We start from the raw sequence: 56,471 nt of genomic DNA, 5'->3' as shown, positions 1-56,471 counted from the left end.
CGGCGTGGACACCGGGAACACCGGCATTGCGTTCATGCCGGTGCGCCATTGCTCGCCGTCCGGCAGGTTGAAGCGCAGCGCCATGCTGCGGATCGGCACGCTGCCGTCGGGCGCGTATGGGTTCCCGCCGGGAATGGCGAAGCGGCCGACCACCGGCGTGCGGCCGCGCGCGAACACCGCCGCGGTCGAATACGCGCTCGCCGCGCCGTTGCCCTCGAACCATCCGGCCACGCACACGCCCTTGGCGTGGTTGCGGCGGTAGCCCGGGTGCAGGCCGGCGTTGTCCTGCAGGGTATCGACCAGGCGCTGCGGGGTGAGCCGGTGCGGTGCCAGCCAGCCGCCGACGTAACCGAACGCGGCCACGGTGACGGCCGCCAAGCCGCCCATCAGCGCCCAAGGCGCGGCCTGTCTGAAACGGATTTTCATGGAGGATGCTCCCGGCCCTCGGCCGTGTGGTGATGGCACGCCGGACGCACGGGCGGGCGATTTATTCCCACGCGGTGGAATAATCCACGCGCCACCGCGTCTATCGGCCAAGCCCTCACGCCGGAGTCCGGCCATGCCCGTCCACCCGCTCGACGATGCCCTGCGCGAACTGCTGCCGCGGTTGCGGCGCTTCGCGCTGTGGCTGACGCGTGACCTGTCCAGCGCCGACGACCTGGTCCAGGCCACGCTCGAGCGCGCGCTCTCGCGCTGGTCCAGCCGGCGCGAGGACGCCTCGCTGCGCAGCTGGCTGTTCGCGATCCTGTACCGGCAGTTCCTCGACGGCCGCCGTCGCGCGCAGCGCCACGCCTGGCTGCTCGGCCGCCTGCGCGCGGAGGAGGAGCCGCAGGCGCCCTCGGCCGAGCGCGAGGCCATCGCGCAATCGATGCTCGAAGCGTTTGGACGGCTGAACCCGGAACAGCGCAGCCTGCTGCTGTGGGTCACCGTGGAGGGCCTGAGCTATCAGGAAGTCGCGCAGATCCTCGACCTACCCATCGGCACCGTGATGTCGCGCCTGTCGCGCGCGCGTGCGGCGTTGCGCCGTCTCGGCGAAGGCGAATCCACCACTCCCTCCCTGCGGGTGCTCAAATGAACGAACCCAGCGAACACGACATCCACGCGTACGTCGATGGCCGCCTCGAGGGCGAGCGCCGCGCCGCCGTGGAGCTTTACCTCGCCCGGCATCCGGAGCGCTCCGCGCAAGTGCAGGCGTGGCAGCACGACGCCCAGCAACTGCGCGCCGCGCTTGCCGGGATCGGGTCGCTGCCGGCCAACCCGGCACTGGACCCGGCCGCGATCCGCGCGCGCCGGCAGCGCCGCCGCGTGTCGCGGCTCGCGCGGGCCGCCTCGTTGCTGCTGTGCGTCGGCATCGGTGGCCTGGGCGGTTGGCAGGTGCGCGGCTGGCAGGTCGCGCGCGCGATGCCGCCGATGGGCGACGCGCTTGCGGCCTATCGCATGCTCGCGCTCGAACCCGGCGCCAGGCCGGACCTGGTGCCGCGACACCCGGGCGATCTGCAGGCCTGGCTGGACCGGCATTTCGAACGCGGCGTGCCGCTGCCGGACCTGCGCGCGGCCGGCTTCCGGCCGGTCGGCGGCCGCCTGTTCGCCACCGAACAGGGAACGGCCGCGATGGTGCTCTACCAGGACGCGGCCGGCCACGCGATCAGCTTCTACGTGCGCCCGCCCGGTCCGCGCCGCTACCTGCTTCCGCGCGGCGAGCGCGTCGACGATGGCCTGCTCGCCCAGTACGGCTCGGGCAATGGCTACAACTACGCGATGGTCAGCCGCGCCGCGGGCAGCGACGCCCGGATCGCCGCCCGCGCCTTGAAGCCACTTATCTGACGCCAGTCGTGAACGGGCGCTGGCAACCGCGCCCCATCGTCGGCCGAAGCGCACGCGTCGCGCTGGTCAGGGACGACGCAAACAGCCCCGGGGCTGGCTTCCGCCCGCCCCCGGGCCGCCACAAAACCCGGCGATAATGCGCCCGCACCTCAAGGAAAGGGGATCGTCATGTGGCAAGTGTCGGTGGCGCGCAGGTCGCGCCAGGTCGGGTTGTGTCTGGGTTTGCTGGCGCTGGCGTTGCTGGGCGGTTGCAACCGCTCCTCGCAGGACAGGCCGGCGCTGCAGGGCGCGCCCGCCGGTAGCGCCAGCGCGCATGCGCCGGCCGGCAAGGCGGCATTCGCGCTGGCCTCGGCCGGCGCCGACCTGCGCGATACGCGCACCGCGCTGGTGCTGCGCTTCAACGCCCCGCTGGCGGCGGCGCAGCCGTTCGACCGCGAGCTGGCGGTCACCGGCGGCAACGGCGAGCCGATCAGTGGCAGCTGGAGCCTGGACGACGACGGCAAGACACTGCGCTTCCCCTTCGTCCAGCCCAACACCCACTACGCCGTGCTGCTGCACGCCGGCCTGCTCGCCGCCGACGGCCGCACGCTCGGGCGCGAGCTCAAGCGCGACATCTACTCCGGCAGCGTGCCGCCCGCGGTCGGCTTCGCCTCGCATGGCAGCGTGCTGCCCGCCCGCGGCAGCCGCGGCCTGCCGCTGGTCTCGGTCAACGTGCACGACGCCGACGTGGAGTTCTTCCGCGTGCATGACGACGCGTTGTCAGACCTCTACTGCGCCTACCCGGCGAACAAGCACCGCGACAGCTACGAACTCGACCACGAGATCAACAGCTGGGACATCTGCGAGCACGGCGACCGTGTCAAGCGGCCGATCACCGACATGGCCGACTCGGTCTACGCCAACCACTACACGCTGGGTGGCGACGAGAACGAACGCACCGTCACTTACCTGCCCGTGCAACGCGTGCGCGAACTGCAGCGGCCCGGCGTGTACATGGCGGTGGTCAAGCAGGGCGGCACCTTCAAGGGCAACTACGACAGCGCGATCTTCTTCGTCAGCGACCTCGGGCTGCACCTTCGCATGTACCGCGACAACGCGCTGCTCCACGTGGCCTCGCTGCGCGACGGTTCGCCGGTGGAGGGCGTGGCCATCGAGATCGACGGACCGGACGGGCAGGCGCGGCTCAAGGCGACCACCGACGGCGACGGCAACGCGCTGATCGCCTACAAGCTCGATCCATCCGACGTATTGATCGCGCGCCACGGCGACGACGTTTCGGTACTGCCGTTCAACCGCCCCGCGCTGGACATTTCCAACTTCGACGTGACCGGCCGCAGGCAGGCGCCGTTCGAGGTCTACGCCTGGTCCGGCCGCGACCTCTACCGGCCGGGCGAGACGCTGCGCGTATCGGCGCTGCTGCGCGACTTCGACGGCAAGCCGATGAAGGCGCAGTCGCTGTTCGTGCGCCTGAAGCAACCCGATGGCCGCACGCTCGCCGACCAGCAACTGACGCCTTCGAACCTCAACTACTACGCGCTTTCCGAGGCGATCCCGGCCGATGCGCCGACCGGTTTGTGGCAACTGGAATTCCGCCTGGACCCGGCGGCGAAGGACGCGGTCGAGGCCTTCCCGTTCCACGTCGAGGAGTTCCTGCCCGAGCGCCTGAAGCTCAGCCTGGACAGCCCGCAGACGCGGCTGGTGCCGGACGAGCCGCTCAAGCTCGAGGTCGCTTCCAGTTACCTCTATGGGGCGCCTGCCGACGGCAACCGCGTGACCGCCAAGTTGCTGGTGGCGCCGGAAGTGCATCCGCTGGACAACCTCAAGGACACCTTCTTCGGCGACCCCACGCTGGACCTGCCTCGAAGCGCCGACGACGTGCTCGACGCCAAGCTCGACGCGCAGGGCAAGCTCGCCCAGCCGATCGCGCTGCCGGCTGACGTCAAGCCGGTCGCGCCGCTCGCCGTCACGCTCTCGGGCAGCGTCTACGAGACCGGCGGCCGGGCCGTCACCCGCCTGCTCAAGCGCGTGTACTGGCCGGCGCCGCAACTGGTCGGCGTGCGCCCGCTGTTCGATCCCAAACAAGGCGCCGAGAGCGAAGGCCAGGCGGGTTTCGAGATCCTGCGCGCCGACGTCGACGGCAAGCTGGTCGCCGGCCATCACCTGAAGGTGCGGCTGCAGCGCGAGCTGCGCGACTTCTACTGGCTGTACGAGCACGGCGACGGCTGGAAATCCGACGCGCACCAGCAGCTGCAGCTGATCGAGGAGAAGGACGTCGACCTGGCCCCGGGCCAGCGCGTGCACGTCGACTTCCCGGTCGAGTGGGGCGGCTACCGGCTGGAGGTCTACGATCCGGAAACGAAGCTCACCACGGTATTCCCGTTCTTCGCCGGCTGGAGCTGGGAGGACGAGAACCTCGGCAAGGAGGCGCGCCCGGACAAGGTCAAGCTGCAGCTCGACAAGGCGCGCTACCGCGCCGGCGACACCATGAAAGTGACGGTGACGCCGCCGCATGACGGCCCGGGCCTGCTGCTGGTCGAATCCGACCACCTGCTCTACGTGCGCGACATCGATGCCAGGGCCGGCAGCACCTTCGAGATCCCGGTCACCAAGGATTGGGAGCGCCATGACGTGTACGTCTCCGCACTGGTGTTCCGCGGCGGCGAGGCGCAGGAGCACACCACGCCGGCCCGCGCGCTCGGCGTCGAGCATGTCGCGATGGAGCGCAACGACCGGCGCATCCCGCTCACGCTGAGCGCACCGGCGCTGATGCGCCCGGGTAACCCGCTCGAGGTGACCGTGCAGGCGAAGGGTCTGGCCAACACGCGCGCCTACGTCACCCTGGCGGCGGTCGACCAGGGCGTGATCAACATCACCAACTATCCGGTGCCCGACGCCTGGGCCTGGATGTTCGCCAAGCGCGCCCTGAGCGTGGATGCCTACGACCTCTACAGCCGCATCATCGAGGCGATGGACGGCGCCGAGGCGACGCTGCGCTACGGCGGCGACATGAGCGGGCCGGCGCTGCCGCATGCCGCACGCCTCAACCCCAAGGTGCAGATCGTCGACCTGTTCGCCGCACCGGTCGCCTTCGATGCCCAGGGCAAGGCGACGCTGCGCGTGCAGGTGCCCGACTTCAACGGCAGCCTGCGCCTGGCCGCCCTGGCCTGGAGCGCCGACCGCTTCGGCAACGCCGAGGGCGCGGTCACCGTGCGTGCGCCGCTGGTGGTCGAGCCGAGCACGCCGCGGGTGATGGCCGCCGGCGACAAGGCGCGCATCAGCCTGGATCTGAAGAACCTCTCCGGGCATGACGGCACGGCGAAGGTGGTGGTCAAGGGTACCGGCCCGATCACCATCGCCAACGCCAGCCGCGAGGTGGCCCTCAAGGACGGTGCTGGCACCACGCTCACCATGCCGGTGACGGCGAGCGCGGGCGCGGCCGTGGCCAAGCTCGACATCCACGCCACGCTCGGCGACTTCACGGTCGACCGCCACTTCGAGTTCGCCGTGCGTCCGGCCTGGCCCGAACAACAGACGACCGTGCCGCTGGCGATCGAGGCGGGCAAGCCCGCGCACCTGGATGCCGGCGCCGCCGCCGGGTTGCTCGCGCCGACCGTGCGCGCGCAACTCACCCTGAGCACGCTGCCGCCGCTGCCTTATGGCTCCGCGTTGCGCGACCTGTTGCGTTATCCCTACGGCTGCATCGAACAGACCACCAGCAAGGGCTACGCCGCGCTGGTACTCGACCCGGCGACCGCCACGGCACTGGGGCTGTCCACCAGCGAGGCGACCCGCCGCTCCGCCGTCGACAGCGCCCTGGCGCGCATCGCCTCGTTCCAGGCGAGCAACGGCCACTTCAGCTTCTGGGGTGGTACCAGCCCGATCGAAACCTTCATGACGCCGTACGTGGTCGACTTCATGCTCGACGCGCGCGAGGAAGGCTTCGCCGTGCCGCAGGAGGTGCTGCAGAAATCCCTGCAGCGCCTGAGCGACGACCTGCTCGCCGGTGGCCACCCGTACTACAGCTACGAGCACCACGACCACCTGCGCATTGCGGATGAGGCCTACTCCGGCTTCGTACTGGCCCGCGTCAATCGTGCGCCGCTGGGTACGCTGCGCGCGATCTTCGACCACGATCGCGACAAGCTGGTCGGCCCGCTGCCGCTGGTGCACTTAGGGTTAGCGCTCAAACTGATGGGTGACAACGAGCGCGCGCAGAAGGCCATCGACGAAGCCTTCGCCTGGGACAAGGAGCGCCCCTGGTACGTTGGCGACTACGGCTCGGACCTGCGTGACCTGGCTTTGATGGTCGCGCTCACCCACCGCTACGGCCTGGCCAAGCCCGCCTACGACGCCAAGCTGATCGACTGGGCCCGCAACGCCACCGCGCGCGACCACGCCAACAAGCAAGAGGTGCCGTACTACCACTGGTCGTGGTCCTACCTCTCCACGCAGGAGCAGGTGGCGATCGCCCGCGTGGCGCGCGCCTTCGACGCGGGCACCGGCGCGCCGCTGGCGGTCACCCTCGCCATGGGCGGCAAGAGCGAGGCCGCACCCGCCGACAAGCGCCTATGGACGCGCGAACTCACGCTGGCCGAACTGAAAGGCGGCGTCAGCGTGCAGCCAGCCGGCACGGGCACCGTGTTCGGCACGCTGGACGTCGCCGGCATCCCGCAGCAACCGCCCGCCGCCGACGACCGCCAGGTCGACGTGCGCCGCAGCTACTTCACCACTGACGGCCAGCCGTGGGCCGGCGACATGCTGAAGGAGGGCGACACCCTGATCGCCGAGCTCACGCTGGAGGCGCGTACCGACATGCCCGACGCGCTGGTCACCGACCTGCTGCCCGGCGGCCTGGAAGTGGAGAACCTCAACCTTGGCGGCGCGCAGCAGTGGGAAGGCGTCGTCATCGGCGGCATCGACATGCAGCAGCACACCGGCGCTGCCGACCTGGTGCACGAGGAGTACCGCGACGACCGTTACGCCGCCGCCCTCCACCTGCGCCGCGGCGACGCCGCCCACGTGTTCTACCTGGTCCGCGCGGTCACGCCCGGCACGTACACGGTCCCGCCGCCCCTGGCCGAGGACATGTATCGCCCGGCCCTGCGCGGCGTCGGCAAGGCGGTGCCGGCGAAGATCACGGTGATCGAGCCCTAGCCGCCAACGCACGATGCATGCATCGCAACGGCTGTGCTCCCTCTCTCCCGGTCCACCGGGGGAGAGGAGTGGGGAGAGGGCGAGGCCTTTCGGCTTTCGTGTCCTCCCGCAGACACCCGGCATGGCTTCACCATCCCCGCTACCACGCGCAAGGCCGATGGCCTTCCGGATCCGACAAAGAACCCTTGGCCCTGAGCGTAGGCCGCAGACCGACGTCGAAGGGCAGCCCCCATGACCGACCCAGCACCGAAGCCCCGCCGATCCCGACTCAAACGCTGGCTGCGCGCCACAGCGATCATCCTGGTCGCGCTCCCGCTCGTGGCCGTCATCCTCGACCGCCTGTTCCCGCTCCCCTTGCCGGCTCCCGACGCCGGCAGCACCGTGGTGCTCGCCCGCGACGGCACGCCGCTACGCGCCTTTGCCGACCGCGACGGCGTGTGGCGCTATCCGACCACCACGGCCAGGGTTTCGCCGCTCTATCGCCAGGCGCTGCTCGCCTACGAGGACCGCTGGTTCTATCGCCACCCCGGCGTGAACCCGTATGCCTTGCTGCGCGGCGCGGTGCAGGGTGCGCTGCACGGCCACGTCGTCTCCGGCGGCTCCACGCTGACCATGCAGGTGGCGCGCATCATCGAGCCGATCCCGCACAGCTTCGGCGGCAAGCTCAGGCAGATCTTCCGCGCACTGCAGCTCGAAGCGCACCTGGACAAGACGCAGATCCTCGACCTCTACCTCAACCACGCGCCCTTCGGCGGCACCATCGAAGGCGTCGAAGCCGCCTCGTGGGCGTATCTCGGCAAGAGCGCGAGCCGCCTGTCGCGCGCCGAGGCGGCGCTGCTGGCGGTACTGCCGCAGGCGCCCAGCCGGCTGCGACCCGACCGCCATCCGGAGGCGGCCCGCGCCGCGCGCGACAAGGTGTTTCGCCGGTTGCGCGACGAGGGCGTCTGGACGTCCGGACAGGTAAGCGACGCGGCCATCGAACCGGTGGTCGCACGCTCGTTGCGTGCACCGCTCGCGGCCGCGCTGCTCGCCGAACGCCTGCATCGGCAGCGGCCACGCGCGCGCCGCATCGTCACCACCATCGACGCCAACCTGCAGCGCGCCGCAGAGGACCACGTCGCCGGCTACCTCGCCCGGCTGCCCCCGCGCAGCTCGGTCGCGGTGCTCGCGGTGGACAACACCACGCTCGAATCGCGCATCTACATTGGCACCGGCGAGTTCGCCGATCCGGAACGCGCCGGCCATGTCGACATGATGCGGGCGCCACGATCGCCCGGGTCCACGCTCAAGCCCTTCCTCTACGGCCTGGCGCTGGACGACGGGCTGGTCACCTCCGAAAGCCTGCTGGTGGACGCGCCGCAGGACTTCGGCGGCTACCACCCAGGCAACTTCGACGAAGCCTTCAGCGGCCCGGTCAGCGTGAGCGAGGCGCTGCAGCGCTCGCTCAACGTGCCGGCGGTCGACATGCTCGACCGCGTCGGTCCCAACCGCTTCGTCGCACGCCTGGCCAGCGGCGGCGTCGAACTGCAGCTGCCCGACGGCGCGCGGCCCAACCTGCCGATCATCCTCGGCGGCACCGCGACCCGACTGGAAGACCTCGTCGGCGGCTACAGCGCGTTCGCCAACGGCGGCATCGCCGGCGCCCCGCGCTACACGCCGGACCAACCTGCCCGCCCGCGCCGCCTGCTCTCGCCCGGCGCCGCCTGGATAATCCGCGACATCCTCGCCAGCAATTCCGCCGACGTCGAAGGCGCCCCGCTGGAAGGGACCATCGACCGCCACGCCACGGTTGCCTGGAAAACCGGCACCAGCTACGGCTACCGCGACGCCTGGGCGATTGGCGTGACCGACGGCTGGACCGTCGGCGTCTGGATCGGTCGTCCGGACGGCACGCCCTCGCCCGGCCAGTACGGCGCCGTCACCGCGCTGCCGCTGCTGTTCCAGCTCACCGACATGCTGCCCACCCGCGGCGGCGTGCATGCGCCGCGTCCGGCCAGCGTGCGCGCGGTCGAGATCTGCTGGCCGCTGGGCGAACCCGCCGAGCGCACTGGCTCCCCGCTGTGCCGCCAGCGGCGTTCCGCCTGGACCCTCGATGGCGCCCAGCCCCCGACCTTTGCCGAACGCGACCCCGGCGCCTGGATGAGCGGTCGCCTCGACCTGCGCCTCGACGCCAAGGGCCGACGCCTCAGCGCGGGTTGCCATGCCCCGCACGAGCAACGGGTGACCCTCGCCCGCTGGCCCGCCCTTGCCACCCCGTGGCTTGCCGTCGCCGACCGCGAGGCCTCCACGCTGCCGCCGCTCGCCCCCGGCTGCGCCGCCGATTCGCTCGCGGTCGCCACTCCCATCCGCATCACCGGCTTGCGCGATGGCGCCACCCTGCGCCAGGCCCCCAACGGCAGCGGCCCGCTGCGCCTCGCCGTCCGCGCGCTGGGCGGCCCAGGCCACGTGCAGTGGCTCCTCGACGGGCGCCTGCAGGGCAGCACCCAGGGTGACGCATCGATCACCCTCAGCCTGGGCGAACCGGGCCGGCACGCACTTACCGCGTTGGCGGGGGACGGTGCGTGGGACAGCGTGAGGTTCACCGTGCTGGGTTCGCCGGAGCGTGGACCAGAGACCCGGGATCTGCGCCTTCGGGCAGGCCGCTAGCCTGCCGCGCAACGACGGCGACGGGCGCCCTTCACGCGGCACCGGCACGCGGGCCGGAACCCAGCTGGCTGACGCGTTTTCCTGATCAATCCTCCATCGGGCGCTTCGTCAGGCACTGACGTCGCTGGACGACCCGCGCCTGCGCACGTTGCGCATCGGCGTGCAGCTGGTCGGCGACGACGGCGCCAATCCACCGCCGGCGATGTCGCTCGCGCATCGGGGCATCACTGCCCACGTGCGCGGCTACACGGTCTACGGCAATTACGCGGACAAGGCGCCGCAAGCCGCGGTCATCCAGGCCGTGGCGCGTGGCGATGTCGACGTCGCGGTGGTCTGGGGTCCCACCGCCGGCTATTTCGCCGCGCGATCGGGCGTGCCGATGGTGCTGACGCCCGTCACGCCATGGCTCGATGGCCCGCAGTCGCCGATGGTGTTCGACATCTCGATGGGTCTGCGCCGCGACGATCGCGCGCTGCGCCGCGAGCTCGACCGTGCCCTGACGCGCAACCGCGACGCCATCGACCGCATCCTCGATGCGTACCACGTGCCGCGTGTCAGCGACCCGTCGTTGCCGGCGACGCACCGAGCAGTGCCGGGGAGATGATCGCCGACCATCACGCATGCCCGGAACATGTGTTCGTTAAACCAATTATCGGCCGGGGAGATGAAGCATAAAGTGGCCACGACCGAATTCTAACGTGGGAGTAAACTGGAAGCTTGGAGCTAGAGCTCCGCGAAAGGCGTTCCTTGAACGATTTCTCAATGAGCAAACCAAAGGTCACCGACGAAACCAAGCGCCAACTGGACGAGATGTTCCTCCCGGAACTGCACCAGGCTTGGTGGGCAGAGCACCTCGCGCAACTGCAGGACCAACAGGACGTATGCATCGATCCGTCCCGAGTACGAGCCCTCGAAAGGCGGATCCGAGAGCACTATGAGACGCAGCATGACATCGCCCTGACAAGAACAAGATTGGGCCTCGATCACACGCCCGGCAGCAGCGCGTGATTCGGTGAGCTTGCTGCGTGATCACGGATCTCGGCATGAGCAAAAAAACCGTCTCCGAGGAAACCAAGCGGAAGCTATCTGAAATGTTTCTAGCGGAGCTGCATCAGGCTTGGTGGGCAGAGCGCCTTGCTCAACTGCGGTGCGAACGAAACGAAGCGAGCGATCCCAATGAAGTCCGAATGCTCGAGGCGCGGATCCAAGAGCACTACAAATTCCGGCACAACGTTGGGTCCTCAAGACAGAGATTGGGCCTGATCCCCCCGCCGCCAGCGCGCTGAGTCAGGGCGGTTAACTGCGAGATCTATTGCTGTCAGGCTATGGCGCTAGCCGAACTGCTGCCCGCACGACAAGCAGTGGCTGTGGCTGACGCCCCGACGCGGGCTTACCCGGTCTTTCCATCAAGCGCGTTCGCATCCCGCGGGCCATTGATCAGGCGGTTTTCGTATCGTGTGCTCTATACGACAAAAACGCCTTATAAAACAGTATCTTAGCTTGACAAGACTGGCCGATCGGCGCAGTCTCTGGCGCGTCATCCTCGGGGCCCCACCCTTCGTCCCCGTACATGCCCACCCTGGTTGTTCCGGACTGGGCCGGACCGGAGAGCGAGCCGTGCCAAAAGACCTTGCGCCCGGGCTGAACCTTGATCTCTACCTGCCGAGGACACCTGTCCTCACCGGTGCGGAGACCGCCCGGGTCATGGGTTATCCAACCACCGACGCGCTATACAAGGCCCGGCAGGCGGGGCGCTTGCCTATAGAGATGTTCAGATTACCGGGTAGGCGCGGCTGGTTCGCCGCCACGCCATCGGTAAAGGCATGGCTTGAGGCTTCCTTCGCCCCTTCGGCGCACCGCACCAGCAAGGAGAAGTAGCCCATGACTTGATAGCACCTTGGGCTCTCTGAAAAAGAAAACCCCGCGCTGGCACGCAGGGTTTCTTGGTTGTGCGCGGTTTGTCTCTTCCGCAGCACCAGCATGTGAGCCCTCAGACCGTTTGTCAAGCGGCTGCGCCTCGCGGAGCCGTCGTCGTGCGCCCCTTTCGGCGTCATTGCTAACGAGCTTCTGGAGGTCACCGCATGCTTACAGCGTCAGAACTATCCGATCTGCTCATCGCCTATAACCTGCCCGCTGCAGGCCAAGCCTACGTACGCCGGGTACGTGCCAGCGAACCGTCGAGAGCGGTAGCGTCACGTGCGGTGCGTAATACGCCATGGCGTTACGCGAGCCACAAGATGGCTTGCACTATCCAGGGGGAAAGCACGCTAGAGCGCGACTTTCTTCTCATGTGTGAGTACAGCCCGGCTGTGCTCGAGATGTGGGATCAACCCGAAAGCGTGAGCGTCACTTTTGTGGCGGCGAACGGAAGAGTCCACCGAACAAATTACACCGCCGATTTCTTAGTGCTCCGCCAAGATGAGCTCGTTGCGTTCCAGGTTAAGCCTCAGCACGAGTGCGACAGGCTAACAAAGCAAAGACCGGGGCGGTGGCAGAGGAGTGAAGCGGGCTTCGAAGATTTCGCCGCCGCCGAGGCGTTCAAAGCGCTTGGCATTGCTCATAAGGTCGTCACTGAAGACGCTATCAACCCAATCGCGTGTGAAAACTTCGCGCTTCTTTTGCAGGCCCGTAGGTGTCCAGTCGAACCAGAGCCCTCAATCGCCGCCGCTGCCCTGCACATACTGGCTGCGGAGAAGGTGCTCACCCTTGGCGAGCTGCTCCGCAAGACGGCCTTAGCTGACGCAACCCCAATCTTGCGCCTCATAGATCAGCAACGGATCGCAGCTTTGCTCGACCGGCAACGTCTCGCGGAGCCAGATGACGCTCTTGTGGGCATGCGCCTATCTACGCTCAAGGAGGTTGCAGATCTAAGGTGGGGAGCGCTCCTGCGTGTCTCGCATGAGGGCGTGAGGCACGAAGACGCTCCGACCGTGCGTCAGCTCGCGGCGGTCATCGAGCGCCGGAACTTGATGGCCGGCATAGCATCGCACGTTTCCGATCGAACACTACGACGATGGCGGCAGCGCTTGAGCGAGGTGGGAGGCTGCTTGCTGGCGCTCGTCCCTCAAACCCACAAACGCGGAAACAGAGAACGGCGGGTGTCGGAGTTAGATCTCACGCTGATGCGCGAGGCAATCAGAACGGTCCTCCTCGTGCCGAATCCGCCCAAAGCGATCCACGGCTACTACGCCTACGTGCGACTGTCCGCGGAGAGCGCTGCCACTGGTCCCGGCGGCCACCAGCCGGGACCAAAGCCGGTATCGCTCAACACCTTCATGAAGGAGTTCTCTCGGATTCCTGCCGAGGAGCGAGCCTTGGCCCAGGGCGGGCACAGGAGCGCTACGGCCATGGCTGCGCCTGTCGCCCCGCGGGATCGCTCGCTAACGCCCCTGCGTGCTTGGGAGCGCGCTCACATCGATCACTACCTCATTGATCAACACGTCCTCGTTGGCATCTTCGCAAACAAGCGGAAATCCAAGCGTGCGTGGCTCACGGTGATGGTCGATCAAACCACCCAGGTCGTGTTGGCCATATCGGTCTCATTTAGGGATCCAAGCCGGAGAGCGTGTGCCACGGTGATGCGGGATTGCGTGATCCGACATGGCCGCCTTCCGGAAACAGTGGTTGTAGACAACGGATCTGACTTCCAGTCTGTGTACTTCGAAGTTCTCTTAGCGAGGTACGGCGTCTCTAAACAAGACCGGCCACCGGGTGCACCGAGGTTCGGTGGACAAATTGAAGCAGTCTTCCATGGGATCAAAGAGGAGTTGGTTCTTTCGCTCCGAGGCAGTACGGCCAACGACCAACGAGGACGCGCTGTCTCCCGAACCCACCGCGGCGAGCAGCACGCATGTTGGAGCCTTCGGGCGATCTACGATGCCTATCAGCGCTACTTTCTTAAGCATTACAACCTCAAGGTGCGGCCTGGAACCTACGTCTCGGCCGACCAGAAGTTCAGCGGGCTCGAGGGGACATTCGGCTGCTCCGGAATCCCCGTTCCGCCCGATCAGACCTTCCTCATCGCTACAGCCATTCCACTGGATAGGCCCCTTCGCATTGACGCGTGTCGAGGGGTACGGCACTTAGATCGCTGGTACTTCCATCCCGCGCTGCTGACGCCAGGCCTCGAAAGGGTCGATGCCCTTGAGGAGCCATGGAACGACAGGTGCATCTATGTGTCGGTAAACGGTCGGTGGGTACCTTGCTTCTCGGGGCCAGATCATGTGGCGGCCGGTTTGTCCGAAGCTCGAATGCTTGAGTCAATCGTTTTTCTGGAAAACCGGAGCCTAACTGGGGAGATCAAGCGCGAGCAGTACATGGCGCTAGAGCAACAGGCGGCCGAAAACCGCATTATCGAAGGAATGGCTGAAAGCGAAGTAAGAAGAAAACTACGAAACCAAAATAAAGCCCCACCTAGCCGGCCGACGCTCAAAAGTCCTCATCGCGGTGCGACTGAGGCACCTAAGCCATTTGATACAGCGGAGGGTGGCTGGGATGGATATTGAAAAGATCACTAAGCGCCTCCGCCAAACTATTGTATCGCATCCTTATTACAACCTGACATTTCGCCGGCTGTTCAACCACTGCGCACTAGCACAACCCGGCACCGTGATCACCTTGGTTGGCCCGACCCGAGTAGGCAAGACCATGTTGTCGCACAAGCTGGCCAAGGCCCTGGTTGGGGAGAATCACCATCCAGAGCAGCGACCGCTCATTCGGGTCGAAGCTGCCGCAACTGACGGCGGCTTCATCTCGAGCCGCTACATGACGCTTCAATTGTTATCTGCCGTTGGCCACCCCTTCCACGAGGTGGGGTCGTACGAAATTCGCTCCAAAGACCCAGAGAGCCTTATCCGACGGCAGCTAGTCTCCGGGCTTGAGTACAGGGGTACAAAGTTCATCGTGATCGATGAAGCGCACCACTTATTGAGGACTAAGAGCAACCGCAAAGCAGAAGGCATTCTCGACTCAATGAAGTGTCTGGGCAATGAAACCAAGTCCATCGTGGTCTTTATTAGCGGCTACGAGATACTCCGTCACCAGTACCGATCCGCGCACCTTAATGGGCGCCTCCATACCCTGGAATTTTCAAACTACGGGGAAGACGAGGAAGGGCACGAGCTCTTCTCGCGGCTTCTTGCGACGGTAGACGCCATGCTCCCATGGGCGCGTGGGCAAACATTGCTCGCTCACCGAGAGCTGATCTACCGCGGAACTTCTGGCTGTTACGGACAACTGGTGCACTGGACATTGGGTGCCCTTGCAGAGATGGCCGCCAGAGGTGAGTCCGCTTTACGTAAGATCCACTTCTTGGAGACCCGGAAAGAAGTCCAGATTGATGTGATCAGGCAAGACATTGAGGAGGGAAAAAGGATGTTGGCTGGGTTGCCACCCTCCCCGCGAGTGTCGGACGAAGCGCGACCAACAGAAAAATCCACCCGTCGTCCCTTCCAGCGGCGGCCTAAAAGGGACCCGGTAGGGGGCGGTTCGGACTAGTGAGCTTCTACTTCCAAGTTCAGCCGCAGGGCATGGGGACCGCAGAGGTCGAGTGTCTCAGCTCTTATTTGCATCGCCTTGCGCACGCGCACGGCGCTTCCTACCACCAGTTCATGGAACACCTAAGGCACTGGCGGCTATCCACGCTAGGGCAACCTTTGTCTCGACATGACAGCATCCGATACAACGGTTACAGCCGCGAGGTCCCTCCTCTACTCGAGACTCTCCAGGCGGGGACTGGCTTGGCAAATCTTGCAGGTTGCACCCTAATCGCACTTAGGGATGTCTGTGCGGGTAATGCAGTTGGGGCCCTCAAGGGAACTCGAGCATGGTGCGCGGCGTGCTACCGCCAAGCCGAACGCAATTCGGATGTTGTCTATGACCGGCTATATTGGCAGATTCAGGGAATAAGCCGGTGCTCCATCCACTCTTTGGAGCTATCTCAGAGATGTGGTGGGTGCGAGGCGGTGCAAAGAAACAACTCGGGGAAAACGGCGCTATCTCTCTGTGAGCGGTGTGGCGAGAGCCTGGCGGTTGACTCTGACCGTCTCGCGCCGGCCATCAAACAGGATGCCGTGGCCTCCCAGGCGGAAGCTCTCCTTGCCTATACGTCTTCCTCTCCAAGTTCTAGATTCAGGCTGGCGCAGCTTGGCGAGTTTACGAGCACGCTTCTGACGCTATACCCCCGGCGAGTACTCATTGAACATTTCGGTGAGCTCTTCCATAAGCGGTACTATACGTTACGACTCCAGTTGGGAACCCTCCTTGACTTGGCGGCAAAGTTGAATATATCGATAGTCGATATATTGACGGATGGTAGTCGTGCAGCAAGCCAGATGGCGATCCCGTTTGATCTACCTGCGCGTAGAGAGTCTATTTTGCGGCCTCGTTCAGAAAAGGAAAGGCGAGAGCGAGCGTTGGAGTTGTTAGAAGAAGCAACGAAAAAAGGTCCGCCGTATCCTACGCTGGCGTCAATTATTGCTATGGCGGATATTCCCCCAGGGTCAGTGTTTTATCACCGTAAAGATGCTTTTGCCGCCTATGGCGCACTGCGCCGCAAACATGCAGCGAGCGTCCGTAAAGTGCTAGCGCAGAGAATCATCCGCTTAGCAAAGACCTCCTCGGCTGTGCGAACGCTTCCTACGGTGAAAGCAAGGCATAAGTGGCTGGCGGAGAAGACGGGTGCGTCCATTTCTGCGGTGAGGAAAATCCTGGATGCAGAACGCCACAGAAAGCTGCAAGCCATTGATGCGACCAAGACATAAGCACGTCAACTTGCAAAGGCGGCATCTGACGGTAAGGGTGGGGCATGGCCTGGCGTTGGAATTCGTTGTTTAATTGGGTCGACCCAACACGAGGACGACCATGGCTATCAATCTCGATTCACTTTCCCCAGCGGAACTTCAGGCTCTCATCAAGAGCGCGGAAGCGCAGATGCAATCCGCTCGAAAGAGTCATGTCCAGGAAGTCCGTACCAAAATTGAGGCTCTTCTCAAGAGCGCGGGCCTGACCATCGACGAGGTCTACCCCCGGCGCGGGGGGCAAAGGAGCAAGGGTCCGAAGGCTGCGGTGGCGCCGAAGTACCGCAACCCGGAGAACCCTGCCCAAACGTGGTCTGGACGGGGGAAGCGTCCTCTGTGGTTCTCGGAGGCCCTGAAGAAGAGGGGGGTAACGGTCGACAGCATGCTCATTGGCGGCTCTTTGAAGACGTCCGCGCCTGCCAAAAAGGTTCTTCCGAAGACGGCCAAGAAGGCCCCGGCGAAGAAGTAGCCCGAACGCTTCACCGCAAGACTCGACAGGCCCTGTCGTTCTTTTTGTAACCGCGTTTTGCCTGGCAGCGGACGCGTTGCCTCTGCTCGCTACGAACTCAACGTTGAGCTCCGCTTGCGCTCATAGCGTCTCGCTCGAGGATGTACTTGAGCGCGGCGCGGCTGAGGGGGAAAAGCACGTTGTAAAGTAGATCCTTGTTGATGCTAGACCCCTTGTGAGCGACCTTGTTGCGCTGCTCGATCAAGGCGGCGCAGCGCGCCTGGTCTACGACGATAGGCCCCCCCAAGCCGTTAATGCGGGAGCTGCCCACCTCATCGATGATGCGGGCAAGCTTCGCCGCTCGGCCCTCAAGCGTCGCCGTGGGATTGTTCAACAACCCATTGAGGCGTTGCAACGCAGCGCTATTGGGGGACAGGACCTGTTGAAGCTCTGATTTCTGTTCAGGTGAAAAGAGCGGGGTGAACAAGGAAAGAAACTCCTCGCGTTTTTCAAGCTCTTCCAGAATGACGAACCAGAATAGGAACTTCGACTTCGGTTGGGACGCCTTCATACCTTCCACGAAGACATCGGTCAGTGGCGACCAACGCAATGCAGCCAGGCTCTCGGGCTCGACGGCGACGCCTTCGGTCGAAGTCATCTGCATCGACGCCCATATCCCGCCACCCTGCGCGGTGAGCGCTTTCACCTGTGACCATCGGATGTCCAAATAGAGGTTGCCGTACCAGGGATTGCGCTGAACGTCGGCCAGCGTGGCCGACCACGCATCAGCGAGCTGCTGGAGGAAGCCGAACGCATCGGCTTTGGTCATCGCGCGGTCAAAGGCGATCTTCAGAAGCCCCGTATCGCCGTTCGAGCGCTCCATGGCGAACTTCGACAGGGGCACCCCTAGGATGGAGATGTCTCGAAAAGCAATCTCCGCAGAGCGATTCTCCGCCGGCTCGCCTAGGCGAACGAACTCACCCCTGAGCGCCGACTGAAACCCGGGATAGGCGATCTCATGCGAAGCGACCAGCTTGAGCGGCGCTTCAAGTGCGTAGACGGTTCTATCGTCGGAACTCATGTGTCGGTCCATTGTTCTCGAGGGTATTGTCCCAAGCAGAGCTTCACGCGCTGACCCGCCTGAAGCTGATGGGGTGCTCGGGCCTAAGAACGGTGTCGGATAAGTGATTTGCGATCCGTCGCGGCAAAAGCATCGACGGGTTGGCCAACAACTTACACAGAAAATTCCACCCCTAGCAGATCGGATAGCTGGCTCAGTTCGGCTCGGCCTTTCTCGCCTTTGGGCTCGCCATCCGCGTCGAACAGATCAGGGTAAAGACTCGGTGCGCTGACGGACATGGCAATTTGCTGCTCCGTTCCGTCCGGGACATCAGTTGTGCTCACCGACTGCACGGTGAAGTAGCGCAACATGTTATGGAGTGGAGAATCTGCGGTCACGAATTTGCCGTTCTTGAATGGTCCACCCCTCGCGCCGTCGCGTTGGATCAAGCTGGCCATTGTTCCGGCGATGCGCGAGATAGCTTGGACGTCACCAAGGGCGTTCCCGGGGTTGAACTTCTCTGGGTTCCCAGCGAACTTCATCACTCGTTGGGCGTCTTCGCACCCATACACGCATGCGATCGTGACCAACACCACCGGGTGGCTCGTGATGATTCCAAGCTCCTGTGCTTTGGCGCACAGCACCCTAGCTATATTGAGGCGCTTTCCATCGGCAGCCCTGTTATGAAGCCTTTGGTCGTTCGCGTACTGAAGAAACGCCAGATACGCTGAGGCTGACTCCTCCGGATGGGCCCCGAACAAGTCAGTGGCATAGGCCTCGACGAAATCCCAAGGCTCGATCACGGGCGCACTCTGGAAGAACGCGGCCATAGCAACCCAGTCACGCCGCGCCTCTGCGATGAACTCCTGCACAGAAAACTTGCTCCGCTGGTCGCTCGCCTTCTCCATCAGCGCAGGAAGGTAGGACACGCCGTTGTGTGGAAGATCGAGCTCCTGGAGTGCTTGGATCGACTCCTTGTGGCGCTCGTCCTTCAAGGTCTGTGTCGGGAGATAGTCCTTGATGTGGCTGATCGCACAAATGTCCAGGAAGTAGACGGTGGGCACCCTCAGCATCCATTGCCGCATGGCGGAGCCGAACGCCTCAGCCTGGTCTGGAGGAACACTCAGGCGCATAGTGATCTGCCTGACCTCAGGCTCGTTCGAATCCATTGAATCTTCTCCTGCCAATTGTGCGCTCCCAGCAGACAAGCACGCCTATTCTAGGCGGATGCGAAGGTCAGTTCCCTCGACAGGAACAGCGTGGTGGCTAGGAGCCACAACAATGCTGGTCGTTCATTGCCCGCAATTTGCGACAAGTCACCGTCTGGATGGGCTCGTACGCAGCAGCCAAGCCACGGGCAACCGTAGAGATCACTATTAATCTGGTCTCGGCAGCAGCGCCATGTCGAAAGGCGCGCCTGGAAGAGGAGCCTCGCACTGCGCCCAACCAATTACCTTCATTCAACAATCAATCACTTGGTCCTTGCCGCTCCAATGCACCGATGACTGCGACAATAACGGCGGCAGCTTCGGGCTTCCGTTCCAACAAAAGAAGGAGGCGCTTAGTCAGACTTTCGGCTTCGTGACCAAGATTGCCATCACACGTAATGTTGAGCGCTGTGCAAATTTTCCGCACAGACGTGCTCAAAGTGGCGAATCTTCCGTGCTCGGCACGAACAACCGTTGAGTGATGAACGTTTGCGCGAAGTGCTAGCTCTGGCGTCGTAAGCCCCACAGAGAGCCGCCTAGCACGGATACTGGCTCCCAGTGCCGTCGCGTCGGAAATGTTGTTGAAGCGTTGTGCCATATGTGCGAGAATACTGCACAGACGAACCGGGATCCAGCTAGTGGCCGTATATGTCGATTCCGAATACATCGTGTGGCGCGGTAAGACATGGTGCCATTTAGTCGCTGACTCGACCGATGAGCTGCATGCGTTCGCAAGACGACTCGGTCTCCGCGCAAGCTGGTTCCAATCAAAAAATCGTTACCCACATTACGACGTAACTCAATTTCTGCAGCAGCGTGCACTGGCCATGGGCGCTATCCTTGCCGATCGGCGCACGATCGTAGAGTGCGGCAGAAAAATGCGGGCCGAGATGGCCGAACAGTGCGAGAGGGAGCATCCTGCCCTCGTACTCTTTTCGTCCTAAGGTCACACTCCCATGCTCACTGCCCAGCCGCTCCCCACTCCGCTTTCCATTCCCCAATACGCGCTACAGGCTGGTGAGACCAATCGTTTCAGTAGCCAGCAGCAGGAGCTCGAATTCCTAAGGCTTGGCTACTTCGGCGAGATCGGCGGATTGTTGGCGGTCGTGAAAAAAACCGTCCGTGACCAATTGAGTGAAACACAACATGAACTGGCGGCAGAAGAGCTGGGCGACGCGCTCTGGTACCTCGTAGCTGCTGCCGGTCGCCTTGGAATCTCGCCCGACGATCTGGGTGCCCACGCGCTAGCTACCCTGCGGAAGAATTTCAAGGAGAGCGAACTTCCCCCTCCGCAGCCAGTGACTTTCCGACACTTGGATGGCTTGGTCCAGTCGCATCGCGACTACTTGGTAAGCGATCGATCGGAATGGCTCGGTAGGATTGCGCAATCTGCAGGAGTGATCGCGCAGACGACGGACGAGCAATTTAGAGGGATGGCTCGTCCTGCGGTTGCGCAGCACTTTGGGCTGGCATTAGCCATTTGGGCGCAGGTGTGCGGCAGCTTTGATTTGCGCTCGGAAGACGTTGCGCGAGAAAACCTGCAGAAGATCCGAAGTCGCTGGCCTGGTGACAATCCTGTCTATCCAGACTTTTTCGATCCCGAGTCGAAGTACGAAGCTCACGAGCGCTTCCCCCGAGTTCTACCAATCCGGTTCGTAGAGCGGGGCAATCAAAGGGACGGACACGTCGTTCAAATGATCGGCGACGTCTTCGTTGGTGATCGTCTGACCGATAACAGCAACGAACCCGACGACTACCGGTTCCATGACGTTTTTCACCTTGCCTATATCGCGCATCTCGGCTGGTCGCCGGTCATGCGAGGTCTGCTAAAGCGTAAGCGCAAGTCCGAGCCAAAGATTGATGAAAACGAGGACGGCGCCCGAGCGATGATTATCGAAGAAGGCATTGCGACGTGGATCTTCAATCATGCTAAGCGTCGAGGACTCTATCGAGACGTGAGGCCAGGTGGTTTGGATTACAGTTTGCTGAAGCAGATTCACAGCATGGTGCAGGGTTACGAGGTCTATCGGTGCGAACTCTGGCAGTGGGAGCGCGCCATCCTTGACGGGTTCGCAATTTTCCGGGAGCTCCAGCAGCACCGAGGCGGTACGGTTGAGGTCGACATGCTCAATCACAAGCTAAACTTCTTGGCGCCGCCGTAGGTCAACTCATGACGCCAACCGAATTTGTTCGCGCCCTCTCGCAGCTCAGCCTTGAGAACGTCTTCAATCCGTATCGCGACAGGTGCGCATCCTGCGATCAAGGTAACGCACCGGCAGTACGTCGAAAGAATTTGCGCACGTACTTGGCCGCAGTCGAAAGTCTTGGGATAGACACAATTTGGATGGGCCGCGATCTTGGTTACCGCGGAGGCCGTCGGACTGGCCTTGCTCTCACCGACGAAGCCCATCTGTCTGCAGCCGCTCAATTTTACCCCGGCTCGGTGCTATCGAGAGGTACCGTTGGGCCGGCGGTTGCGGAGCGTACGGCGGCAGAGATTTGGGGCGTGCTCCAGCGCCTGAAACAGATGCCGCTATTATGGAACGTCTTCCCGCTGCACCCTCACCAGCCAGGCGCACCGTTTTCTAACCGCCGTTTTACTGCTCGCGAGCTGACAGAAGTAGAAGGTTTGAATGCAGAACTGCTGAGCTGGTTGAAAATCAAGCACATCGTGGCGATTGGTCAAGACGCAGGTCAATATGCTGGCCGCCTCGGCGTCCGAGTGACTGTCATTCGCCATCCAAGTTACGGCGGAGTGCGGGAATTTCGCGAAGGAATGCAGTCCCTCTACCCCCAACCCCGCCACCTCGCAGCCCGTCAAGCGGCATTGTTTTAAGCGGACTGGGCCTGTATCACACGGCAAACGTCGGAACGGGAGCCTAAGCCTCCGTCGAGCTCGGCATGAGTTGAAAGGCACGTTAGGCTGCCAATCTGCATGCCCGATTCTTTGGCCACGAACCCAAGGAGCTGCGCTAGTCCGACGAGATTGCCCAACGCTCGATGGGCGTAATAGTGGTGTCGGTACATAGCCGTAAGGTCGAGTCGTTCGCGGTCGGTAATTTTGAAGGACAGATGGCTAAGGCACTGCATATTTCGCAACTTCCTCCGGTCCACATGCGGATCGTACAGCGGAAGCTCTGAGCCGCCTTCCGGAAACTCGATTGCATCGTGGAGACCGACTTCCAGCACGCTCTGCCACATTCTTCCACGACGCTTCATCTCCGTGATCTTCTTGATCGCGTCTTCCAACGGGTTGAAGGTCCCCTTGCGGCCTGTCCGTGACATGAGGCGAAGCGCGTACGTACCCCACGCTCCTGGCGATTGACCCCGACGAATCTGTTCGATCGCAGGCCGATAGAAGCCAGGGCGCCCAAGGCGGCGATATAGGCCGTTCGGGAAGATTGTTGAAGCAACTGTTTCAACCGTGAAGCCGTTCGAATGGCGCCGGAGCGCTTCGTCGACATTGCGAAGAATGGTTCTGTCGTCAGCCGTGACCTCGTAAGGTTTAGCTACTTCGATGACGACATTGCGGAGTCCTGCGGATGGAGCGCTGAGCAAGCGCCCGACGGCATCGCGCCAGGCCGGAACTACACGCTCGTTCTCGATCAAGGTTGCCATGCGCTAGCGCCAAAAATGCAAAAGGTGTGGTCGGTGACGTAGTTTTTCGGAAGCCATGCGTGTCCGTTGTCTCCCCAATCAAGGCCCCAACTGTTGCGGATTCGAACATAGTGCGTACCGGCTCTCTCGCCAAGGCCAACTGCGATGACCGCATGACCAGAATAGGGCAATGTCTCGGCTTCGTAGGCTATGACGTCGTCCTGAGGCGTGTAAAACGAGCGAGTGAGCCTGAGCCCAAGACCGACAGGCTGGCGAGCGTGGAGCGCGGTTACGAGTGTGGTGAAATCGAGCGGCCACGGCGATAGCGCGCTTCGATAGAGGATCGTCCCTGGCAAGAGTGTGGGGAGCGCAATCGGCGAGGTTGGTTCATTTGTCTGATAAGGAGCGTAGCTCTCTTCAGGCTGCCCGGAAGCAGCCGAACACAGTCCTGACTCAAGCGAGAGGCCTTGCCCGCCATACCGATTACCATCGAGCAATGCGGCTCGATAGAGATACTCAGGGCTAAGAAAGCCAGGTGCCGGTGCATAGTGTCGATTGATATCGGAAACCGCAAAAGCCAAGCACGTCGGTCGGTCACCTTGATCACGGGCTCTGCCGAAGTACTGCTCTACCGTAGAAACAATCCCGATCGTCACGTCAGCCTGATCTCATCCAGCAAGGAGGCTCGCGATGCGGGCGTTAAGCCGGGGGCCAGCGGCTCTGGCGCATACCCGAGTTCAAGCTGAGCGCGAGGATCCAAAGGTCGCCACGGTCTGCGCTCGGTAAGAACAAGTGGCCGCCACTGGATCTGTCCTCGCGGCGACAGCGTGTCGAGGATCCGGTAGCCGCCAAGACTGGCGTCGCCAAGCAACTGGCACTCATCCCCTCCGCTTGACGGTACGGTCAACGACTCAACCCTGAACCCTTCGGCACGCGCCTGGTCGACATCCCACAGGTATCCGCTCGTTGCGTGGTTCGGCAACTTGGCCAAGAGGACGTCGTTGACCCGTGGTTCTAGCAAGGTGTTACGGTCAAACTCGTCTATGAGCCAGACATCTCGCTTGATGTCCCCGTCATAGGCTACGCCCTGCAGAATCTGCCGCTTGATCGCGGCAGGCTCGACCTTGAGTAGCCTGTTGCGGATAGGCGCATCAATCAGCCTCTGCCGCGAGAGCGACCACACCATTGCCGTGAAGCTCACTCCAAGCCGCAGCGACAATTGGTAGACGACATTAGGCTCGCTAAGAACGCTCAAGCCCCAGCACTTGGCCTTCATAACTCGTGCGATCAGGCGGCGCGGGGTAAGCAGCTGGTACGCGAACCAGTCGGCTTCGCGCTCATGCTCCGATGCGCTGTCCCCATATTCAACCTTATCGTCGACAGCATCCTCGTGGCCCATGAAGTAGTGGCCAAGCTCATGCGCGCAGGTCATGTGGATCTGTCCCGCGGGACGTTCGACGTTCAACAAGATTCCTGGGCCTGCTTCGCGGAGGAACGCGCCAAGCAGCTTGTCCATTGGCCGCAGGAGCACCGAGATCCCGGCCTGAGCCGCAATATAAAACGGATCAACGCGGGTATAGCCCTCTCGCATGGCGCGGGCGATGGCCCCAGTCGAGTCAAGAACCTCGAAAGCCCGGGCGCTGGCACGCTTTTCCGTCGGAAGGTTCGCCATGTGCTCAGTCCGACCGCTTGCCATGCTTGAGGAACTCGGCGAAGCGGGCGACCTCGCCGAGATCTCGCTCCGAAAGCCCCCTCACGGCACGCGCAAGGAATGCCAGTTGGGCAGGTTCCGCGGCCGGAGTCCGCATGCCGGTGAGTAGGTAGTCGACCGTTCGACGATATAGACGAGCTAAGTGATGCAGTTCGGTCGCCTCGACTTTCCGGCTACCGTTCTCAATATTCGTCACCGCCGGCCGCGAGAGGCCAAGGGCCGATGCCACTTCATCTTGGGACAGCCCGACGTACTCACGAGATTCGCGAAGACGCTGAGCGATCGCTACCCGACTGGCTTCACTTTCACCCATTGTCGGTCTCCGAGATCACCTCGAGCACCTTGCTGCAAACGCTCGATACGAAGTCGTCGACGTCCGAGTAGCCACCTTTTCGGATGATCTGGTCGACCGGGAGCTTACGGTTGAGCAGTTTGTCGATCTCCATGATCGCCTCTAAGGAGGTGATCGAATCTAAAGGCGCGCCCAGCTCTTCAATGGAGCACGGTTCACCCTCCAACGAGATCGCTCGCTCCTCCCAGAAATCCCTGAGAAGCTTTTCTATGTCCGCCTGCCTACTTTCCATAGGTAAGCTTTCCCCACAAGGAAGGTACGAAAAGCGTACCACAAGAAATGCCCGCCGCCATATGCACGGGTCAGAGGTGGACAGGTATTGCTTCAACTGAAGCAAAAAGTGACCAAACGGCCACGTTTTGCTCAAACGAACAACATGGGCCATCGATACGGACCAGGGTGGTGGGCCCACCAGGACTCGAACCTGGAACCAAGGGATTATGAGTCCCCTGCTCTAACCATTGAGCTATAGGCCCGCCGGGGTGCACCTGCAGGACGCAGGGCGGTGGTGCATGGTACCGGCAGCCCGCACCCGCGCCAACGCGCGTCGCCACTCTTGCAGGCGCATTCTTGGGGGCCGTGCTCTCATCGAGGCGCGGCCAGTGGCGAAGAATCGCCCACGCGTGACTTCCAGGCGGGGGCGAAGAGGGTCGGGTGGAAACGACGACGCCCGCGCGAGGCGGGCGTCGTGATGGTGCGTGAGACCTGCGCTTACTCCAGGTCGAGGAACGAGCGCAGCTGCTCCGAGCGGCTCGGGTGGCGCAGCTTGCGCAGCGCCTTGGCTTCGATCTGGCGGATGCGCTCGCGGGTGACGTCGAACTGCTTGCCGACTTCCTCCAGGGTGTGGTCGGTGTTCATGTCGATGCCGAAGCGCATGCGCAGCACCTTCGCTTCCCGCGGGGTGAGGCCGGCGAGGACGTCGCGCACGGTTTCCATCAGGCCCGTCTCGGTGGCCGACTCGATCGGCGAGGAGGCGTTGGTGTCCTCGATGAAGTCGCCCAGATGCGAGTCCTCGTCGTCGCCGATCGGGGTCTCCATCGAGATGGGTTCCTTGGCGATCTTGAGCACCTTGCGGATCTTGTCCTCGGGCATCTCCATCTCCTTGGCCAGCTCCTCCGGCGTCGGCTCGCGGCCGAACTGCTGGAGCATCTGGCGGGAGATGCGGTTCAACTTGTTGATCGTCTCGATCATGTGCACCGGGATGCGGATGGTGCGTGCCTGGTCGGCGATCGAGCGGGTGATCGCCTGGCGGATCCACCAGGTGGCATAGGTTGAGAACTTGTAACCGCGGCGGTATTCGAACTTGTCGACCGCCTTCATCAGGCCGATGTTGCCCTCCTGGATCAGGTCCAGGAACTGCAGGCCGCGGTTGGTGTACTTCTTGGCGATGGAGATCACCAGGCGCAGGTTCGCCTCGACCATCTCTTTCTTGGCGCGGCGGGCCTTGGCCTCGCCGATCGACATCGCGCGGTTGATTTCCTTGATGTCGGTCAGCGGCAGGAACAGCTTCTTCTCGATCGCGGCGAGCTTCTCCTGTTCGGCGTCGATCGATTCGCGGTGGTTCTTGATGTTGGGCGACCACTTCTGGCGCTTGCGGCCGAGCTCGGCCGCCCATTCCACGTTGCCCTCGTTGCTCGGGAACGCCTTGAGGAATTCGGCCTTGGGCATCTTCACCTGCTTGATGAAGATCTCCATCAGCACGCGCTCGTGGTGGCGGATGTCGCCCACCACTTCGCGCAGCTTGCGCACGAAGCTGTCGATCAGCGCGGACGGCAGCTTGAGTTTCAGGAACTCCTCGGCCATCTGGTCGCGCAGCTTGACGATCTTCTTGTCGGTGATGCCGGCGGCCTTGGGCGCGGCCTTCTGGAACTTGCCGTAGTAGTCGCGCAGCAATTCCATGCGGCGCTTGACCTCTTCCGGGTCCGGACCGGTCGGGCCGGCCTCTTCCTCTTCGGCGGTCTCTTCCTCGTCTTCCTCGTCGCCCTCGTCCTCGGCAACCTCGCCGTTGGCGGCCGCTTCCTCGGCCTCCTCGCGGGCCTGGTCGGCCAGCAGCTCGAGGTCGGCGAAGCCGGCCAGGATCTCGGACAGGCGGCGCTTGCCGTCCAGGTGCTGGTCGTATTCCTCCAGCAGCAGCTCGATCGTCAGCGGGAAACTGGCCAGCGCGGTCTGCACCTGCCCCAGGCCTTCCTCGATGCGCTTGGCGATGGCGATCTCGCCCTCGCGGGTGAGGAGCTCCACCGTGCCCATCTCGCGCATGTACATGCGCACCGGGTCGGTGGTGCGGCCCACTTCGGCGTCGACGGCCGAGAGCAGGGCGACCGCTTCCTCGGCGGCGGCCTCGTCGTCGGTGCCGTTGCCGGGAGCGTTGTCGGCCAGCGGGTCCGCGTCCGGGGCGGCGTCGTGCACTTCGATGCCGACGCCCTTGAGCACCGCCATGATGTCTTCGATCTGCTCCGGGTCGACGATGTCGTCGGGCAGGTGGTCGTTGATCTCCGCGTAGGTCAGGTAGCCCTGTTCCAGGCCCTTGGAAATGAGCGCCTTGATTTCGGACTGTTGCTCGGGAGCTTTGTTGTTCATACCTACCGCCGCAGATGCAGGAACCGATCAGTATAGCGATGTGGCGCTTTTTTGACCAGTTTTAAAGGGAAAAATTTCGCGTGCCCTACACGCAAAAATCGCGCCAGATCGGCGTTTGCGTGGGACATCGCGTGTCGTATGCCATCGAGTCGTTGGGGATCCGGTCAGGGCACTTCCAGCCAGAAGGTGACCGGGCCGTCGTTGACGAGCCTGACCTCCATGTGGGCGCCGAAGCGCCCGATTTCCACCCCTCCCCCGTGCGTGGCGCGGGCCAGTTCCACCAACCGCTCGAACCAGCGCCGGCCGTGCTCGGGCGGGGCGGCACTCGTGAAACTGGGACGCATCCCCGACCGTGTGTCGGCGGCCAGCGTGAACTGGCTCACCAGCAGCAGGCCGCCGCCGGTGTCGGCCAACGAGCGGTTCATCCGCCCGGCCGCGTCGGCGAAGACGCGGTAACCCAGCAACCTCTCCAGCATGCGACGGACCTGGGCCTCGCCGTCGTCCGGCTGGACCGCCACCAGGGCGAGCAGGCCCGGGCCGATCGCGCCCACGGTCACGCCGTCGACGTCGACGCTGGCACTAACCACGCGCTGGATGAGGCTGATCATGGGGGCGGCAGGCGTCGGCAGGGCGTCCCTGCAAGAATAGGCAAAAACGGTGGAGCGTCTCCGGTCCTGCGCTTAACGGCAGGGCCGGCGTTCCCTTTACCTTGCGCCGGAAGGCGCGGCAAGCGGCAGTCCTCCATGCGCCCCGACATCTACGTGCTCTATCTCCTGCTGCGCCTGTTCGGGTTGCTCCCGCTGCGGCTGCTCCATGCCGCGGGCGCGGGCCTGGGGCGGCTGTCGTTGTGGGTGCGCGGACGCACCGCGCACGACACCACGGTCAACCTGTCGATCGCCCGGCCCGGGCTGGATCGGTCCGTCCATGCCGCGCTGCTGCGCCAGGTCATGGCCGAAGGCGGCAAGTCGATCACCGAAATCGTCAAGGTCTGGGGCGCGGGCCCGGAAAAGATGCTGGGGCTGGTGCGCGAGGTGCGCGGCGGCGAACTGCTGGACGCGGCAGTGGCCAGGGGCAAGGGCGTGGTCATCGCCGCGCCGCACCTGGGTTGCTGGGAACTGCTCAACTACTGGTTGTGCAGCCGCATGCCGATGGCGATCCTGTACCGTCCGCCGCGGCTGGCCGCGATCGAGCCCCTGCTGCGCCGCGTGCGTGGCGCGCTGGCGCCCGAGCAGGTGCGCGCCGAGGGCGCGGGCGTGCGCACGCTGTACAAGCGCCTGGCCGCGGGCGGCACGATCGGAATCCTGCCCGACCAGAAGCCGCGTGCCGGCGAGGGCGAGGCGGCGCCGTTCTACGGACGCGATGCGCTGACCATGGTGCTGCTACCGCGCCTGGCAGCGCGCACCGGCGCGACGGTGCTGTTTGCCTTTGCCGACCGGCTGCCGCGCGGGGAGGGGTTCCGCATCCATCTGTTGCCGGCGCCCGAGGGACTGGACGACGCCGACCCGCACCGCGCCTGCGCGGCGCTCAACCGCGGCGTGGAAAGCTGCGTGGAGCGCGCCTTCGTGCAGTACCAGTGGCATTACCGGCGCTGGTCGGGGCACGGGCTGCCCAATCCCTACAAGCGCGGCTGAGCGTTTCCTTTGCCCGTTCATGGGGGAACGCTCAGGCCGCGAGAGGCGGCAGCAGAATGGGCTTCAATCCAACCCGTTTATGGAAAAGTCGGTCGAAAGGCCGCCTTACGCGAGACGCCGCAGGAACACGGCCATTTCCTTCTCCGCCTGCTTGTCGCCGCGCTGGCTGGCCGCGGCGATGCCCTGACGCCAGGCTTCGGCGGCGCCGGCGCGGTCTTCCATCGCCAGGCAGGCCTTGCCGAGCAGCTTCCACGCAGCCGAATAGGCCGGATCGAAAACCAGCGCCCGGCGCAGCTCCTCGACCGCCTCGGCCGCCCGTCCCTCGCCCAGCAACGCGTTGCCCAGCGAGAAGCGCAACAGGGCGCCATCGCGCGGGCCGCCGCACTGCGCCCGCAGGCCGGCGATCAGCGCGAGGTTCACGGCAACTGCCGCGAGCGGCCGTCGGGATTGGGGAAGACCCGCGTGGGCTGGGCCGGTTCGGGCGGACGGTGGCCGGCGCGCAGGTCGGCCAGGGATGTGGCCGGCCAGATCACCACCCAGGAGGAGCGGAACGGCTGCGCGAGCAGCGGATAGCGCAGCGCGGCCGCGTCGAGCTTGTCCGGATGGGTCACGATCAGGCCGTTGGGGTGGGCGCGCGCGAAGGCGGCAATGGCCTCGTCCCCGTGCAGCTCCGTTATCGGATGGTCCAACCGCCCGGCGAAATGGAACTGGCCCTCGTACACGCCGGCGTAGCCGATCGATCGATTCTGCGCGTCCGCCGCGCCCAGCAGCCGGGTCGCCGGCGTGAGGTCGTAGCGCGGCCACAAGGTCAGGGTGAACAGCGTATTGATCGCCAGCGTGCCGAGCAGGCCGGCGAAGGCCAGGCGGCGCATCTCGCCGCGACCGCGCAACAGCAGCAGCGCACCGAGCAGCAGGAACACCACGGCGAAGAACCGGCTGTAGCCGGCGGTGGTGTCGAACCATTCACCGTGCAGCCGCCCGCTGGCGACCAGCCAGGGCAGCACGAACAGGAACACGCCGAAGACGATGCCGCCCACGGCGAGCGGCCAGGTGCCCAGCCAACGGTTGTAGGCCAGCTCGGGCCGCCGCTCGCGCAGCAATGCGATGGCGCCGGCCAGCAGCAGCACGGCACCGGCGAATTCCGGCAGCGGGTAGTACAGCTGCTTGCCGCTGATCAGCGAGAAGGTGATAAACACCGGCACCACCCAGCACAGCGCGAAGCGCACGCCGGCGTCCAGCGGGCGGCGCAACATCGCCAGCGCCACCCAGGCGCGCGGCCAGCCGCTGAACGGGAACATCAGCAGTGGCAGCGCCAGCACGTACCACCACATCGGGCGGGCGTGGTCGAACGCGTTCACCACGCGGCCGGCGGTCTGGGTGAAGAACAGCCGCTGCCGATACGCCTCGCCGCCGCTGAATCCGGCAGGCAGCGCCCACGCCAGCAGCATGGCAAAGCCGAGACCGAAGGCGAGCAGGCCGCGGCCGTACCAGCGCGCGCGATGCTGGTTCGCCCAGTCGTTCCACAGCGGGCCGAGCAGCCACGGGAACACCACGTGCAGAGCCATCACGGGTCCCTTGGTGAGCAGCCCCAACCCGAGGCAGATGCCGAACAGCCACCAGCGCGGTTCATCCCGCGTGCGCGTGCGCGTCAGGCACAACAGCGCGGCCAGCGACCACACGGCCAGCAGCACGTCGTACATGATCTGCAGGCCGAACAGGAACGCATACGCCAACGCCAGCAGCATCCACGGCGCGGCACGTGCTACCCAAGGGCGGTCCGGGAACAGCCGCCGCGCCAGCGCCGCGATCAGCACCAGCTGGCTGCCGCCGAAGATCACCTCCAGCACGCGCGGCCAGACGTCGCTGACCCCGAAGGCGAACCAGCCGGCATGGATCATCCAGAACAGGAGCGGCGCCTTTTCGCTGTAGGGCGCGCCGTTGTTGTAGGGCACCAGCCAATGGCCGTGGCTCCACATTTCCCAGGCCACCGCCAGCGTGCGGGTCGAATACAGCGGCATCGGCCCGTGCGAGAAGATCGCCAGCAGCGCGGCCAGCGCCCACAACGGCAGCCAGGGCCAGAGGGCGCGCAGGTGTTCGGTTCGGCTGTAGGCGTTGGGCGGCACGGGCGGGAAGTCGTCGGCGGGAAGGGACGGAAGTTTAGCCTGTTCGCCGTGGACGCCCGTGTGCGCTGGCGCGTCAGTCGGGCAGCAGCGCGCGCACGTCGCGTGAAGCCTGCCAGCGCCGCCACAGATTCAACGGCTTGCGCGCAAGCCGGCCGTAGCCGCCGGTGAGCAGGCGGTCGGTGGCGGCCAGCACCCGCTCGCTGGAGAGGCCATCGCGGTAAGGGTGGATGGCGGCGGCATGGTCGGCCAGCGCCTGCATCAGCGCCGCCGGACGGGACAGCGCGGTGTCGATCGCCGCATCCACCTGCGAGGGCTCGGCCACGTCGAGCATGAACGGCTTGGGTCGCCGATTGCGCAGCGTGACCACCGGCTTCAACTGCACCGCGAACTCGTCGATGACCGACGAGGTGTCGCAGACCAGCACGTCGGCGGCGCGCAGCATGTCCAGCAGCCGGTCCGATTCGTAGAAGCGCGCGAACGGGCCTTCCAGGCTTCGATAGTGGGCGATGAGTTCGGCGTCGCATTTCGGATGCAGGGTGAGCAGCCAATGGCGGTCACCGCGCGCGGTCAGCATGCGAAGGGTGTCGACCATCGCGCGCGCGGAGCTCAGCGACTCGGTAAAGGTGGCCGCGTACATCACCACCGGCTTGCCGTCTTCGGGACGCAGCGAGGGCGCGTCCGGCGCCGGCGCGAACAGCGGATCGAGCTTGGGCCAGCCGGTTTCGGCCACCGCGAAATAGCGCTGCTCGCGCGCCAGCGCCTCGAACGGCGCGGTGGTCGCAGGGCCTTGCGTGCAATAGAGGTCGAAGAACCCGCGCAGGCGGAAGTGGCCGCGATCGGGCTCGCGCTTTTCCGCGTTGAAACCGTGGAAGACCTGCACCTTGGCCCCAGGCAAGGAAGGCGCTACCCAGTTGGCGGCGCAGAACACCGCTTGCGGCGCCAGAGCCCGCACCGCGCGCGCCGAGCGCAGCCGCGCCTCGTCCGCGCGCAGGTAGCCGGCCACCGATTCGGGCACCACCCAACCCACGCGCTGGCCCGCGCGCTGCGCCGCCGCGGCCAGTGGGCGCAGGATCGGCAGCGCATAAAGCTCGGTGGCGAACAGCAGGCACGAATCCATGGTGGGCATCAGGCAGGCACAAGCTGGCATTATGCCGCCACCGTTCCCGCGCCGGTTTCCGGATGAGCCGCACCCCGATCTCCGCCTGCATCATCACCTTCAACGAGGCCGATCGCATCGACGATTGCCTGGCCTCGCTGGCGTTCTGCGACGAGGTGGTGGTGGTCGATTCGGGTTCCTCCGACGACACCCGCGCACGCGCCCAGGCGCATGGTGCACGTGTGATCGAGCGGCCGTTCGACGGCTTCCGCAGCCAGAAGGCCTTCGCGGTGGAACAGGCGCGGCACGACTGGGTGCTGTGCCTGGACGCCGACGAGCGCGTCGATGCCACTTTGCGGGCGAGCATCGAAGCGGCGCGCGATCGCGGATTCCCTGGCGCGGCCGGCTACCGGTTCGCGCGGTTGTCCGAATATTTCGGCGCCTTCCTGCGCCACGGCAACGCCTACCCGGACCGCGTGCTGCGGCTGTTCGACCGGCGTCGTGGCGGTTGGCGCGGCGAGCGGGAAATCCATGAGGCGGTCAGCCTCGATGGGCCACGGAAGACGCTGGCCGGAAACCTCCAGCATCACCCGTACCGCTCGCTCTCCGAGCAACTGGCCAAGCAGGAGCGCTACGCGCAGATGATGGCCGAGTACCAGCACGCGCGCGGCAAGCGGGCGAAGCTGCGGCACATCCTGCTCAACCCGTGGTGGCGATTCGTGCGCGGCTACGTGCTGCGCGGCGGCTTCCTGGACGGCTGGCGCGGCCTGCTCTACGCGCTGGTGCGCGTGGAATATGTCCGGCGCAAGGCGATCAAGCTGTGGTTGCTGGATCGGGGTTATCGCCCCTGACGCGGATCAGGTAGCCTACCCTGAGCGCGAGCCCGAGCACCAGGAAGAAGAAGAACGACTGCGACATCACGCGGTAGAACACGCTCTCGCCCAGTGCGCACAGCAGGTAGAGCACGACGATCGCCAGCCCGGCCGTGGCGGTCGCCGCGACCGTGTCGTCGGCATCGCGCGTCCAGCGCGCGAAGTAGCGCAGCGCCAGTACGAACACCGCCAGCACCGCCAGCAGCAGCGGCAGGCCGCCGGTCGCCAGGGCGCGCAGGTATTCGTTGTGCGGCTGGTTGTAGCGGGCGATCGTCGGGTCGCTGCGGCCGGCGGCGATCTCGGCCTGCACATAATCCGCATACCGGTCCACGCCGATGCCGGTCAGCGGGTGCTCGCCGAACGCGCGCAATGCGGTGCGCCACATTTCCAGCCGCTCGCCCACCGACCCGTCCGGGTCGCCCTGGTCGAAGCCGGCAACCTCCTGCTGGATCGTGGTAAAGCGTCCCAGCATGGCCCCGTGCAGCGTGGCGGTGGCGATCGCGCCACCGAGGCACACGGTTACGCCGAGCGCCAGGCTCCAGCGCCAGCGCCGGGTGCGCCGGGCCTGCACCAGCAGCACCAGCAGGAACGCCGGCACGAAGGCCAGCAACGGGCCACGGCTCTGCGTCAGCAACGCGCCATACATGCCGAACGCCATGCCGCCACCGTGCAGCCACCAGCGCCAGCTGCCGGGCCGGGCGCGCAGCAGTTGCACCAACGCCAACAGCGCCAGCCCGAGCAGCAACGTGGCGCATTCGATCGCGCTCGAACCACCGCCGTTGAGGCCGTAGGCGCGCCCCACGTGCAGCCAGTAATGCTGCACCAGGCAGACCGCGCCCAGGCCGATGGCGGTCAGGCTGAAAGTCAACCACACCAGGGTCATGCACAGCTGCCGCGCGAACACCGCGGCCACCACCACGTACAACAGCACGTGCGCGGCGTGGTCCAGCGGCCGCCAGCCCAGGCCGTGCCAAAGCACGTTGGCCACGTCCAGCGCGATCAGCAGCACCGAAGGGATCACCACCGCCGCCGCAGCGCGGTAGCCCTGGCGCACCGGCGCGCGCCACAGCACGCCCAGCCCGCAGAAGAACAGCAGCGCCGCCGGCAGCGCCTTGATGTCCGGTTCGACCGAGAAGGACAGCGGCATCAGCGCCACCAGCGCCGAAAGCGCCCAGGCCGGCCAGGCCTGCCAGACGGGTCGCACGTGTTCCTGGTGGATCACCGCCATGTCGGGACTGCGCGCGCTCATTCGGGCACCTTGGCGTCGGCGGCCTCGGCCGAGGGGTCGGGCACGCAACCGGGAATCACCGCATCAGCCTTGAACAACCACCACTCGCGGCGGTTGGCGTGGCCCAGGTCGATGGCGCGGTCGCGATGCACGCAAGCGCCCATCGCAGGCTCCTGCACGAACAACCAGCGATGCGCCGGATCGGTGGCCTGCCAGGCGACCGCGTCGTCGTATTGCCGCGTCCACGGCTGGGTGAAGCCGAAATCCTTTGCCGGACGGTCGAGCATGAGCAGGTTCTGTTCCTTCCAGGCGACCAGGCCGACCTCATCGGCCGGACCCAGCTGCGCGCGCACCTTGGCCATCAGCCCCGCGGCGGAACTCGAGTCGTTGAGTTGAGGCGCGATGCCTACGCTCCAGCCCAGCCACAATGCTGCCATGCCGCCGCAGACCGCCCATGCCGCGCCGCGCAGCCGCAGCGCTGCCACCAGCGCCAACTGCACCGCGCCGATCGCCGCAAGCCAGCCGAACAGCGCCTGTGCGCCACCGTCGAATCCGCGGCGCGCCGCCCATTGCGCGGCGGCCGGCGGATGCGCGATGAGCGCGTATGCGCCCACCACCAGCAGCAGCGTGCCGAACAACGCGGTGAACGCGAGACCCGCGGCCCGCAACCAGCGCGTCTGCAGCAACTCGCCGATGAACGGCGCGCTGGCCAGCGCGACCATCGGCAGCGTCGGCAGGATGTAGACGTCGCGCTTGCCGGCGGGAATCGAGAAGAACACCAGCACCAGCGCCACCCACGCCAGCGGCAGCATCAACCGCGCGTCCTTCGCTTTCAGCGCGCGCCACCAGCGGGGCAGCGTGCCCGGGTAGGTCAGCGACAGCGGCAACCAGCTGAACAGCACGATCGGCAGGTAGTAGAGCGGCGAGTGGATGTGACCCCACGAGTTGGCGTAGCGGTCGGCGGTCTGGTGGAACAGGATGTCGCGCACGTAGGCGGCGTAGGCGGGGTTTTCCGGATGCGCGCGCGCGGCCAGCAGCATCGGGACGAGCCACAGGGCAATCGCCGCCAGCACGGCAAGCAGACCCAGCCACCAGCGCATCGCCTGGCCGCGGCCCATTCGCGCCACGCCGTCCCACCCGCGCAGCGCGAAGGCGTAGGGGATGAACAAAAGAAGCGGCAGGAAGCCGACGCCTTTGGTGATCACGCCCAGCCCGGCACAGAAGCAGCCCAGCCAGTACGCACGCCAGTTCGGGCCCAGCAGCATGTGCCGGAGCAAACCCCAGTTGCCGGCGGTGATCAGGAACATCACCAGCGGGTCGATCTGCGCGCGCTTGACCTGATAGACGAACTGGAACGCCAGCAACAGGCCGGCCGCCGCGTACAACCCCGCCTGCCGGTTCCACAGCCGACGGCCCAGGTCGTAGATCAGGGCCAGCGAGCCGAGCGCGGCGAGCAGCGAGGGCAACAGGAACGCAATGCGCCAGTTGCGCGCGATTTCGAAACTCACCGCCTCGGTCCACATCAGCACCGGCGGCTTGTCGGCATACAGCTCGCTGCCGCGGTGCGGAAACATCCAGTCGCCGCCTTCGACCATCTGCTTGGCCGCCAGCGTGAAACGCGGCTCGTCGGACGGCCAAGGATCGCGCATGCCGATGCCGGCGCCGATCACCACCAGGGCGATCAGCATGAGCAGCCAGAAGCGGCGGCGGTCGAGTGGGCTGGCGTGGGGAGGGGCCATGGGCGATCCGTGCGGAACAGCAAACGTTGTAACCGGGCTGGGCTTACCGTGTGCTGAGCCGTTACTGCTTTACGAGGACGGCATAGTACATGCCGTCCAGGTCGCCATCGCCGGGCAGGATCTGCCAGCCGACCGCGGCGGCCTGGCCCGTCGGCAAGGCAAATGGCAGTGGGCGCGCGTCCGCGGCGGTGGCGAGCAGGGACTGCACCGCCGCTTCGTTTTCCGCGCGCAGCAGCGAGCAGGTCGCGTAAACCAGCTTCCCGCCCGGCTTGAGCAGAGGCCACAGCGCGCCGAGGATGCGTTGCTGCAGGGCGGCCAGCGTTGGGATGTCGCTCTCGCGCCGGTGCAGCCGTACGTCCGGCCGGCGGCGCAGCACGCCGGTAGCCGAGCAGGGCGCGTCGATGAGGATGCGGTCGTAGGGTTGGCCGTCCCACCAGGCCTCCGGCGCGGCGGCATCGCCGGCCAGGAGCGCGGCATGCAGGCCGAGCCGGTCCAGGTTCTGGCCGATCCGGCGCAGGCGGGCGGGATCCGAATCCAGCGCGGTCAACGCCAGGTCGCTACGCTCGAGCAGGTGGCAGGCCTTGCCGCCGGGCGCGGCGCAGGCATCGAGCACGCGTTGGCCGGGGCGGGCATCGAGCAGATCGGCGGCGACCTGGGCGGCGCCGTCCTGAACCGCGAACAGGCCTTCGGCGAAGCCGGGCAGGCGTGTGACGTCGCCGCTGTGGGGCAGCACGATCGCGTCGGCAAGCCACGGATGAAGTTCGGCCGTCTGGCCGTCCGCGTGGAGGCGTTCGAGCAGCGCCTCGCGCGTGGTGCGGCGACGGTTGGCGCGCAGCATGAGCGGTGGCTCGAGGTTGTCGGCGGCCAGCACGGCATCGATCTGGGCCGGCCAGTCGCGGGCGATCGCGGCGGCCAGCCACAGTGGGTGCGCGTGGCGGGTCGGCGGCGCGGCGTCGAGCACGGCCAGCAGGTCGGTGCGCTCGCGTTGCCAGCGGCGCAGCACGGCATTGACCAGCCCGGCGAGGCGCGGGCGCTTGAGCGCGCGGGTGGCCTCGACGGTGGCCGCGACCGCGGCGTAATCCTGCAACTGGAGGATCTCCAGTTGCACCAGTCCGAGCACCAGCAGCGCGTGAACCTGCGGCTCCTTGCGGCGCAGCGGCTGGGCCAGCAGGCGGTCGAGCGCGGGATCGAATCGCAGCCACCAGCGCGCGCCTTCGCTGAGCAGCGCCATCAGCAGGGCGCGGTCGCGTGGGTCGGGGAGTTTCGGAGCGTGGCGCTCCATCGCCTCACGCAGCGAGGCGCCGCGCAAGGCGATGTCCGCCAGCGCCGTGGCGGCAAGGGCGCGGGTGTCGGTCATCGCCATGATCCGCTGGCGTGCACTTTGCTCCCTCTCCCCGCCGGGGAGAGGGCTGGGGTCAGGGGCCAAGGCTTGCGGCGAAGGATGAGCAAGGCTCGGCTGAAAAAAGGCTGTCGTTCCAGTGGAGTTTCGCGCAAGTCCCGACCTCGCACCCCAACCGTCTCCCAGGCGGGGAGCGGCAGCGGCAGCGCGTTCACTTGGCAGCTCCGCGCAGTTCGGGGCGTGCGTTGAGATAGTCGGCGGCGGTGATGCGCTTGCCACCGGGGCGCTGCAGCGCGATCACGCGCAGCGCGCCTTCGCCGCAGGCCAGTTCGATGCCGTCGCGACTGGCGGCGAGCACGTCGCCCGGCGTGGCGTTGTGGACACGATCAACGGCCTGCGCGCCCCAGATCCGCACGCTCTCGCCGGCGATCGCGCCCTCGGCCACCGGCCATGGATCGAATGCGCGCACGGTGCGTTCCAGCTCGATCGCCGGCCGCGCGAAGTCCAGCTTCGCCTCGGCCTTCTCCAGCTTGTGCGCGTAGGTGACGCCTTCGTCCGGCTGCGGGGTGGGGGTCAGGGTTTCCCCGACCAGTGTGCGGCGCAGGCCCTCGGCGAGTACGTCGGCGCCGAGCATCGAAAGGCGGTCGTGCAATGTGCCGCCAGTCTCGTCCGGGCCGATCGGCGTGCACCTTTCCAGCAGCACCGGACCGGTGTCCAGCCCCGCTTCCATGCGCATCAGGTCCACGCCGCTCTCGGCATCGCCGGCCAGGATCGCGCGCTGGATCGGCGCCGCCCCGCGCCAGCGCGGCAGCAGGCTGGCGTGCACGTTCCAGCAGCCCAGTCCCGGGATTGCCAGCACCTTGCGCGGCAGGATCAGGCCGTAGGCAACCACCACCATCAGGTCGGGCGCATACGCCGCCAGCGTCGCCTGCGCCTGCGCCGACTTAAGCGATTCGGGTTGTTCGACCGGCAGCCCGGCAGCCAGCGCTGCCTGCTTCACCGGACTGGGGGCGAGCTTGCGGCCACGGCCGGCCGGCCGGTCGGGCTGGGTATAGACGGCCACCACCTGCGCGCCACTGGCGCGGCAGGCTTCCAGGCAGGGAACGGAAAACTCCGGCGTGCCGGCGAAGATGATCCTCAAGCGCTCGCCGCCTGCTTGCGCTGCTTCTCCATGCGCTTGAGCAGCATGTTGCGCTTGAGCGGTGACAGGTAATCGACGAACACCTTGCCGGCCAGGTGGTCCAGCTCGTGCTGGATGCATACCGCCAGCGGGCCCTCGGCTTCCACCGTGAATTCCTTGCCGTCGACGTCCTGCGCCTTGACCGTGACCTTCAGCGCCCGGGTGACGTCGGCATAGATGCCGGGGAAGGACAGGCAGCCCTCCTGGTACACCTGCGTGCCTTCCTTGCCCACGATTTCGGCGTTGATCAGCGCCAGCGGCTGGTTGCGCTGATCGCTCATGTCGGCGACCAGCACGCGCTGGTGCACGTTGACCTGCGTCGCGGCCAGGCCGACGCCATTGGCGGCGTACATGGTCTCGAACATGTCCGCGACGAACTGCTTGAGCTCGGCGTCGAAGACGGTCACAGGCGCCGCCCGGGTGCGCAGCCGGGGGTCGGGGAATTCAAGAATGGTCAGCACGGACATGATCGATACCTCGGAGCGCCTGAAAAGATGCGGGCAAATCGTCGCAACGAAAGCCCCGGCGCAAACTAGAATGAGCCTCATTGTACGGCGGCAAGCTCCCGTGCGGCAGGCGATTTTGCCAACTGCTCCCGGTTGCGGGCCTTCACCATTCGGTTACACTCGCCCGAGCCTCGGGGTAGGGGAATCTGAGCATATGATCAAGAAGTCCATCGGGCTGCTGGCCGGCATGCTGGTCACCGTGGCCGTGTACGCCGCCGGGGCCCAGTTGCGCGCCGACCACCCCGACACCTACACCGTGCGCCGCGGCGACACGCTGTGGGACATCTCGGCCAAGTTCCTGTCCAAGCCGTGGTTGTGGCCGGAGATCTGGCAGGCCAACCCGCAGGTACGCAATCCGCACCTGATCTACCCGGGCGACGTGCTCAACCTGTCCTTCATCAACGGGCCGCGGCTGAAACTCGAGCCGAGCACGCACCGGGAGACCGAGGCGGTGCCGGCGATCCCGCTGGACCAGCTGCGGCTGTTCCTCAAGGACATGCGGGTGATGGACTCCAACGAGGTCAGCTCGGCGCCTTACGTGGTCGGCTTCGAAGAGGCCCGTCTGCGTGGCGCGGTCGGCCAGAACCTGTACGTGCGCGGGCTCAAGAGCGAGCCTGGCCAGCGCTGGGTGATCGTGCGTCCCAGCCACGTTTTCCGCGGCTTCGAACAGGACGATCCCAGCGACGCCGGGAACGAAATCGTCGGCCACCCGCTGGACAGCAATGTCGCGATGGTCAGCTCGCCGTGGGAGGAGGACTTCCGCGACGACGGCCACTACGGCCGGGGTGAGGATCTGGGCGTTGAAGTCAGCGTGATCGGCACCGCCGAAACGCTGCGCGCAGGCGATCCATCCACGCTGTTGTTGCTCGACGCCACCCAGGAAATCCGCAGTGGCGACCGCGTGCTGCCGCTGGATGGTCCGGCTTACGATCCGTACTACTACCCGCATGCGCCGCGCTCGGTGCCGGCCAACGCACGCGTGATCGCCTTCGCCGATGCGATGGACGCGGCCGGTCCGCGCCAGGTGGTGGCGTTGTCGATCGGTGCGAAGGACGGCGTGGACAACGGCCAGACGTTCGCGATCTTCCAGCCCGGCGAGACTGTCCACGACGACGTGGCCAGCAGCAGCTGGAGCCGCGGCGCCGGCGAACACGTCACCCTGCCGGACGAGTTCGTCGGCCACGTGATGGTGTTCCGTACCTTCGATCGCGTGAGCTACGGCCTGGTGATGGATGGCCTGCGCCCGGTGCATCGCGGCGACCGCCTCGTGATGCCCGAATAGCCAGCGCTTCGGGGTTATCCGACACGACGGCGCGGCCTTGGCCGCGCCGTTTTTCGTTGGCGCAAAACCTACACTGGGCGGATGAGTGACACGGATGCACTTCGCGCCTGGCTGGTCCTGCTGCGCACCCCCGGGCTGGGCCTGGCCACGCTGCGCGAGCGGTTGGCGGCGGATCGCGACATCGTGGCCGTGCTGGGCCACTTGCGCGGTTCGCCCACCCGCCTGGGCGAGGCCGCCAGCGCGTGGCTCAAGCGGCCGGACGAGGCGCGCCTGGCCGCGGACCTGGCCTGGCTCGACGCCCCCGGCCATCGGCTGCTGAGCTGCACGGACGCCGACTTTCCCTCGCTGCTCGAACATATTCCGCAACCACCGGCGGCGTTGTTCGTCGATGGCGACGCGAGCCTGCTCCTGCATCCGCAGGTAGCCATCGTCGGCGCACGCGGCGCCACGCCCGGCGGGCTGGCGCATGCGCGCCGTTTCGCCACGGCACTGGCGCAGGCCGGTTTCGTGGTCACCAGCGGCATGGCCGATGGCGTCGATGGCGCCGCGCATGCGGCCGCGCTGGCGGCCGATGCGTCCACCATCGCGGTGATCGGCACTGGCCCCGACCTCGTCTACCCGCGCAAGCACCAGGCGCTGGCTCGGGCGATCGCGAGCCGTGGCGCCCTGGTGAGCGAGTTCCCGCCCGGCACGGCGCCGCGGGCGGATCATTTCCCGCGCCGCAACCGCCTCATTGCGGGGCTGTCGCTGGGCACGCTGGTGATCGAGGCAGGGCTGAAGTCCGGGTCGCTGATCACCGCGCGGCTGGCAGGAGAACAGGGCCGCGAGGTGTTTGCCCTGCCCGGGTCCGTGCACAACCCGCTGGCGCGGGGCTGTCACCGGTTGATCCGCGAGGGCGTGCGGCTGGTCGAGGACCCGGACGAACTGATCGAGGTGCTGGCACCGGCCGCGCGCGCACTGGGGGTGGAGCTGGCGACACGACTGGCCGGGAGCCCGCCTGGGCCGTCACCCTCGACGCCGCCGGGAGATCCGGAACACCAACGCCTTCGCCAGGCCCTGGGCCACGATCCGGCCACGCTGGACGAGCTGGCGACCCGGACCGGCCTGCCGTTGGCCGCGCTGTCCTCCACGCTGCTGATGCTGGAGCTGGACGGGCAGGTGGAAAGCCTTCCCGGCAACCGGTACCAGTGCGTCTGCTGACCCGCGGGCACCGATCGCGCGGGCGGGCTCTACCGCCGGAAATCGCGCCACATCGCGGTTTCACGCGATCCGGCTTGACAGTTCCGGCGAGCGCATGGCTCAACTAATAAAGAGTGTGCCCGCCGACCGGCGGCACGGAACGTTCCCGGAACCCCCCGCCCCATGGCCAAAAACCTCCTCATCGTCGAGTCGCCCGCCAAGGCCAAGACGATCAACAAGTACCTCGGCACGGACTTCCAGGTTCTCGCCTCCTACGGCCACGTGCGCGACCTGAAGCCCAAGGAGGGCGCGGTCGATCCGGACAACGGCTTCGCGATGAAGTACGAAGTCATCGAACGCAACGAGAAACACGTCGACGCGATCGCCAAGGCGGCCAAGACGGCCGACGACATCTACCTCGCGACCGACTTGGATCGCGAAGGCGAGGCGATCTCCTGGCACATCAGCGAGATCCTCAAGGAGCGCGGCCTGACCGAAGGCAAGCGCATGCACCGGGTGGTGTTCTCCGAGATCACGCCCAAGGCGATCAAGGCGGCGGTGGCCGCGCCGCGCGACCTTTCGTACGACATGGTCGACGCCCAGCAGGCGCGGCGCGCGCTGGACTACCTGGTCGGTTTCAACCTCTCGCCGGTGCTGTGGCGCAAGGTGCAGCGCGGCCTTTCCGCCGGCCGCGTGCAGAGTCCGGCGCTGCGCATGATCGTCGAGCGCGAGGAGGAGATCGAAGCCTTCATCGCCCGCGAATACTGGAGTGTCGAGGCGAAACTCAAGCACGCCGACGGCGACTTCGGCGCGCGCCTGACCCGACTCAACGGAAAGAAGTTCGAGCAGTTCGACCTCACCAACGAGGCCGATGCAATGGCCGCGCGCGGCGCGCTCAAGGATGCCGCGAGCGGTCGTCTGACCGTCAGCGAGGTGACCTCCAAGGAGCGCAAGCGCCGCCCGGCGCCCCCGTTCACTACCTCCACACTGCAGCAGGAAGCCGCGCGCAAGCTCGGCTTCTCCACCAGTCGCACGATGAAGGTCGCCCAGGGCCTGTACGAGGGCGTCGGCCTCGGCAGCGAGGGCAACGTCGGCCTGATCACCTACATGCGTACCGACTCCACGGCGCTCTCCAACGAGGCGACCGACGAGCTGCGCGCGCTGATCGCCCGCGACTTCGGCAACGGTGCCTTGCCCGACGGCGTACAGGTCTACCGCACCAAGTCCAAGAACGCCCAGGAGGCGCACGAGGCGATCCGCCCGACCTCCGCGATGCGCACGCCGCGCCAGGTCGCCGCGTTCCTCAACGACGAGCAGCGCAAGCTTTACGAGCTGATCTGGAAGCGCACCGTCGCCTGCCAGATGATCCATGCGACGCTCAATACCGTATCGGTGGATTTCGATCTGCCCCACGCCGCCGGCGGTCCTGCCGCGTTCCGCGCCACCGGCACCACCGTGGTCGACCCGGGCTTCCTGGCGGTGTACGAGGAAGGTCGCGACCAGAAGAGCGCCGAGGACGATGACGAAGCCCGCCGCCTGCCGCGTCTGGCGAAGGGCGAGCAGGTCGCGCTTTCGGACATCCTGGCCGACCAGCACTTTACCGAGCCGCCGCCGCGCTATTCCGAAGCGAGCCTGGTCAAGGCGCTGGAGGAATACGGCATCGGTCGCCCGTCGACCTACGCGAGCATCATCCAGGTGCTGCAGAACCGCGAATACGTGTTCCTGGAGAACCGCCGCTTCAAGCCGACCGACGTCGGTCGCGCGGTGGGCAAGTTCCTCACCCAGCACTTCAACCAGTACGTCGACTACGACTTCACCGCCAAGCTAGAGGACGAGCTGGACGCGGTCAGCCGCGGCGAGGAAGCGTGGGTGCCGCTGATGGAACGTTTCTGGCAGCCGTTCAAGACCCAGGTCGAGGAAAAGACCGAGTCGGTCGATCGCAGCGAAGCCACCGGCGCACGCGAGCTGGGCATCGATCCGAAGAGCGGCAAACCGGTTTCCGTGCGCCTGGGCCGTTACGGGCCGTATGCGCAGATCGGCGACAAGGACACCGACGAAAAGCTGCAGTTCGCGAGCCTGCGTCCCGGCCAGAGCATGCACACCATCACCCTCGAAGAGGCGATGGAGCTGTTCAAGCTGCCGCGCCAGCTCGGCCAATCGGCGAGCGGCGAAGAAGTGAGCGTCGGCATCGGCCGCTTCGGCCCGTTCGTCAAGCAGGGCAGCACCTACGCGTCGCTGAAGGCGGAAGACGATCCGTACACGATCGAGTTGCCGCGCGCGCTGCAGATCGTGCGCGAGAAGCTGGAGATGCTCGCCAACCGCGTGATCACCGACTTCGGCAATGGCGTCCAAGTGCTCAACGGCCGCTACGGCGCGTACATCACCGACGGCGAAAAGAACGCGCGCATCCCCAAGGACACCGAGCCGAAGGACCTGACCGAGGCGCAGTGCCTGGAGCTGCTGGCCGCCGCGCCTGTCAAGAAGGGCCGGTTCGCGCGCAAGAGCGCCACCAAGCAGGCGGCTGCGAAGAAGGCACCCGCTGCGAAGAAGGCCGCGCCGAAAAAGGCGGCCGCCAAGAAGGCTCCGGCGAAGAAGACCGCTGCCAAGAAGGCACCCGCCAGGAAGACGGCAAAGAAGGCCACCACTAAAAAGGCGGCCGCGAAAAAAACCACCGACGCCTGACCATGACGGCGTGCTTCACTCTTGCCGAATGCGACGCCGCCGCCGCGCTGATGCGGCGCGGCGGCGTCCTGGCCTACCCGACCGAGGCGGTCTATGGCCTGGGCTGCGATCCGCGCGACCAGGATGCCTTCGAACGGTTGTTCGCGCTCAAGCAGCGACCGCCCACCCAGGGCGTGTTGCTGATCGCCGCCGACTTCAGCCAGGTCGAGCGCTACATCGACCTGGCCCGGGTGCCGGCCGAGGTACGGGCGCAGGTGGAGGCGAGCTGGCCCGGACCGAACACGTGGATCTTCCCCCGCACCGCGGAAGTGCCGGCCTGGGTCGCGGGCGCGCATGCCGGCATCGCGCTGCGCGTCACCGCCCATGCACCGGCCGCCGCGTTGTGCCGCGCCTGGGGCGGCGCGCTGGTATCGACCAGCGCCAATCCACATGGCTCGCCGCCCGCGCGTAGCGCGCAGCAGGTGCTCGATTACTTCGGCGATGCGCTCGACGGCGTGCTCGATGCCCCGCTCGGCGGCCAGGAACGTCCCACGGTGATCCGCGATGCCCTTACCGGCGCTATCATCCGGGCCTGAGCGTCCAGGGGGCGCCTCGGGGTCGATGGAAACCCCGCGGCGGGACAGCAACACACGCGCGCTTCACGCCGGCTTGCAACGGCCGGTCGCCATGCTGTGTGTGTCTGGCGCATGGCGAACTGGGAGATAAGCGGCTTGGCCATCGTTTACGACACGTTCCAGCGCGAGGCGCCGCATCGCCTGGCACTGCTGCACGCGGACACGCCTGCGCGCGTGCTTGCATGGCGCGACGGCGCGCCGGTCAGCGCCGCGCAGTTTCTGGCCCACGTGCGCCAGGTCGCCGCCACGCTGCCGGGCGCCGGCGCGGCGGTGAACCTGTGCGAGGACCGCTACGCCTTCCTGGTCGCCTTCTGCGCCATCGTGCTGCGCGGCCAGACCAACCTGCTGCCTTCCTCGCGCGCCCCGCAGGCGGTCGACGAGGTGATGGCTGCGCATCCAGGTTGCTACGCGCTGGGCGAGCAGGCGCTCGACCCGGCGCCGGTCGGCTACCACCGGCTACCGGTGTTGTCGGCCCCGCCGCTGGAGGAAGAGGTCGAAAGCTGGCCGCAGATCCCGGCGGACCAGGTGGTGGCGATCGGCTACACCTCCGGCTCCACCGGCGTGCCCAGCGCCAACCTCAAGACCTGGCGAAGCTTCCACGCCAGCAACGCGGGTAACCTGTCGATGTTGCGCGCGGCGGTCGGCGACGGCTTCGGGGTGATCGCCACGGTGCCGCCGCAGCACATGTACGGCATGGAGATGAGCGTGGTGCTGCCGCTGCTGGGCGGCATCGGCGTGCACGCGGGACGGCCGTTCTTTCCCGCCGACGTCGCCGCCGCGCTCGCCGAAGTGCCCGAACCGCGCGTGCTTGTGACTACCCCGGTGCACCTGCGTGCACTGGTGGACTCGGGCATAGCGCTGCCACCGCTGTCGGCGATGGTATCGGCCACCGCGCCGATGCCGACCGAGCTGGCGCAGGCGGCCGAGGAGCGCTTCGGCGCACCGCTGCTGGAAGTGTTCGGTTCCACGGAAACCTGCGTGTTCGCCAGCCGCCGGACGACCTGCGAGGCGGACTGGGCGCTGTATCCGGACGTCCATCTTCATCCGCAGCCGGACGGCACCCAGGTGGACGCGCCGCAGCTGGACGCGCCGCGGCTGCTGGCCGACATCGTCAGCCTGTCGGCGGACGGTCGTGCCTTCCGCCTGCGCGGGCGCCAGGCCGACATGCTGGAAATCGCCGGCAAGCGCGCCTCGCTGGGCGACCTCACCCGACGCCTGCTGGCGATCCCGGGCGTCGAGGACGGCGTGGTGTTCCAGCTCGACGGCGGCGATGCGCTTGGCGTGCACCGCATCGCCGCATTGGCGGTGGCGCCGGGACTGGATGAACACACGATCCTCGACATCCTGCGTCGCGCGATCGACCCGGTGTTCCTGCCGCGGCCGCTGTTGAAGGTCGCCGCCCTGCCGCGCAACGAGACCGGCAAGCTGCCGCGTGCGGCACTGCTGGAGCTGCTCGCCCGCCACCACACGCATCCGTAGGGTAGGGCTTCAGCCCACCATCCTGCATCAGGGCGATAGGCCGAAGCCCGCCGCCGCGTTCCAAAGCACTGCGCCGGCACCGCTACAATGCGCGCCTGCGCCGCGGGGCGCGCGACTCAGCTTCGGGAGAGCGCATGAAGGTTCTGGTGATCGGCAGTGGCGGGCGCGAGCACGCACTGGCGTGGAAGCTCAAGCAGTCGCCGCGGGTAAGCGAGGTGATCGTCGCTCCCGGCAATGCCGGCACCGCGCGCGAGCGTGGCGTGCGCAACGCCGACGTGGCAATGAACGACCTCGACGGCCTGCTCAAGCTGGCCAAGGCCGAGAAAGTCGAGCTCACGGTGGTCGGTCCCGAGGTACCGCTGGTCGCCGGCGTGGTCGACCGCTTCCGTGCCGCCGGCCTGCGCATCTTCGGACCGCGCGCAGTCGCTGCCCAGCTGGAAGGCTCCAAGGCCTTCGCCAAGGATTTCCTGCTCCGCCACAACATCCCGACCGCACGCTACGCGGTGTTCAACGAACTCGGCGCCGCGCTCGCCTACGTGCGCCAGCAGGGTGCGCCGATCGTGATCAAGGCCGACGGTCTGGCCGCCGGCAAGGGCGTTGTCGTGGCGCTGACGCTCGCCGACGCCGAACAGGCGCTGCACGACATGCTCGGCGGTCACGTCTTCGGCAATGCTTCCGCGCGCGTCGTGATCGAGGAATTCCTCGACGGCGAGGAAGCGAGCTACATCGTGATGAGCGACGGCAGCCACGCGCTGCCGATGGCCTCCAGCCAGGACCACAAGCGCCGCGACGAGGGCGACCTCGGTCCGAACACCGGCGGCATGGGCGCCTACTCGCCCGCGCCGGTGGTCGACGCTGCGGTCGAGCAGCGCATCCTCAAGGAAGTGATCGAGCCGACCCTGCGCGGCATGGCCGCCGAAGGCGCCCCGTTCATCGGCTTCCTTTACGCGGGCCTGATGATCGACAAATCCGGCGCGCCCAAGGTGATCGAATTCAACGTGCGCTTCGGCGATCCGGAAACCCAGCCGATCATGCTGCGGCTGAAGTCGGACCTGATCGAGCTGATCGAGGCCGCGCTGGACGGCGAGCTTCACCACACCCGCGCGCAGTGGGACAGCCGCCCCTCGATCGGCGTGGTGGTGGCCGCCGAGGGCTATCCGGGCCGCGTGCGCAGTGGCGACCCGATCGGCGGACTGGATGGCGCCTTCGATCCCACGGTGAAGGTGTTCCATGCCGGTACGAAACTCGACGAGCAGGGCCGCGCCGCCACCGCCGGGGGGCGCGTGCTGACCGTCTGCGCGTTGGGCAGTAATCTTGCCGCCGCGCGTGAGCATGCCTACGAGGCGGTTTCCAAGATCCATTTCAACGGCGCGTTCTGCCGGCGCGACATCGCGCACCGGGCGCTTCGGTGCGGGAACTGAAAGGCGGTGGCCGTGCGTCGCGGCCGCGCGCTGGCCATCGCCGGCTCGGTCCTGGGACTAATCCATGCGCTGGTAGCGGTCGGCGGCATGCTCCTGCTGTCGCCGCGCGTGCCCTATGCCGATCCCTGGCGCTTCTATGCGCACTTGCTGGCGACGCCCTGGCCGGGCAACGTGCTGACGGTCGACAACGGCCATCCGGAAGTCCTGCCGAACGTGCTGCGCTTGTTCGAACTTCAGGTGCTCGGCGGCGGCCAGTGGTTGCAGATCCTTGTCGGCATGCTGTTGTTGGCCGGATGTTGCCTGCTATGGATGCGTGCCGCTCCCGGCCCCGCCGAGCGGCCCGAAGCGGCGGTGCGCGAGGGCTGGCTGCTCTGTGGCGCGCTCATGCTGTTGTGGTTCGGCAACGGCCGCACGCTGGCGCACGCCAACGAATCGGTGCATGCATACCTGGTCGTGGCCTGCCTCTTCGGCGGCGTGCTGCTTATCGCCCGTGCCGGTGCGACACGGTTGGCGCTGGCGTTGGCGCTCGGGCTGGTCGCCACGCTTTCCTTCGGCACCGGCGCGGCAGTCTTCGGCGCCCTGCTAATCGCGTTGTGCCTGCGTGGCGCCCGCTGGCAGGAACTGCTGGCCTGGCTGGGGGCGACGTCGCTCGCGCTGGCCTGCTATTTCGCGCTGCCGCGCACCGGTGGCGACATGCCTGCGTTGGCGATCGAGCCGGGTTGGCAGGCGAGCGTCCTGCTGCGCTGGCTGGCCGCGCCCTACCTCTATGCAATGGGCCCGTTTGCCGACGCTTCCCTGCAGGACAAGTTGCCCGCGCTTGCGCGGATGGTATCGGCGCCGTTCGCGCAGCTGTCCTTGCAGTGGTTTGGCGACGCCCGGCAGGCTGTCTGGCCGGAACTGGGCCTCGGGCTGGCGGGCATGCTCGCGCTGGGCGTGATGAGCCTGCGCGCCTGGCGCCGGCCGTGCGCCTGGCCGCGGCAGGAGCTGCTCGCGCTGGCGACGAGCTGGTTCGCGGTCGGCTGCGGACTGCTGGTGGCGATCGCCCGCGCCAGCTACTTCCGGCAATACCCCACGCAGATCTACTCGAGCCGTTACCTTGCGTGGTCGTCGCTATTCTGGGGCGGCCTGCTGGCCGTGATCGTCCTGCGCCTGGCAGCGCGCGGGAACCGTCGCGCGGCGTGGGCGCTGCCGTTCCTGGCGGGCCTATTCCTGTTGCCCAGTACCTGCTGGATGGTATTGCCGGCGAGGCACGCCCAGGCGATCGCCAATCGCGATGCATTGGGCGTCATCAACGGCGTGCTCGATCGCGACGCCGACCACGGCGAGAACGTGCTGGACGAAATGGTCGCCGCGCGGCTCGTGCTCGCGCAGCGGCATACGGCGGTGTTCGCCTCGCGGCCGGCCCGCCTGCTCGGCACGCGGGCGCCTGCGCGAGCCATGGCCCTGCCGGTGCGCGACCTGCAACTGGCGAGGGTCGACAACGCGTTTCCCTGGCCTGGAGTCGACGTCCGCTTCGACTATGCGGCCGCGGCAAGCCCGACTCTGTTGCTGGTGGACCGCAGCGACGAGGTGGTTGGTCTCGCCATGCCGGCCGGTAGCACGGGAGCCTGGCTCGGCTCGGCCCGTGGCACGGCCGGATCCCTGTCCGGATTGCGGGTAATGGCGCCTTGGTAAGACTCGCCGCACGGCATTGCCGTGCGGCGGGTCCCGATCAGGCGGCTGCGCGGCCCGGCGCGCCGGGTTCGGCGCTGCGCGCCGTGCCCGGACGCACCACCATGTAGAGCATCAGCAGCATGCCCAGTAGCACGCCGATCGAGCCGATGCCCAGCAATGGTCCCAGCGTCGCCTCGGTCGCCTTGCCGCCGTAAAGCAGGAAAAGGCCGACCAGCAGCACGGCCGCCGCGGCCTGGTGCAGCACGAACTGGGTCATGGCGAGGGCGCGTCGAGGGATGTCCAGCCACAGCCGGTGGATGATGCCGTAGACCAGCGAAACCACGAAGCCGACCATCAACACATGGGCGTGCGTCACCAGTTGCCCGTGGTTGTGCGATGCGGCCATGTAGATGCCCAAGGCCATGCCGATCGCGGCATAGCACAACGCCCACACCAGATATCTCCGGCTCATGTCCATCATGTTTTCCCCTCTCGAAACGCAGGCGCCAGGTAGGCGGGCGCCGTGAGCGCCGCGGAAGGTTTCGCTGTGATGCAATGGCAACGAGTCCGCCCCCCGGCGGCACCTTCCGTCGCCGACGGTATGCCCATTGGCGCGCCCCCGCAACGATGTGTCCATGACAGCGGGCGGAGAGCGGCTTTCACGCTAGGCTAGCGCCAGCCCCCAGCCCAGGACCCGCATGAGCCAGTTCGCCCTGCTCGGCCAGCGCCGATTCGCCCCGTTCTTCTGGACCCAGGCGCTGGGCGCGTTCAACGACAACGCCTTCCGCAATGCGCTGGTGATGCTGGTGGCGACCCAGATGGCTCTGGACGACCGGAGCGTGTCGCTTTACGCCAACCTGGCGCCGGCTTTGTTCATCCTGCCGTTTTTCCTGTTCTCGGCGACCGCGGGCCAGCTGGCGGAAAAGTACGAGAAAACGCGCATCATCCGCGCGGTGAAGCTGTTCGAGATCGCCGCCATGGTGCTGGCGGCGATCGGCTTCCACACGCACGACACCACGCTGTTGCTGGTGGTGCTGTTCCTGATGGGACTGCACTCGACCACCTTCGGGCCGATCAAGTACGCGATCCTGCCCCAAGCGCTCGAGGCCGGGGAACTGGTCGGCGGCAACGGACTGGTCGAGATGGGCACGCAGCTGGCGATGCTGGTCGGCATGATCGCCGGCAACTCGCTGATGCTGGTGGCCGGCATCGGGCCCTGGCTGGCATCGGCCGCGACCATCGCGGTCGCGGTGGCGGGCTACCTGGCCAGTCGGCGCATTCCGCTGGCACCGGCCACGGCCCCGGGGCTCAAGTTCAACTGGAATCCATTCAGCGAAACCGCACGCGTGCTCGGCATCGTGCGACGCGACCGCGCGGTGTTCAACGCGGTGCTGGGCATCTCCTGGTTCTGGTTCTTCGGCACGGTGCTGATCGCGCAAGTTCCCAATTACACGCGCGAGACGCTGGGCGGCGATGGCTCGGTCATCACGCTGGTGCTGACCCTGTTCTCGATCGGCACCGGCGTGGGAGCGCTGTTGTGCGAGCGCATGTCCGGCAAGCGCGTCGAGATCGGCCTCGTGCCGCTAGGTGCATTCGGACTGACCGTGTTCGGCGTGGACCTGTACTTCGCGCGGCACGGCGTGGCGCTGGCGCAAGGGCTCGACTGGCTGGCTTTCCTGCGCGGCGCGGGCAGCTGGCGGGTGGCGCTGGACCTCACCCTGATCGGTGTGTTTGCCGGCTTCTACGTGGTGCCGCTGTTCGCTTTCGTACAGGCGCGAGCGCCGCGCGAGCAGCTCTCGCGCGTGATCGCGGGCAACAACATCGTCAACGCACTGCTGATCGTGCTGGCGGCGGGTTTCGGGCTGGGCCTGGGTGCGCTGGGCTTCGATGCGGTGGAGACGTTCCTTGCCGCGGCGCTGCTCAACGTGCTTGTGGCGGCTTACATCTTCACGCTGGTGCCCGAGTTCCCGATGCGCTTCGTTACCTGGGTGCTGGTGAACACGCTCTACCGCGTCCGCGTGGAAGGCGCACGCCACGTACCGGAGGAAGGCCCGGCGCTGCTGGTGTGCAACCACGTCAGCTTCATGGACCCGCTGCTGCTGATGGCCAATCTGCGCCGCCCCACGCGCTTCGTCATGTACTACCGGATCTTCAACATCCCGCTGCTGCGGTTCGTGTTCCGCACTGCCAAGGCGATTCCGATCGCCGGCCAGAAGGAGGACCCGGCGGTGCTGGCGGCGGCCTACGAGGCGATCGACCAGGCGCTCGCCGCCGGCGAGGTGGTGTGCATCTTCCCCGAAGGCGGGCTCACCGGTGATGGCGAGATCGGACCGTTCCGGCCGGGCGTGTTGCGCATCCTGGAACGGCGGCAGGTGCCGGTGGTGCCGATGGCGCTGCGCGGATTGTGGGGAAGCGTGTGGAGCCGGCGCGACACGCGGCTGGGACGCGCACGCCTGCCACGGCGATTCCGCGCGCGGATCGAACTGGTGATCGATGCGCCGGTGGCGCCGGAACGACTGCGGCTGGATGCACTGGAAGCGCGCGTGCGCGAACTGCGCGGCACGCTGGCGTAGGTGCACTTGTAAGGCGGCTTCAGTCCGCCACGCGGTCGCGGGGAGGGTGGGCTGGAACCCACCGGTAAGGCCGCCTGGGTCAGGTCAGCCAGCCGCCCAGCACGATCAGCGCGACCACGCTCAACCACGCCAGCAACGCCCGCAGGAACGCGCTGCGCATGCGCGCCAGTTCCAGCAGCGGGTCGGTGCGCTCCTCGACATAACCGTCGCCGGCTTCGATTTCCACCTCGATGTCGGCGCAGGCCGCGGCCGCCAGGAAATCGGGGCCGTCGGTGTACCAGCTGGTGGGCGCCGCATGCAGGCGCCAGCGATGCCAGGCGGCCATGACCGCATCCCAATGGCCGACCAGCGCCAAGGTGAAGACCAGCAACTGCGCGGGCAGCCAGTCCAGCGCGTTGGCGACGTAGTGCGCGTGGCGGCGGCTGGCTGCGTCCAGCGCCAACGTGTCGTCGCGGCCCAGCGCCTGCGCCAGCCGGTAAAGCAGCGCACCGGCTGGCCCCAGTACGAAGAACCAGAACAACACCCCGAAGCGCCGGCGCAGCGCAGCGAGCGCCACGGCTTTGCCCAGTGCGTGCGCACTCCAGGCGACCTGCCCGCCCGGTTCGGCCAGGCGCTGCGCGGCGGTCTGGCGAGCGACCGGATCGGGGGCGTGCAGGATCGCTTCCAGATCCGCCTCGAAGGGGTGCGGACCGAGGCCGTAGAGCAAAACCACGACCGCGAAGGCCAGCTGCAGGAAGCCGCCGAGCGGCAGCTGGCCGAACAGTTCGGCCAGCAGCAGGCAGAGCACGGCCGGCACCACCAGTGTCAGCAGCACGCGTCCGCGTCCGGCGGTGTCGTCCAATTGCCGCACCCAACCTCGGAACACGCCATCGCCCCGCCATTGCGCCAGCTGCGGCAGCAGATGCAAAAGGCCGAGGGCGATAAGGGCGGCGAGCAGGCTGAGGGCCATCGGAAAACTCCTTGGATGCCGCCATTCTAGGGCAAGCGTTGCGGCGCACCCGTGCGCGACCGCCATGCACGGCCCGCCCCCAGGTACGGGCCTACGGGGTATCGGCCGTGAGCGCGTCGAGCTCGAGCCCTGCGCGTTCGCGCAACCAGTGCGCCAGCAGCTGGTAAGACACCGACAGCCGCGTCGGCGTGGCGAAGCTGCCATCGGCCAGGCCATCGACGATTTGCGCGGGTGTGAACCAGCGCGCTTCCTCCAACTCGCCGTCGCGCAGGTTGATCGCGGGGTCCACGGCGCTGGCAATGAAGCCGATCATCAGCGAGGCCGGCAACGGCCAGGGTTGCGAGGAGTGATAATGCACCGCGCCCACGCGCACGCCGGCCTCTTCGGCTACTTCGCGGCGCACGGCGTCTTCGAGCGATTCGCCCGGTTCGACGAAGCCGGCCAGCGCCGACCAGCGGCCCTTCGGCCAGCTTGCCTGGCGGCCGAGCAGGCAGGCACCGTCGTGCTCGACGATAGTGATGATCGCCGCGTCGGTGCGGGGGAAATGGAGGCGTCCGCACGTCGCGCTGGTGCACTGCATGCGGTGGCCCGCAGCGACCCGCACGAGCGGCGCGCCACAGCTGCTGCAGAAGCGCGTCTCGCGTTGCCAATGCGCCAGGCCCTTGGCGTAGGCGAACAGTCCCGCCTCGGCGGCGGACAGGCGCAGGCCCGCTTCGCGCAGCCCGATGCGCCGCGCGGCCAGGCGTTCTTCCAGCGAATCCAGCGATTGGCTCTCGTCCAGCGCGAGCAGGAAATGCGGGCAGCCCTCCGCGATGCCAAGCAGGCTGGCCGGCACATCGGCGAACAGCTCACGACGCTCGGCGTCGCTCAACCAGCGCAGACCCTCGGCTTCGCGTAGCAGGAAACTTTCGCCCGAAGGGTCGAGCAGGAGGTAGCGCACCTCGCCACAAGCGGCTTGTTCGAGCAGCCACGCGTCGTGGTCGCGGCGCTCGGCCATGCGGTCGAGCACCAGGCTAAGGCCGGCGAAGATGTTGGTGACGGCAGCGGCCATCGAGGGCTCAGGTCGAAAACGAGGAGCCGCAGCCGCAGGTGGTCTTGGCGTTGGGGTTGCGGATGACGAACTGGGCGCCAGAGAGACTCTCCGCGTAGTCGATCTCCGCACCGGCGAGGTACTGCAGCGACAGCGGATCGACCAGCAGGGTGACGCCTTCGCGATCGAGCGCGAAATCGTCCTCGGCCTGGGCCTCGTCAAAGGTGAACCCGTACTGGAAGCCCGAGCAGCCGCCGCCGCTGATGTACACGCGCAGCTTCAGCGCCGGGTTGCCCTCCTCGACGATCAGTTCGTGCACCTTGCGTGCGGCGGCCTCGGTGAAGACCAGCGGCGCGTTGGCCTGGCGGTAATCGGGAATCGAAACGAGTGTTTCCATGCGGCGAATGTGCGGTTGCGAAGGCGCGATCTCAAGGATAGCGCCTACCGGACGCCAGAAGTCTGGCCACGGAGTACGCCCGGCCCTGCCTGGTGCTGTGAGTTCGCCCCAACGGGAGGCACTGCTTCTGTACGGCTACCGCCATCAGGCCGGCACGGCCTCGTCGAGTTCGGCATCCGGCTGAGGCGGCGACGGCAGTTCGCGTGCTACCGCTTCCACGCGATGGCTCATGCGCCCGTTCACTTGCGCGCCGCCAGCCATCTCCAGCGTGCGGTAGTGCACGTCGCCGGTGATGCGCGCCAGAGGCGCCAGCTCCAGCCGCTCGCCGGCGTGGATGTCGCCCTGCACGGCGCCGTTGACGATCACGTGCGGTACGTGGACGTCGCCCTGCACCTGGCCATACTCGCTCACGGTGAACACGGCGTCCTCGCCGTCGGCCAGCACGGTGCCCTCGATGCGGCCATCCAGGTGCAGCGCGCCGCTGAAGCGCAGGTCGCCGCGGATCACCGTGCCGCGGGCGATCAGGCTGGTGTCGTTGCTACCGTCGGCACGGTCGGTGCGGCGTCGGTTGAACATGGTCAGTTTCCCCCTTCGATCGTAGTGAGGTTGCCCGACAGCGCGTCGCTCCACGCCACGGCGCGGTCGACGGCGTCGCCATCCTCGGGTTTGACACGGATGCGCAGCCGCGTCGGCTTGAAATCGACCGGCAACATGAACGTGGCATGCAGCTGCTGGAAATAGCGGAAGCGGAAGGGTAGGCCCTCCTGTTGCGCGGCATCGCCCAGTTGCGACCAGTCCAGCGCCACTACCTTGTCACCGCGCACGCCTTCCACGCTGAGCGTGACGGTGCCGCTGACGTCGCTGCCGCGTTTGGCGTTCTGGGTGAGGCTGAGCGCGAGGTTCCAGGCATGCGAGCCGTTCACCGGGCGCAATTGCACTTCCTGCACCTTGAGCCCTTCACGCTGCGCGTTGCCGCCGACCAGGCGCGAGTAGAAGCCCAGGTCCGCGCGCAGGCCATTGATCTCCTCGTCGCGTTCGGTGAGCGTGCCGCGCAAGGACTGGGTCGCGATGTCGGTGACCTGTTGCGCGCGCGTGAGATTGGCGATCTGCTGCTTGAGCTGTTCGTTCTGCGCGGACAGTAGCTTCGCTTCGCGATGATCGATCGCGGCCGGCGTGGTGCGCCAGGCCAGCACGCCGACCACGGTTCCGGTCAACAGCAGGCTGGCCAGCCAGGCCGCACCCAGCCACAGCCGACGGCGGCGCTGGCTGGCTTCATCGTGCGGACGCACGACGAAGCGCGGAGGCGGGCGTGAAGCCATGTAAATATCCGGAACTGCTGGGGTGACCGGTATAGCGGCAGCGTGACGAAAGCGTCAAGGAACGGCCGCACGGTTTGCACACCAAATGGGCGTCGCCCACCGCAAGCCGCCGTGTCAGCCGTGGTGGAAGAAGCCCACCACAAGGCGATTTCAACCCATCTTGCTCTGCAGGTAACGCTCGGCGCCGATGTCCTTGACCAGGTTGAGCTGGGTCTCGAGCCAGTCGATGTGCTCTTCCTCGTCGTGCAGGATGTTCTTGAACAGGTCGCGGCTGACGTAGTCGGCGATGCCTTCGCTGTGCGCGATCGCGGCGCGCAGGTCGATCGCGGCGGCCAGCTCCAGGTCGAGATCGCCCTGGATGCATTCGAGGACGTTTTCGCCGATGCGCAGCTTGCCCAGGTGCTGCAGGTTCGGCAGTCCGTCGAGGAACAGGATGCGCTCGATCAGGTGATCGGCGTGCTTCATCTCCTCGATCGACTCCTTGTATTCGTGCTCGGCCAGCTCGCCGTAGCCCCAGTCCTTGAACATGCGGTAATGCAGGAAGTACTGGTTGATGGCGGTCAGTTCGTTGTAGAGCACCTTGTTGAGGTACTCGATGACCTTGGCGTCGCCTTTCATGGGGTGAGTCTCCAGTCTGTCCGACCGGCGACTATACGGGCTTGCCCGTGGCGGGGGAGAAACGCGAATGGTTGCGGTTTGGGGCCCGCGCCCGTCAGGCGGTGACCAGCGGCAGTGGGAACGCCACCTGCGCCAGGGCAGTCTCGAGCGTGGCGCGTGCCTCGGGCTCGCAGCAGCCACAGCAGTC

General features: G+C 66.4%; 50 protein-coding genes, 1 tRNA gene and 1 pseudogene (2 of these 52 cut by a window edge). 25 read left to right on the top strand and 27 right to left on the bottom strand.

Annotated features, from left to right (window positions below; genetic code table 11):
- Positions 1-426, bottom strand: the 5' end (the start) of a protein-coding gene (locus tag ACFWZ4_RS07565; RefSeq protein ID WP_439704109.1) for a catalase family peroxidase. Its footprint begins 633 nt before the window's first position; only the first 426 of its 1,059 coding nucleotides appear in the window; it begins with the start codon at positions 424-426; its stop codon lies off the left edge, out of view.
- Between the two features lie 133 nt (positions 427-559).
- Between ACFWZ4_RS07565 and ACFWZ4_RS07560 the strand changes: the two genes are divergently transcribed.
- The 12 genes and pseudogenes from ACFWZ4_RS07560 (at position 560) to ACFWZ4_RS07505 (ending at position 16,890) form a co-directional block, all read left to right on the top strand.
- Positions 560-1,075: an RNA polymerase sigma factor gene (locus ACFWZ4_RS07560; RefSeq protein WP_439704108.1), complete on the top strand. Its 516-nt coding sequence runs from the start codon at positions 560-562 to the stop codon at positions 1,073-1,075.
- Positions 1,072-1,824, top strand: a complete 753-nt coding sequence (locus tag ACFWZ4_RS07555) for an anti-sigma factor family protein (RefSeq protein WP_439704107.1) — start codon at positions 1,072-1,074, stop codon at positions 1,822-1,824. The genes ACFWZ4_RS07560 and ACFWZ4_RS07555 overlap by 4 nt, the downstream gene beginning before the upstream one ends.
- A gap of 168 nt (positions 1,825-1,992) precedes the next feature.
- Positions 1,993-6,978, top strand: coding sequence for an MG2 domain-containing protein (locus ACFWZ4_RS07550; protein ID WP_439704106.1), 4,986 nt, complete (start codon positions 1,993-1,995; stop codon positions 6,976-6,978).
- A gap of 231 nt (positions 6,979-7,209) precedes the next feature.
- Complete coding sequence (gene pbpC, locus ACFWZ4_RS07545; protein ID WP_439704105.1) at positions 7,210-9,624, top strand: penicillin-binding protein 1C; 2,415 nt, start codon at positions 7,210-7,212, stop codon at positions 9,622-9,624.
- A gap of 160 nt (positions 9,625-9,784) precedes the next feature.
- Positions 9,785-10,228 carry a hypothetical protein gene (locus ACFWZ4_RS07540; RefSeq protein ID WP_439704104.1) on the top strand — a complete coding sequence of 148 codons (444 nt, stop codon included), beginning with the start codon at positions 9,785-9,787 and terminating at the stop codon, positions 10,226-10,228.
- 158 nt (positions 10,229-10,386) lie between these two features.
- Positions 10,387-10,632 carry a hypothetical protein gene (locus ACFWZ4_RS07535; protein ID WP_439704103.1) on the top strand — a complete coding sequence of 82 codons (246 nt, stop codon included), beginning with the start codon at positions 10,387-10,389 and terminating at the stop codon, positions 10,630-10,632.
- Positions 10,633-10,667: 35 nt separating this feature from the next.
- Positions 10,668-10,910 (top strand): hypothetical protein, encoded by a 243-nt coding sequence (locus ACFWZ4_RS07530; RefSeq protein ID WP_439704102.1) that lies wholly within the window; start codon positions 10,668-10,670, stop codon positions 10,908-10,910.
- A 1,002-nt stretch (positions 10,911-11,912) separates the two neighbouring features.
- Complete coding sequence (locus ACFWZ4_RS07525) at positions 11,913-14,129, top strand: DDE-type integrase/transposase/recombinase (RefSeq protein ID WP_439704101.1); 2,217 nt, start codon at positions 11,913-11,915, stop codon at positions 14,127-14,129.
- Complete coding sequence (locus ACFWZ4_RS07520; protein WP_439704100.1) at positions 14,119-15,120, top strand: AAA family ATPase; 1,002 nt, start codon at positions 14,119-14,121, stop codon at positions 15,118-15,120. The genes ACFWZ4_RS07525 and ACFWZ4_RS07520 overlap by 11 nt, the downstream gene beginning before the upstream one ends.
- 32 nt (positions 15,121-15,152) lie before the next feature.
- Positions 15,153-15,548, top strand: a pseudogene (locus tag ACFWZ4_RS07515) (TniQ family protein); the annotation flags it as partial.
- A gap of 408 nt (positions 15,549-15,956) precedes the next feature.
- Positions 15,957-16,385 (top strand): hypothetical protein, encoded by a 429-nt coding sequence (locus tag ACFWZ4_RS07510; protein ID WP_439704282.1) that lies wholly within the window; start codon positions 15,957-15,959, stop codon positions 16,383-16,385.
- A gap of 100 nt (positions 16,386-16,485) precedes the next feature.
- Entirely contained in the window at positions 16,486-16,890 is a 405-nt protein-coding gene (locus ACFWZ4_RS07505) for an H-NS histone family protein (protein ID WP_439704099.1), read from the top strand.
- A 97-nt stretch (positions 16,891-16,987) separates the two neighbouring features.
- Here the strand turns inward: ACFWZ4_RS07505 and ACFWZ4_RS07500 are convergent, their stop codons facing one another.
- Positions 16,988-17,950 carry a hypothetical protein gene (locus ACFWZ4_RS07500; protein WP_439704098.1) on the bottom strand — a complete coding sequence of 321 codons (963 nt, stop codon included), beginning with the start codon at positions 17,948-17,950 and terminating at the stop codon, positions 16,988-16,990.
- A 152-nt stretch (positions 17,951-18,102) separates the two neighbouring features.
- The gene (locus ACFWZ4_RS07495; protein ID WP_439704097.1) at positions 18,103-19,098 is read right to left on the bottom strand and encodes a hypothetical protein; all 996 of its coding nucleotides are present in this window, start codon (positions 19,096-19,098) and stop codon (positions 18,103-18,105) included.
- A 614-nt stretch (positions 19,099-19,712) separates the two neighbouring features.
- Between ACFWZ4_RS07495 and ACFWZ4_RS07490 the strand changes: the two genes are divergently transcribed.
- The 3 genes from ACFWZ4_RS07490 (at position 19,713) to ACFWZ4_RS07480 (ending at position 21,973) form a co-directional block, all read left to right on the top strand.
- Positions 19,713-20,081, top strand: coding sequence for a DUF4031 domain-containing protein (locus ACFWZ4_RS07490; RefSeq protein WP_439704096.1), 369 nt, complete (start codon positions 19,713-19,715; stop codon positions 20,079-20,081).
- A 12-nt stretch (positions 20,082-20,093) separates the two neighbouring features.
- Complete coding sequence (locus tag ACFWZ4_RS07485; protein ID WP_439704095.1) at positions 20,094-21,299, top strand: nucleoside triphosphate pyrophosphohydrolase family protein; 1,206 nt, start codon at positions 20,094-20,096, stop codon at positions 21,297-21,299.
- 344 nt (positions 21,300-21,643) lie between these two features.
- On the top strand, positions 21,644-21,973 hold the full coding sequence (locus ACFWZ4_RS07480; protein WP_439704094.1) for a hypothetical protein: 330 nt from the start codon (positions 21,644-21,646) through the stop codon (positions 21,971-21,973).
- On the opposite strand, the gene ACFWZ4_RS07475 is transcribed toward ACFWZ4_RS07480, so the two are convergent.
- The 8 genes from ACFWZ4_RS07475 to dtd form a co-directional block, all read right to left on the bottom strand.
- Positions 21,970-22,755, bottom strand: coding sequence for a hypothetical protein (locus tag ACFWZ4_RS07475; RefSeq protein ID WP_439704093.1), 786 nt, complete (start codon positions 22,753-22,755; stop codon positions 21,970-21,972). The genes ACFWZ4_RS07480 and ACFWZ4_RS07475 overlap by 4 nt on opposite strands.
- Positions 22,743-23,390, bottom strand: a complete 648-nt coding sequence (locus ACFWZ4_RS07470) for a C1 family peptidase (RefSeq protein ID WP_439704092.1) — start codon at positions 23,388-23,390, stop codon at positions 22,743-22,745. Before ACFWZ4_RS07470 ends, ACFWZ4_RS07475 begins: the two co-directional genes overlap by 13 nt.
- Positions 23,387-24,406, bottom strand: a complete 1,020-nt coding sequence (locus tag ACFWZ4_RS07465) for an ImmA/IrrE family metallo-endopeptidase (protein WP_439704091.1) — start codon at positions 24,404-24,406, stop codon at positions 23,387-23,389. Before ACFWZ4_RS07465 ends, ACFWZ4_RS07470 begins: the two co-directional genes overlap by 4 nt.
- A gap of 4 nt (positions 24,407-24,410) precedes the next feature.
- Positions 24,411-24,758 (bottom strand): helix-turn-helix domain-containing protein, encoded by a 348-nt coding sequence (locus ACFWZ4_RS07460; protein WP_439704090.1) that lies wholly within the window; start codon positions 24,756-24,758, stop codon positions 24,411-24,413.
- Positions 24,751-25,182 carry a hypothetical protein gene (locus ACFWZ4_RS07455; RefSeq protein WP_439704089.1) on the bottom strand — a complete coding sequence of 144 codons (432 nt, stop codon included), beginning with the start codon at positions 25,180-25,182 and terminating at the stop codon, positions 24,751-24,753. Before ACFWZ4_RS07455 ends, ACFWZ4_RS07460 begins: the two co-directional genes overlap by 8 nt.
- A gap of 15 nt (positions 25,183-25,197) precedes the next feature.
- Positions 25,198-25,273: transfer RNA gene (locus ACFWZ4_RS07450), tRNA-Ile, on the bottom strand.
- A 235-nt stretch (positions 25,274-25,508) separates the two neighbouring features.
- Positions 25,509-27,374: an RNA polymerase sigma factor RpoD gene (gene rpoD, locus ACFWZ4_RS07445; RefSeq protein ID WP_439704088.1), complete on the bottom strand. Its 1,866-nt coding sequence runs from the start codon at positions 27,372-27,374 to the stop codon at positions 25,509-25,511.
- A gap of 164 nt (positions 27,375-27,538) precedes the next feature.
- The gene (dtd, locus tag ACFWZ4_RS07440; RefSeq protein ID WP_439704087.1) at positions 27,539-27,982 is read right to left on the bottom strand and encodes a D-aminoacyl-tRNA deacylase; all 444 of its coding nucleotides are present in this window, start codon (positions 27,980-27,982) and stop codon (positions 27,539-27,541) included.
- A gap of 135 nt (positions 27,983-28,117) precedes the next feature.
- On the opposite strand from dtd, the gene ACFWZ4_RS07435 reads away from it, so the two are divergent.
- Positions 28,118-29,005, top strand: a complete 888-nt coding sequence (locus ACFWZ4_RS07435; RefSeq protein WP_439704086.1) for an LpxL/LpxP family acyltransferase — start codon at positions 28,118-28,120, stop codon at positions 29,003-29,005.
- A gap of 105 nt (positions 29,006-29,110) precedes the next feature.
- Here ACFWZ4_RS07435 and ACFWZ4_RS07430 read toward each other — a convergent pair whose 3' ends face one another.
- The 3 genes from ACFWZ4_RS07430 to ACFWZ4_RS07420 all read right to left on the bottom strand — a co-directional run bounded on the left by ACFWZ4_RS07430 (position 29,111) and on the right by ACFWZ4_RS07420 (position 32,245).
- Entirely contained in the window at positions 29,111-29,425 is a 315-nt protein-coding gene (locus ACFWZ4_RS07430; RefSeq protein WP_439704085.1) for a tetratricopeptide repeat protein, read from the bottom strand.
- The gene (locus ACFWZ4_RS07425) at positions 29,422-31,128 is read right to left on the bottom strand and encodes an ArnT family glycosyltransferase (RefSeq protein WP_439704084.1); all 1,707 of its coding nucleotides are present in this window, start codon (positions 31,126-31,128) and stop codon (positions 29,422-29,424) included. Before ACFWZ4_RS07425 ends, ACFWZ4_RS07430 begins: the two co-directional genes overlap by 4 nt.
- Positions 31,129-31,201: 73 nt before the next feature.
- Positions 31,202-32,245: a CDP-glycerol glycerophosphotransferase family protein gene (locus ACFWZ4_RS07420; RefSeq protein WP_439704083.1), complete on the bottom strand. Its 1,044-nt coding sequence runs from the start codon at positions 32,243-32,245 to the stop codon at positions 31,202-31,204.
- A gap of 62 nt (positions 32,246-32,307) precedes the next feature.
- Here ACFWZ4_RS07420 and ACFWZ4_RS07415 point away from each other — a divergent pair, with 62 nt between their 5' ends.
- Entirely contained in the window at positions 32,308-33,075 is a 768-nt protein-coding gene (locus tag ACFWZ4_RS07415) for a glycosyltransferase family 2 protein (protein ID WP_439704082.1), read from the top strand.
- Here ACFWZ4_RS07415 and ACFWZ4_RS07410 read toward each other — a convergent pair.
- The 5 genes from ACFWZ4_RS07410 to def form a co-directional block, all read right to left on the bottom strand.
- Entirely contained in the window at positions 33,038-34,345 is a 1,308-nt protein-coding gene (locus ACFWZ4_RS07410) for an O-antigen ligase family protein (protein WP_439704081.1), read from the bottom strand. The genes ACFWZ4_RS07415 and ACFWZ4_RS07410 overlap by 38 nt on opposite strands.
- Positions 34,342-36,063, bottom strand: a complete 1,722-nt coding sequence (locus ACFWZ4_RS07405; RefSeq protein ID WP_439704080.1) for an ArnT family glycosyltransferase — start codon at positions 36,061-36,063, stop codon at positions 34,342-34,344. The genes ACFWZ4_RS07410 and ACFWZ4_RS07405 overlap by 4 nt, the downstream gene beginning before the upstream one ends.
- A gap of 61 nt (positions 36,064-36,124) precedes the next feature.
- The gene (gene rsmB, locus ACFWZ4_RS07400; RefSeq protein WP_439704079.1) at positions 36,125-37,420 is read right to left on the bottom strand and encodes a 16S rRNA (cytosine(967)-C(5))-methyltransferase RsmB; all 1,296 of its coding nucleotides are present in this window, start codon (positions 37,418-37,420) and stop codon (positions 36,125-36,127) included.
- 193 nt (positions 37,421-37,613) lie between these two features.
- The gene (gene fmt / locus ACFWZ4_RS07395) at positions 37,614-38,543 is read right to left on the bottom strand and encodes a methionyl-tRNA formyltransferase (protein WP_439704078.1); all 930 of its coding nucleotides are present in this window, start codon (positions 38,541-38,543) and stop codon (positions 37,614-37,616) included.
- On the bottom strand, positions 38,540-39,049 hold the full coding sequence (def, locus tag ACFWZ4_RS07390; protein ID WP_439704077.1) for a peptide deformylase: 510 nt from the start codon (positions 39,047-39,049) through the stop codon (positions 38,540-38,542). The genes fmt and def overlap by 4 nt, the downstream gene beginning before the upstream one ends.
- 193 nt (positions 39,050-39,242) lie before the next feature.
- On the opposite strand from def, the gene ACFWZ4_RS07385 reads away from it, so the two are divergent.
- The 7 genes from ACFWZ4_RS07385 (at position 39,243) to ACFWZ4_RS07355 (ending at position 49,419) form a co-directional block, all read left to right on the top strand.
- Complete coding sequence (locus ACFWZ4_RS07385; RefSeq protein ID WP_439704076.1) at positions 39,243-40,370, top strand: LysM peptidoglycan-binding domain-containing protein; 1,128 nt, start codon at positions 39,243-39,245, stop codon at positions 40,368-40,370.
- An 81-nt stretch (positions 40,371-40,451) separates the two neighbouring features.
- Entirely contained in the window at positions 40,452-41,570 is a 1,119-nt protein-coding gene (gene dprA, locus ACFWZ4_RS07380) for a DNA-processing protein DprA (RefSeq protein WP_439704075.1), read from the top strand.
- Positions 41,571-41,732: 162 nt separating this feature from the next.
- Complete coding sequence (locus ACFWZ4_RS07375; protein ID WP_439704074.1) at positions 41,733-44,231, top strand: DNA topoisomerase I; 2,499 nt, start codon at positions 41,733-41,735, stop codon at positions 44,229-44,231.
- A gap of 2 nt (positions 44,232-44,233) precedes the next feature.
- Positions 44,234-44,806 (top strand): L-threonylcarbamoyladenylate synthase, encoded by a 573-nt coding sequence (locus ACFWZ4_RS07370; RefSeq protein WP_439704073.1) that lies wholly within the window; start codon positions 44,234-44,236, stop codon positions 44,804-44,806.
- Positions 44,807-44,941: 135 nt separating this feature from the next.
- Complete coding sequence (locus ACFWZ4_RS07365; protein ID WP_439704072.1) at positions 44,942-46,324, top strand: AMP-binding protein; 1,383 nt, start codon at positions 44,942-44,944, stop codon at positions 46,322-46,324.
- Positions 46,325-46,458: 134 nt separating this feature from the next.
- Positions 46,459-47,745, top strand: coding sequence for a phosphoribosylamine--glycine ligase (gene purD / locus ACFWZ4_RS07360; protein WP_439704071.1), 1,287 nt, complete (start codon positions 46,459-46,461; stop codon positions 47,743-47,745).
- A 12-nt stretch (positions 47,746-47,757) separates the two neighbouring features.
- The gene (locus ACFWZ4_RS07355) at positions 47,758-49,419 is read left to right on the top strand and encodes a hypothetical protein (RefSeq protein WP_439704070.1); all 1,662 of its coding nucleotides are present in this window, start codon (positions 47,758-47,760) and stop codon (positions 49,417-49,419) included.
- Positions 49,420-49,456: 37 nt separating this feature from the next.
- On the opposite strand, the gene ACFWZ4_RS07350 is transcribed toward ACFWZ4_RS07355, so the two are convergent.
- Positions 49,457-49,870, bottom strand: a complete 414-nt coding sequence (locus ACFWZ4_RS07350; protein ID WP_439704069.1) for a TonB-dependent receptor — start codon at positions 49,868-49,870, stop codon at positions 49,457-49,459.
- Between the two features lie 226 nt (positions 49,871-50,096).
- Here ACFWZ4_RS07350 and ACFWZ4_RS07345 point away from each other — a divergent pair, with 226 nt between their 5' ends.
- Positions 50,097-51,971 carry an MFS transporter gene (locus tag ACFWZ4_RS07345; protein ID WP_439704068.1) on the top strand — a complete coding sequence of 625 codons (1,875 nt, stop codon included), beginning with the start codon at positions 50,097-50,099 and terminating at the stop codon, positions 51,969-51,971.
- A gap of 79 nt (positions 51,972-52,050) precedes the next feature.
- Here ACFWZ4_RS07345 and ACFWZ4_RS07340 read toward each other — a convergent pair whose 3' ends face one another.
- From ACFWZ4_RS07340 to ACFWZ4_RS07310, 7 genes are all read right to left on the bottom strand, one after another.
- Complete coding sequence (locus tag ACFWZ4_RS07340) at positions 52,051-52,920, bottom strand: beta-lactamase induction protein (protein WP_439704067.1); 870 nt, start codon at positions 52,918-52,920, stop codon at positions 52,051-52,053.
- Positions 52,921-53,011: 91 nt separating this feature from the next.
- On the bottom strand, positions 53,012-53,971 hold the full coding sequence (gene nudC / locus ACFWZ4_RS07335) for an NAD(+) diphosphatase (RefSeq protein ID WP_439704066.1): 960 nt from the start codon (positions 53,969-53,971) through the stop codon (positions 53,012-53,014).
- Positions 53,972-53,978: 7 nt separating this feature from the next.
- Positions 53,979-54,347 (bottom strand): iron-sulfur cluster insertion protein ErpA, encoded by a 369-nt coding sequence (gene erpA / locus ACFWZ4_RS07330; RefSeq protein WP_439665148.1) that lies wholly within the window; start codon positions 54,345-54,347, stop codon positions 53,979-53,981.
- A gap of 144 nt (positions 54,348-54,491) precedes the next feature.
- Positions 54,492-54,923, bottom strand: coding sequence for a bactofilin family protein (locus ACFWZ4_RS07325; protein ID WP_439704065.1), 432 nt, complete (start codon positions 54,921-54,923; stop codon positions 54,492-54,494).
- A 2-nt stretch (positions 54,924-54,925) separates the two neighbouring features.
- The gene (locus ACFWZ4_RS07320) at positions 54,926-55,666 is read right to left on the bottom strand and encodes a DUF6776 family protein (RefSeq protein ID WP_439704064.1); all 741 of its coding nucleotides are present in this window, start codon (positions 55,664-55,666) and stop codon (positions 54,926-54,928) included.
- A 150-nt stretch (positions 55,667-55,816) separates the two neighbouring features.
- Positions 55,817-56,284 carry a bacterioferritin gene (gene bfr / locus ACFWZ4_RS07315; RefSeq protein WP_439665150.1) on the bottom strand — a complete coding sequence of 156 codons (468 nt, stop codon included), beginning with the start codon at positions 56,282-56,284 and terminating at the stop codon, positions 55,817-55,819.
- A 94-nt stretch (positions 56,285-56,378) separates the two neighbouring features.
- Positions 56,379-56,471, bottom strand: the final stretch of a protein-coding gene (locus tag ACFWZ4_RS07310; protein ID WP_231326092.1) for a (2Fe-2S)-binding protein. Its footprint extends 114 nt past the window's final position; the window shows 93 of its 207 coding nt (coding positions 115-207); its start codon lies off the right edge, out of view; it ends in the stop codon at positions 56,379-56,381.

The organism is Frateuria sp. GZRe12 (assembly GCF_051900535.1).
In the GTDB taxonomy this organism is placed as follows: domain Bacteria; phylum Pseudomonadota; class Gammaproteobacteria; order Xanthomonadales; family Rhodanobacteraceae; genus Frateuria_A.
Note: the sequence above shows the minus strand (reverse complement) of the source record. Positions and strands in the feature narration are given on the sequence as shown.

Bases quoted from the DNA above. Each gene is read 5' to 3' on its own strand.
- ACFWZ4_RS07475 (WP_439704093.1), bottom strand. From the start codon at position 22,755: ATGGCAACCTTGATCGAGAACGAGCGTGTAGTTCCGGCCTGGCGCGAT.
- ACFWZ4_RS07550 (WP_439704106.1), top strand. From the start codon at position 1,993: ATGTGGCAAGTGTCGGTGGCGCGCAGGTCGCGCCAGGTCGGGTTGTGT.
- ACFWZ4_RS07555 (WP_439704107.1), top strand. From the start codon at position 1,072: ATGAACGAACCCAGCGAACACGACATCCACGCGTACGTCGATGGCCGC.
- erpA (WP_439665148.1), bottom strand. From the start codon at position 54,347: ATGGAAACACTCGTTTCGATTCCCGATTACCGCCAGGCCAACGCGCCG.
- ACFWZ4_RS07460 (WP_439704090.1), bottom strand. From the start codon at position 24,758: ATGGGTGAAAGTGAAGCCAGTCGGGTAGCGATCGCTCAGCGTCTTCGC.
- ACFWZ4_RS07350 (WP_439704069.1), bottom strand. From the start codon at position 49,870: ATGAGCCGGAGATATCTGGTGTGGGCGTTGTGCTATGCCGCGATCGGC.
- ACFWZ4_RS07490 (WP_439704096.1), top strand. From the start codon at position 19,713: ATGTTGTTGAAGCGTTGTGCCATATGTGCGAGAATACTGCACAGACGA.
- rpoD (WP_439704088.1), bottom strand. From the start codon at position 27,374: ATGAACAACAAAGCTCCCGAGCAACAGTCCGAAATCAAGGCGCTCATT.
- ACFWZ4_RS07530 (WP_439704102.1), top strand. From the start codon at position 10,668: ATGAGCAAAAAAACCGTCTCCGAGGAAACCAAGCGGAAGCTATCTGAA.
- ACFWZ4_RS07375 (WP_439704074.1), top strand. From the start codon at position 41,733: ATGGCCAAAAACCTCCTCATCGTCGAGTCGCCCGCCAAGGCCAAGACG.
- ACFWZ4_RS07560 (WP_439704108.1), top strand. From the start codon at position 560: ATGCCCGTCCACCCGCTCGACGATGCCCTGCGCGAACTGCTGCCGCGG.
- ACFWZ4_RS07320 (WP_439704064.1), bottom strand. From the start codon at position 55,666: ATGGCTTCACGCCCGCCTCCGCGCTTCGTCGTGCGTCCGCACGATGAA.
- ACFWZ4_RS07405 (WP_439704080.1), bottom strand. From the start codon at position 36,063: ATGGCCCCTCCCCACGCCAGCCCACTCGACCGCCGCCGCTTCTGGCTG.
- ACFWZ4_RS07455 (WP_439704089.1), bottom strand. From the start codon at position 25,182: ATGGCCCATGTTGTTCGTTTGAGCAAAACGTGGCCGTTTGGTCACTTT.
- ACFWZ4_RS07420 (WP_439704083.1), bottom strand. From the start codon at position 32,245: ATGGATTCGTGCCTGCTGTTCGCCACCGAGCTTTATGCGCTGCCGATC.
- dtd (WP_439704087.1), bottom strand. From the start codon at position 27,982: ATGATCAGCCTCATCCAGCGCGTGGTTAGTGCCAGCGTCGACGTCGAC.
- ACFWZ4_RS07510 (WP_439704282.1), top strand. From the start codon at position 15,957: ATGGCGATCCCGTTTGATCTACCTGCGCGTAGAGAGTCTATTTTGCGG.
- ACFWZ4_RS07345 (WP_439704068.1), top strand. From the start codon at position 50,097: ATGAGCCAGTTCGCCCTGCTCGGCCAGCGCCGATTCGCCCCGTTCTTC.
- ACFWZ4_RS07435 (WP_439704086.1), top strand. From the start codon at position 28,118: ATGCGCCCCGACATCTACGTGCTCTATCTCCTGCTGCGCCTGTTCGGG.
- purD (WP_439704071.1), top strand. From the start codon at position 46,459: ATGAAGGTTCTGGTGATCGGCAGTGGCGGGCGCGAGCACGCACTGGCG.
- ACFWZ4_RS07485 (WP_439704095.1), top strand. From the start codon at position 20,094: ATGCTCACTGCCCAGCCGCTCCCCACTCCGCTTTCCATTCCCCAATAC.
- ACFWZ4_RS07505 (WP_439704099.1), top strand. From the start codon at position 16,486: ATGGCTATCAATCTCGATTCACTTTCCCCAGCGGAACTTCAGGCTCTC.
- ACFWZ4_RS07495 (WP_439704097.1), bottom strand. From the start codon at position 19,098: ATGGATTCGAACGAGCCTGAGGTCAGGCAGATCACTATGCGCCTGAGT.
- ACFWZ4_RS07415 (WP_439704082.1), top strand. From the start codon at position 32,308: ATGAGCCGCACCCCGATCTCCGCCTGCATCATCACCTTCAACGAGGCC.
- ACFWZ4_RS07500 (WP_439704098.1), bottom strand. From the start codon at position 17,950: ATGAGTTCCGACGATAGAACCGTCTACGCACTTGAAGCGCCGCTCAAG.
- ACFWZ4_RS07325 (WP_439704065.1), bottom strand. From the start codon at position 54,923: ATGTTCAACCGACGCCGCACCGACCGTGCCGACGGTAGCAACGACACC.
- dprA (WP_439704075.1), top strand. From the start codon at position 40,452: ATGAGTGACACGGATGCACTTCGCGCCTGGCTGGTCCTGCTGCGCACC.
- rsmB (WP_439704079.1), bottom strand. From the start codon at position 37,420: ATGACCGACACCCGCGCCCTTGCCGCCACGGCGCTGGCGGACATCGCC.
- ACFWZ4_RS07465 (WP_439704091.1), bottom strand. From the start codon at position 24,406: ATGGCGAACCTTCCGACGGAAAAGCGTGCCAGCGCCCGGGCTTTCGAG.
- ACFWZ4_RS07520 (WP_439704100.1), top strand. From the start codon at position 14,119: ATGGATATTGAAAAGATCACTAAGCGCCTCCGCCAAACTATTGTATCG.
- ACFWZ4_RS07340 (WP_439704067.1), bottom strand. From the start codon at position 52,920: ATGGCCCTCAGCCTGCTCGCCGCCCTTATCGCCCTCGGCCTTTTGCAT.
- ACFWZ4_RS07370 (WP_439704073.1), top strand. From the start codon at position 44,234: ATGACGGCGTGCTTCACTCTTGCCGAATGCGACGCCGCCGCCGCGCTG.
- ACFWZ4_RS07525 (WP_439704101.1), top strand. From the start codon at position 11,913: ATGTGTGAGTACAGCCCGGCTGTGCTCGAGATGTGGGATCAACCCGAA.
- bfr (WP_439665150.1), bottom strand. From the start codon at position 56,284: ATGAAAGGCGACGCCAAGGTCATCGAGTACCTCAACAAGGTGCTCTAC.
- pbpC (WP_439704105.1), top strand. From the start codon at position 7,210: ATGACCGACCCAGCACCGAAGCCCCGCCGATCCCGACTCAAACGCTGG.
- ACFWZ4_RS07385 (WP_439704076.1), top strand. From the start codon at position 39,243: ATGATCAAGAAGTCCATCGGGCTGCTGGCCGGCATGCTGGTCACCGTG.
- nudC (WP_439704066.1), bottom strand. From the start codon at position 53,971: ATGGCCGCTGCCGTCACCAACATCTTCGCCGGCCTTAGCCTGGTGCTC.
- def (WP_439704077.1), bottom strand. From the start codon at position 39,049: ATGTCCGTGCTGACCATTCTTGAATTCCCCGACCCCCGGCTGCGCACC.
- ACFWZ4_RS07535 (WP_439704103.1), top strand. From the start codon at position 10,387: ATGAGCAAACCAAAGGTCACCGACGAAACCAAGCGCCAACTGGACGAG.
- ACFWZ4_RS07410 (WP_439704081.1), bottom strand. From the start codon at position 34,345: ATGAGCGCGCGCAGTCCCGACATGGCGGTGATCCACCAGGAACACGTG.